Origin of the sequence: Psychrobacillus sp. FSL K6-2843, from assembly GCF_038626375.1 — a bacterium.
Taxonomy (GTDB): domain Bacteria; phylum Bacillota; class Bacilli; order Bacillales_A; family Planococcaceae; genus Psychrobacillus; species Psychrobacillus faecigallinarum.
Genome location: NZ_CP152021.1, coordinates 2,594,836 through 2,652,506 on the forward strand (window position 1 = coordinate 2,594,836; position 57,671 = coordinate 2,652,506).

The 57,671-nt window shown below is 37.1% G+C and carries 57 protein-coding genes, 2 pseudogenes, 1 riboswitch and 3 other annotated features (2 of these 63 only partly in view); of the genes and pseudogenes, 9 read left to right on the forward strand and 50 right to left on the reverse strand.

All coding sequences use genetic code 11. The annotated features are described in order from the left end of the window. Position 1, reverse strand: a riboswitch (Lysine riboswitch); it reaches 175 nt to the left of the window's first position. A gap of 43 nt (positions 2–44) precedes the next feature. From uvrC to zapA, 12 genes are all read right to left on the reverse strand, one after another. Further along, positions 45–1,835 carry an excinuclease ABC subunit UvrC gene (uvrC, locus tag MKY94_RS13115; protein WP_342577172.1) on the reverse strand — a complete coding sequence of 597 codons (1,791 nt, stop codon included), beginning with the start codon at positions 1,833–1,835 and terminating at the stop codon, positions 45–47. A gap of 52 nt (positions 1,836–1,887) precedes the next feature. Continuing rightward, positions 1,888–2,202, reverse strand: coding sequence for a thioredoxin (gene trxA / locus MKY94_RS13120; protein WP_144535532.1), 315 nt, complete (start codon positions 2,200–2,202; stop codon positions 1,888–1,890). Between the two features lie 130 nt (positions 2,203–2,332). Then, a complete protein-coding gene (locus MKY94_RS13125) occupies positions 2,333–3,310 on the reverse strand; it encodes an electron transfer flavoprotein subunit alpha/FixB family protein (RefSeq protein WP_342577173.1) in 978 nt (325 codons plus the stop codon). An 87-nt stretch (positions 3,311–3,397) separates the two neighbouring features. Continuing rightward, positions 3,398–4,171 carry an electron transfer flavoprotein subunit beta/FixA family protein gene (locus tag MKY94_RS13130; protein ID WP_144535529.1) on the reverse strand — a complete coding sequence of 258 codons (774 nt, stop codon included), beginning with the start codon at positions 4,169–4,171 and terminating at the stop codon, positions 3,398–3,400. A gap of 21 nt (positions 4,172–4,192) precedes the next feature. Beyond that, positions 4,193–4,966 (reverse strand): enoyl-CoA hydratase, encoded by a 774-nt coding sequence (locus tag MKY94_RS13135; protein WP_144535527.1) that lies wholly within the window; start codon positions 4,964–4,966, stop codon positions 4,193–4,195. 15 nt (positions 4,967–4,981) lie between these two features. Continuing rightward, entirely contained in the window at positions 4,982–5,563 is a 582-nt protein-coding gene (locus MKY94_RS13140) for a TetR/AcrR family transcriptional regulator (RefSeq protein WP_144535525.1), read from the reverse strand. A gap of 88 nt (positions 5,564–5,651) precedes the next feature. After that, positions 5,652–7,349: an AMP-binding protein gene (locus MKY94_RS13145; RefSeq protein ID WP_342577175.1), complete on the reverse strand. Its 1,698-nt coding sequence runs from the start codon at positions 7,347–7,349 to the stop codon at positions 5,652–5,654. A gap of 435 nt (positions 7,350–7,784) precedes the next feature. Then, positions 7,785–8,195: a DUF350 domain-containing protein gene (locus tag MKY94_RS13150; RefSeq protein WP_144535521.1), complete on the reverse strand. Its 411-nt coding sequence runs from the start codon at positions 8,193–8,195 to the stop codon at positions 7,785–7,787. A gap of 143 nt (positions 8,196–8,338) precedes the next feature. Next, positions 8,339–10,702, reverse strand: coding sequence for an endonuclease MutS2 (locus MKY94_RS13155; RefSeq protein WP_342577176.1), 2,364 nt, complete (start codon positions 10,700–10,702; stop codon positions 8,339–8,341). Positions 10,703–10,717: 15 nt separating this feature from the next. Next, complete coding sequence (polX, locus tag MKY94_RS13160) at positions 10,718–12,421, reverse strand: DNA polymerase/3'-5' exonuclease PolX (RefSeq protein WP_342577178.1); 1,704 nt, start codon at positions 12,419–12,421, stop codon at positions 10,718–10,720. A 66-nt stretch (positions 12,422–12,487) separates the two neighbouring features. After that, a complete protein-coding gene (locus tag MKY94_RS13165; RefSeq protein WP_144535516.1) occupies positions 12,488–13,030 on the reverse strand; it encodes a CvpA family protein in 543 nt (180 codons plus the stop codon). Positions 13,031–13,034: 4 nt separating this feature from the next. After that, positions 13,035–13,295, reverse strand: a complete 261-nt coding sequence (gene zapA, locus MKY94_RS13170; RefSeq protein WP_154310481.1) for a cell division protein ZapA — start codon at positions 13,293–13,295, stop codon at positions 13,035–13,037. A 79-nt stretch (positions 13,296–13,374) separates the two neighbouring features. On the opposite strand from zapA, the gene rnhC reads away from it, so the two are divergent. Beyond that, positions 13,375–14,313: a ribonuclease HIII gene (gene rnhC / locus MKY94_RS13175; RefSeq protein WP_342577179.1), complete on the forward strand. Its 939-nt coding sequence runs from the start codon at positions 13,375–13,377 to the stop codon at positions 14,311–14,313. A gap of 18 nt (positions 14,314–14,331) precedes the next feature. Then, positions 14,332–14,856, forward strand: a complete 525-nt coding sequence (locus MKY94_RS13180) for a GNAT family N-acetyltransferase (protein WP_342577180.1) — start codon at positions 14,332–14,334, stop codon at positions 14,854–14,856. Between the two features lie 90 nt (positions 14,857–14,946). Here the strand turns inward: MKY94_RS13180 and MKY94_RS13185 are convergent, their stop codons facing one another. The 6 genes and pseudogenes from MKY94_RS13185 to MKY94_RS13210 all read right to left on the reverse strand — a co-directional run bounded on the left by MKY94_RS13185 (position 14,947) and on the right by MKY94_RS13210 (position 18,357). Beyond that, positions 14,947–16,026 carry a nitronate monooxygenase gene (locus MKY94_RS13185; protein ID WP_342577181.1) on the reverse strand — a complete coding sequence of 360 codons (1,080 nt, stop codon included), beginning with the start codon at positions 16,024–16,026 and terminating at the stop codon, positions 14,947–14,949. A gap of 22 nt (positions 16,027–16,048) precedes the next feature. Beyond that, complete coding sequence (locus MKY94_RS13190; protein WP_342578685.1) at positions 16,049–16,534, reverse strand: NUDIX hydrolase; 486 nt, start codon at positions 16,532–16,534, stop codon at positions 16,049–16,051. Positions 16,535–16,570: 36 nt separating this feature from the next. Continuing rightward, positions 16,571–17,044 (reverse strand): annotated as a pseudogene (locus tag MKY94_RS13195) (GrpB family protein); the annotation flags it as partial. Between the two features lie 13 nt (positions 17,045–17,057). After that, complete coding sequence (locus MKY94_RS13200; protein WP_342577182.1) at positions 17,058–17,597, reverse strand: DUF402 domain-containing protein; 540 nt, start codon at positions 17,595–17,597, stop codon at positions 17,058–17,060. 14 nt (positions 17,598–17,611) lie between these two features. Beyond that, positions 17,612–17,932 (reverse strand): hypothetical protein, encoded by a 321-nt coding sequence (locus MKY94_RS13205; RefSeq protein ID WP_342577183.1) that lies wholly within the window; start codon positions 17,930–17,932, stop codon positions 17,612–17,614. Positions 17,933–17,934: 2 nt separating this feature from the next. Continuing rightward, complete coding sequence (locus MKY94_RS13210) at positions 17,935–18,357, reverse strand: NUDIX hydrolase (protein WP_342577184.1); 423 nt, start codon at positions 18,355–18,357, stop codon at positions 17,935–17,937. 244 nt (positions 18,358–18,601) lie between these two features. Here MKY94_RS13210 and MKY94_RS13215 point away from each other — a divergent pair, with 244 nt between their 5' ends. Next, positions 18,602–18,793: a hypothetical protein gene (locus tag MKY94_RS13215; RefSeq protein ID WP_144535498.1), complete on the forward strand. Its 192-nt coding sequence runs from the start codon at positions 18,602–18,604 to the stop codon at positions 18,791–18,793. A gap of 50 nt (positions 18,794–18,843) precedes the next feature. Here MKY94_RS13215 and MKY94_RS13220 read toward each other — a convergent pair whose 3' ends face one another. The 4 genes from MKY94_RS13220 to MKY94_RS13235 all read right to left on the reverse strand — a co-directional run bounded on the left by MKY94_RS13220 (position 18,844) and on the right by MKY94_RS13235 (position 22,487). Next, positions 18,844–19,560 carry a Fe-S oxidoreductase gene (locus MKY94_RS13220; RefSeq protein ID WP_342577185.1) on the reverse strand — a complete coding sequence of 239 codons (717 nt, stop codon included), beginning with the start codon at positions 19,558–19,560 and terminating at the stop codon, positions 18,844–18,846. A 127-nt stretch (positions 19,561–19,687) separates the two neighbouring features. Next, positions 19,688–21,109 (reverse strand): sodium:solute symporter family protein, encoded by a 1,422-nt coding sequence (locus MKY94_RS13225; protein ID WP_342577186.1) that lies wholly within the window; start codon positions 21,107–21,109, stop codon positions 19,688–19,690. A gap of 267 nt (positions 21,110–21,376) precedes the next feature. Then, positions 21,377–21,940 (reverse strand): hypothetical protein, encoded by a 564-nt coding sequence (locus MKY94_RS13230; protein WP_144535492.1) that lies wholly within the window; start codon positions 21,938–21,940, stop codon positions 21,377–21,379. A gap of 73 nt (positions 21,941–22,013) precedes the next feature. Beyond that, positions 22,014–22,487 (reverse strand): hypothetical protein, encoded by a 474-nt coding sequence (locus tag MKY94_RS13235; protein WP_144535490.1) that lies wholly within the window; start codon positions 22,485–22,487, stop codon positions 22,014–22,016. Positions 22,488–22,867: 380 nt separating this feature from the next. Between MKY94_RS13235 and MKY94_RS13240 the strand changes: the two genes are divergently transcribed. Beyond that, complete coding sequence (locus MKY94_RS13240; RefSeq protein WP_144535488.1) at positions 22,868–23,314, forward strand: general stress protein; 447 nt, start codon at positions 22,868–22,870, stop codon at positions 23,312–23,314. A 120-nt stretch (positions 23,315–23,434) separates the two neighbouring features. On the opposite strand, the gene pheT is transcribed toward MKY94_RS13240, so the two are convergent. From pheT to MKY94_RS13255, 3 genes are all read right to left on the reverse strand, one after another. Then, the gene (gene pheT / locus MKY94_RS13245) at positions 23,435–25,846 is read right to left on the reverse strand and encodes a phenylalanine--tRNA ligase subunit beta (protein WP_342577187.1); all 2,412 of its coding nucleotides are present in this window, start codon (positions 25,844–25,846) and stop codon (positions 23,435–23,437) included. Between the two features lie 12 nt (positions 25,847–25,858). Then, a complete protein-coding gene (gene pheS / locus MKY94_RS13250; RefSeq protein ID WP_340863423.1) occupies positions 25,859–26,896 on the reverse strand; it encodes a phenylalanine--tRNA ligase subunit alpha in 1,038 nt (345 codons plus the stop codon). A 47-nt stretch (positions 26,897–26,943) separates the two neighbouring features. Next, positions 26,944–27,177 (reverse strand) — a binding site (T-box leader). A 55-nt stretch (positions 27,178–27,232) separates the two neighbouring features. Next, the gene (locus MKY94_RS13255; RefSeq protein ID WP_342577188.1) at positions 27,233–27,997 is read right to left on the reverse strand and encodes an RNA methyltransferase; all 765 of its coding nucleotides are present in this window, start codon (positions 27,995–27,997) and stop codon (positions 27,233–27,235) included. A 173-nt stretch (positions 27,998–28,170) separates the two neighbouring features. Between MKY94_RS13255 and sspI the strand changes: the two genes are divergently transcribed. Beyond that, positions 28,171–28,380, forward strand: a complete 210-nt coding sequence (gene sspI / locus MKY94_RS13260; protein ID WP_144535479.1) for a small acid-soluble spore protein SspI — start codon at positions 28,171–28,173, stop codon at positions 28,378–28,380. 125 nt (positions 28,381–28,505) lie between these two features. Here the strand turns inward: sspI and MKY94_RS13265 are convergent. After that, a pseudogene (locus tag MKY94_RS13265) lies at positions 28,506–29,096 on the reverse strand (DUF2441 domain-containing protein). A 189-nt stretch (positions 29,097–29,285) separates the two neighbouring features. Here MKY94_RS13265 and MKY94_RS13270 point away from each other — a divergent pair. Then, positions 29,286–30,680, forward strand: coding sequence for an FAD-linked oxidase C-terminal domain-containing protein (locus MKY94_RS13270; protein ID WP_342577191.1), 1,395 nt, complete (start codon positions 29,286–29,288; stop codon positions 30,678–30,680). A gap of 1 nt (position 30,681) precedes the next feature. Beyond that, positions 30,682–31,671 carry a bile acid:sodium symporter family protein gene (locus MKY94_RS13275; protein WP_342577193.1) on the forward strand — a complete coding sequence of 330 codons (990 nt, stop codon included), beginning with the start codon at positions 30,682–30,684 and terminating at the stop codon, positions 31,669–31,671. 447 nt (positions 31,672–32,118) lie between these two features. On the opposite strand, the gene MKY94_RS13280 is transcribed toward MKY94_RS13275, so the two are convergent. Further along, on the reverse strand, positions 32,119–33,429 hold the full coding sequence (locus MKY94_RS13280) for a DUF4179 domain-containing protein (protein WP_342577194.1): 1,311 nt from the start codon (positions 33,427–33,429) through the stop codon (positions 32,119–32,121). Further along, positions 33,422–33,946, reverse strand: coding sequence for a sigma-70 family RNA polymerase sigma factor (locus tag MKY94_RS13285; protein WP_144535471.1), 525 nt, complete (start codon positions 33,944–33,946; stop codon positions 33,422–33,424). Before MKY94_RS13285 ends, MKY94_RS13280 begins: the two co-directional genes overlap by 8 nt. 180 nt (positions 33,947–34,126) lie before the next feature. Between MKY94_RS13285 and MKY94_RS13290 the strand changes: the two genes are divergently transcribed. Then, positions 34,127–34,567, forward strand: coding sequence for a DUF4362 domain-containing protein (locus MKY94_RS13290; protein WP_342577195.1), 441 nt, complete (start codon positions 34,127–34,129; stop codon positions 34,565–34,567). Between the two features lie 173 nt (positions 34,568–34,740). On the opposite strand, the gene argF is transcribed toward MKY94_RS13290, so the two are convergent. The 4 genes from argF to MKY94_RS13310 all read right to left on the reverse strand — a co-directional run bounded on the left by argF (position 34,741) and on the right by MKY94_RS13310 (position 39,522). Further along, positions 34,741–35,706, reverse strand: coding sequence for an ornithine carbamoyltransferase (gene argF, locus MKY94_RS13295; protein ID WP_154310445.1), 966 nt, complete (start codon positions 35,704–35,706; stop codon positions 34,741–34,743). Between the two features lie 148 nt (positions 35,707–35,854). Then, positions 35,855–36,943, reverse strand: coding sequence for a M42 family metallopeptidase (locus MKY94_RS13300; protein ID WP_342577197.1), 1,089 nt, complete (start codon positions 36,941–36,943; stop codon positions 35,855–35,857). A 104-nt stretch (positions 36,944–37,047) separates the two neighbouring features. Further along, positions 37,048–38,961 (reverse strand): DUF2207 domain-containing protein, encoded by a 1,914-nt coding sequence (locus MKY94_RS13305; protein WP_342577198.1) that lies wholly within the window; start codon positions 38,959–38,961, stop codon positions 37,048–37,050. Between the two features lie 75 nt (positions 38,962–39,036). Further along, the gene (locus tag MKY94_RS13310) at positions 39,037–39,522 is read right to left on the reverse strand and encodes a dUTP diphosphatase (protein WP_144535461.1); all 486 of its coding nucleotides are present in this window, start codon (positions 39,520–39,522) and stop codon (positions 39,037–39,039) included. Between the two features lie 92 nt (positions 39,523–39,614). On the opposite strand from MKY94_RS13310, the gene MKY94_RS13315 reads away from it, so the two are divergent. Further along, complete coding sequence (locus tag MKY94_RS13315; protein ID WP_144535459.1) at positions 39,615–39,998, forward strand: sigma-w pathway protein ysdB; 384 nt, start codon at positions 39,615–39,617, stop codon at positions 39,996–39,998. A 96-nt stretch (positions 39,999–40,094) separates the two neighbouring features. Here the strand turns inward: MKY94_RS13315 and MKY94_RS13320 are convergent, their stop codons facing one another. The 18 genes from MKY94_RS13320 to MKY94_RS13405 all read right to left on the reverse strand — a co-directional run. Beyond that, on the reverse strand, positions 40,095–40,646 hold the full coding sequence (locus MKY94_RS13320) for an ATP-binding protein (RefSeq protein ID WP_340844592.1): 552 nt from the start codon (positions 40,644–40,646) through the stop codon (positions 40,095–40,097). After that, a complete protein-coding gene (locus MKY94_RS13325; protein ID WP_195761988.1) occupies positions 40,643–41,413 on the reverse strand; it encodes a hypothetical protein in 771 nt (256 codons plus the stop codon). Before MKY94_RS13325 ends, MKY94_RS13320 begins: the two co-directional genes overlap by 4 nt. Positions 41,414–41,696: 283 nt before the next feature. Further along, positions 41,697–41,981, reverse strand: coding sequence for a DUF1294 domain-containing protein (locus MKY94_RS13330; RefSeq protein ID WP_144535457.1), 285 nt, complete (start codon positions 41,979–41,981; stop codon positions 41,697–41,699). A 203-nt stretch (positions 41,982–42,184) separates the two neighbouring features. Next, positions 42,185–42,544, reverse strand: coding sequence for a 50S ribosomal protein L20 (gene rplT, locus MKY94_RS13335; protein ID WP_144535455.1), 360 nt, complete (start codon positions 42,542–42,544; stop codon positions 42,185–42,187). A gap of 47 nt (positions 42,545–42,591) precedes the next feature. Further along, complete coding sequence (gene rpmI / locus MKY94_RS13340) at positions 42,592–42,792, reverse strand: 50S ribosomal protein L35 (protein WP_144535453.1); 201 nt, start codon at positions 42,790–42,792, stop codon at positions 42,592–42,594. Between the two features lie 30 nt (positions 42,793–42,822). Further along, positions 42,823–43,344 (reverse strand): translation initiation factor IF-3, encoded by a 522-nt coding sequence (gene infC, locus MKY94_RS13345; protein ID WP_186318088.1) that lies wholly within the window; start codon positions 43,342–43,344, stop codon positions 42,823–42,825. Between the two features lie 77 nt (positions 43,345–43,421). After that, positions 43,422–43,572, reverse strand: a sequence feature (ribosomal protein L20 leader region). 78 nt (positions 43,573–43,650) lie between these two features. Further along, positions 43,651–45,576 carry a threonine--tRNA ligase gene (gene thrS / locus MKY94_RS13350; RefSeq protein ID WP_144535449.1) on the reverse strand — a complete coding sequence of 642 codons (1,926 nt, stop codon included), beginning with the start codon at positions 45,574–45,576 and terminating at the stop codon, positions 43,651–43,653. A 124-nt stretch (positions 45,577–45,700) separates the two neighbouring features. Then, positions 45,701–45,925 (reverse strand) — a binding site (T-box leader). Between the two features lie 51 nt (positions 45,926–45,976). Continuing rightward, the gene (gene dnaI / locus MKY94_RS13355; protein ID WP_144535447.1) at positions 45,977–46,918 is read right to left on the reverse strand and encodes a primosomal protein DnaI; all 942 of its coding nucleotides are present in this window, start codon (positions 46,916–46,918) and stop codon (positions 45,977–45,979) included. Between the two features lie 9 nt (positions 46,919–46,927). Next, positions 46,928–48,283, reverse strand: a complete 1,356-nt coding sequence (locus MKY94_RS13360) for a DnaD domain protein (RefSeq protein ID WP_151113899.1) — start codon at positions 48,281–48,283, stop codon at positions 46,928–46,930. Between the two features lie 30 nt (positions 48,284–48,313). Continuing rightward, positions 48,314–48,778, reverse strand: a complete 465-nt coding sequence (gene nrdR, locus MKY94_RS13365) for a transcriptional regulator NrdR (protein ID WP_144535444.1) — start codon at positions 48,776–48,778, stop codon at positions 48,314–48,316. A gap of 120 nt (positions 48,779–48,898) precedes the next feature. After that, on the reverse strand, positions 48,899–49,282 hold the full coding sequence (gene speD / locus MKY94_RS13370; protein WP_144535443.1) for an adenosylmethionine decarboxylase: 384 nt from the start codon (positions 49,280–49,282) through the stop codon (positions 48,899–48,901). A gap of 268 nt (positions 49,283–49,550) precedes the next feature. Then, complete coding sequence (locus MKY94_RS13375) at positions 49,551–50,555, reverse strand: glyceraldehyde-3-phosphate dehydrogenase (protein WP_144535441.1); 1,005 nt, start codon at positions 50,553–50,555, stop codon at positions 49,551–49,553. A gap of 121 nt (positions 50,556–50,676) precedes the next feature. Then, positions 50,677–51,267 carry a dephospho-CoA kinase gene (gene coaE, locus MKY94_RS13380; RefSeq protein WP_191696776.1) on the reverse strand — a complete coding sequence of 197 codons (591 nt, stop codon included), beginning with the start codon at positions 51,265–51,267 and terminating at the stop codon, positions 50,677–50,679. Positions 51,268–51,280: 13 nt separating this feature from the next. After that, on the reverse strand, positions 51,281–52,156 hold the full coding sequence (mutM, locus tag MKY94_RS13385) for a bifunctional DNA-formamidopyrimidine glycosylase/DNA-(apurinic or apyrimidinic site) lyase (protein ID WP_151113570.1): 876 nt from the start codon (positions 52,154–52,156) through the stop codon (positions 51,281–51,283). A gap of 12 nt (positions 52,157–52,168) precedes the next feature. Then, on the reverse strand, positions 52,169–54,796 hold the full coding sequence (gene polA, locus MKY94_RS13390) for a DNA polymerase I (protein WP_342577201.1): 2,628 nt from the start codon (positions 54,794–54,796) through the stop codon (positions 52,169–52,171). A 148-nt stretch (positions 54,797–54,944) separates the two neighbouring features. After that, positions 54,945–55,916 (reverse strand): protease modulator HflC, encoded by a 972-nt coding sequence (locus MKY94_RS13395; RefSeq protein WP_144535434.1) that lies wholly within the window; start codon positions 55,914–55,916, stop codon positions 54,945–54,947. Continuing rightward, the gene (gene hflK, locus MKY94_RS13400; RefSeq protein WP_340844596.1) at positions 55,916–56,905 is read right to left on the reverse strand and encodes an FtsH protease activity modulator HflK; all 990 of its coding nucleotides are present in this window, start codon (positions 56,903–56,905) and stop codon (positions 55,916–55,918) included. The genes MKY94_RS13395 and hflK overlap by 1 nt, the downstream gene beginning before the upstream one ends. 543 nt (positions 56,906–57,448) lie before the next feature. Further along, on the reverse strand, positions 57,449–57,671 hold the end of the coding sequence (locus tag MKY94_RS13405) for a hypothetical protein (protein ID WP_144535430.1). It continues 503 nt past the right edge of the window; the window shows 223 of its 726 coding nt (coding positions 504–726); its start codon lies off the right edge, out of view — the gene reads right to left on this strand; the stop codon is at positions 57,449–57,451.

Consider the following 57,671-nt stretch of genomic DNA (forward strand, 5'->3'; position numbering starts at 1 on the left):
TGTTTGAATAGTGAATATTAAATTGTTTTAAAGATAACATAAGATTATTCAGAAGACAATAAATTTTTCCGAAAATGAGCAATTAGATTATCTGCTAATTTACTAGGAAGCCCAGATTCGATTAACTCTTCCCTAGATGCAGCTTGCATTCGTTTGACGGAGCCAAAATGCTTGAGTAGTAGTTTTTTTCGCTTTGGTCCGATTCCTTCTATTCCATCTAATGAAGAAGCAATCGTATGCTTCCCTCTTTGTTGACGATGGAATGTGATAGCAAAACGATGGACCTCATCTTGAATCCTTTGTAATAAATAGAATGCCTCGCTAGTCCGCTTCATAGGTATAATCATTAAGGGATCACCATAAAGCAAAGAAGAAGTTTGGTGTTTCGTATCCTTGGCTAGTCCTGCAATAGGTATATCTAAGCCCAATTCATCTTCAATAATTTCGCGAGCAGCCTCTATTTGTCCTTTACCACCATCAATAATGATAAGGTCAGGAAGTGGCAGTCTTTCTTTTAGTACTCTTGTGTATCTTCTTCGAACAACCTCGCGCATCGCTCCATAGTCATCATGCTTGGCTGCTGTTCTAGTTTTATATTTACGATAATCTTTTTTATATGCTCTGCCATCAACAAAAACTACCATGGCTGAAACTGCATCTGTCCCATGGATATGTGAATTATCAAATGCTTCGATTCTGCTTGGCATGCTAATTCCCATCAATTGACCTAATTCCTCTACAGCCCCAACTGTCCGCTCCTCTTGACGTTCGATTAAGTGAAATTTTTCTTTCAATGCAATTGAAGCATTTTTTTGAGCCAGATCTACTAAGTTCTTTTTTGCTCCCTTTTGTGGAATAATGACCTTCATTTGCAGCAGCTCAGACGCCAAATCCAAATCGGTAGTATTTGGGACGAATATTTCCTTTGGCTTGATGTGTTCAGGTTTGGCATAAAACTGGCCTAGAAACGTAAGAAACTCTTCCTCCGGGTCACGATACATCGGGAATAGCGACACATCTCTTTCTATCAGTTTACCTTGGCGCACAAAAAAGACTTGGACGCACATCCACCCTTTGTCTACTGAATATCCGAAAATATCACGGTTCGTGAAATCATTCATCGTCATTTTTTGTTTTTCCATAACTTGATCAATGTGGGCAATTTGATCGCGGTATTCTTTAGCTCGTTCAAACTCAAGCTGTTCCGCTGCAGCATTCATTTTTTCTGTCAGTTCTTTCTTGACCTTACCATGTCCACCATTAAGGAAACTAGAGATTTCGTGAATTATTTCTGTGTATGTTGGTTCATCAATTTCCTTTACACATGGAGCTAAGCACTGACCAATATGATAGTAAAGACAAACTTGACTAGGTAGCTTTTGACACTTTCTTAATGGATATAGTCTATCCAGCAGCTTTTTCGTTTCATGGGCAGAATGGGAGTTTGGATAGGGTCCAAAATATTTCCCTTTGTCCTTTTTTACTTGTCTTGTAATAATTAGCTTTGGGTTCTTTTCCCCTGTAATTTTTATATATGGGTACGTCTTATCGTCCTTAAGCATGATATTGTATTTTGGATCATGCTTTTTGATCAAATGGAGCTCCAAGATCAATGCCTCTAGCTCAGACGATGTAACGATATATTCGAAGTCCACTATCTCTTGTACTAATCTTTGAGTTTTTCCATCATGTGAACCGGTAAAATAAGATCTTACACGATTTTTTAATACTTTTGCTTTTCCTACATATATAATAGTGCCTTGCCGATCCTTCATCAAATAACAGCCCGGTTGATCTGGTAGGATTGCACATTTCTGTTGAATTAGTTCGTTCATCTCATCACCTGTTTAAAAAAACCGGGCGCCTTAGAGGACCCGGTTTTTATTATTATGCGTTTTTCTCAACGAATTGAACTAGTGCTTCTTTTGGTTGGAAACCAACAGCTTTGTCTACTGGCTGACCATCTTTAAATAACACTAATGTTGGGATTGACATGATACCGAATTGACTTGCAGTCGCTTGGTTCTCATCTACGTCAACTTTAACGATTTTAACTTTCTCGCTCATTTCAGCATCCATTTCTTCTAGAACTGGAGCAATCATTTTACATGGTCCGCACCATGTTGCCCAAAAATCTACTAATACTAATCCTTTTTCAACTTCTTGTGAGAAGGTTTGATCTGTTCCATGAACAATTGCCATATATAATTCCTCCTTTATTAACTCTAAATAGATTATAGCAGACAAAAAATGCTTCATCTACAATTTAGCTTACACACGTAAATTTCATTTATTCACACAAAAACTCGGCCCAAAAAGAGCCGAGCATTTTTTATGCATTCACTTTAAGCTTTTTGAATTCTTCTGTTAGCATCGGGATAACTTCAAACAAGTCTCCGACAATTCCATAGTCAGCGACTTTAAAGATATTAGCTTCTGGATCCTTGTTAATCGCCACAATAATTTTAGAGTTAGACATACCTGCTAAATGCTGAATTGCTCCAGAAATACCAGCCGCGATATAAAGGTCAGGAGTTACAACCTTACCAGTTTGGCCGATTTGTAGTGAATAATCACAGTAGTCAGCATCACAAGCTCCACGAGAAGCTCCAACTGCTCCACCTAACACGTTCGCAAGCTCTTTTAATGGTGCAAATCCTTCCTCACTCTTCACTCCACGTCCACCCGCGATAACAACCTTCGCCTCTGATAAGTCTACGCCTTCCGTAGATTTACGTACTACTTCTTTAATGATTGTGCGTAGATTTGTGATGTCAACTGATAGAGAAGAAACGTCACATGATTTGCTATCGTCTTTTACAAGTGGTGCGATGTTGTTTGGACGAATTGTGATGAACTTAATACCTTCTTTAACTTTAACTTTTTCAAAAGCTTTACCAGAATAGATTGGACGAATATATACTGCATCTTCCCCTTCTCCTTCGATAGCTGTTACATCGGAAATTAGACCGATTTGTAATTTACTAGCGATTTTAGGAGATAGATCTTTTCCAAGAGCTGTATGACCAAATACAATTGCTTCGGGGTTTTCTTGATCGATTACGGCCATAAAAGCTTGACCATAGCCATCAGAAGTATATTGTTTCAAGTGTGGATGCTCTACAGTAATCACACGGTCTGCACCGTATTTTCCTAGCTCAGCAGCTAAATCTTGAACTGCATCTCCTAGTAATACTGCTACTACTTCCCCACCGTCAGAAATTTGCTTTGCTGCAGCGATTGATTCATATGATACATTACGAAGTGCACCTTCACGTGCTTCCCCTAAAACTAATACTTTTTTAGACATGATTTGTTCCTCCCATTTAATAAATGATTCGAACCCTCTTTACTTAACAAGACAGTTCATAGATTACTAGAAACTTAACCGTAAAAGTTATACTACTTTCGCTTCTGAATGAAGTAGGCTCACTAGCTCTTTTACTTGATCAGCTAGTTCTCCCTCTAAAACTTTTCCAGCTTCCTTTTTAGGAGGTAAGTAAATTTCTATTGTTTCTGTTTTTGCCTCTATGTCATCTTCATCAATATCAAGGTCATCTAATTCTAGTTCTTCTAAAGGTTTTTTCTTAGCCTTCATTATTCCCGGTAAAGAAGGATAGCGTGGCTCATTTAAACCTTGCTGTGCAGTAACTAAAAGAGGTAAAGATGCTTCTAAAATTTCTGTGTCCCCTTCAACGTCACGTTTGATCGTAGCAGTTGTTCCATCGATTTCTAGGTTAGTAATAGTAGTTACATAGTTTATACCTAACAATTCTGCAACGCGTGGTCCAACTTGACCTGAACCGCCATCGATCGCAACGTTTCCAGCTAAGATTAAATCTACATCCTTGTCTTTTAAGTATTCGGAAATTATATGAGCCGCAGTGAATTGGTCCATTTCTTCAACATCATCTTCTGTATTGATCAGAACTGCTTTGTCAGCACCCATTGCTAAAGCTGTACGTAGTTGTTTTTCAGCATCCTCGCCACCCATTGTAATGACTGTAACTTCACCACCGTGTGCGTCGCGAACTTGGATAGCTTCCTCGATTGCATACTCATCGTATGGGTTGATGATGAACTCAGCACCATCCTCTTGAATTTTTCCACCACTTACAACAATTTTCTCCTCTGTATCGAACGTGCGTTTAACTAGAACATAAATATTCATGTTGAAGTCCTCCCAATATTGTTATTTACCTTTAAAGACAGGCTGTCTTTTTTCAATAAATGCTGAAATACCTTCTTTGGCATCCTCTGAAACAAATACTGTTCCAAAAGCGTTTGCTTCTGCTTTTACCCCTTCGTGATAAGATGAAGTCTTCACAAATTGAAGCATTTCCAAAGCAGCCTTCACGGCAACAGGGCTTTTCGTAGCAATTTTGTTTGCTAGCTCCCCTGCTTTTTCAAACAATTCTTCCTCTGGATAAGCATGATTAGCTAGCCCAAATGCTGCCGCATCCTTTCCACTGATTGGTTCACTTGTTAGTAGCATTTCTGCCGCCTTAGCAAACCCTACATATCGTGGAAGGCGTTGGGTACCAGCGAATCCTGGTATTAAACCTAACTGTAGCTCTGGCAAACCAAGTTTAGCATTTTCAGCGACCAATCGAATATGACAGCTCATGGCCAACTCAAGTCCCCCACCAAGTGCTGCACCATGAATGGCTGCAATCACCGGTTTTGGAAATGTTTCGACTCTTTCGAATATAGTTTGTCCGCTAGAAGCTAGCTTCGAGAACTCCTCTCCAGAAGTCACAGTGGTAAATTCTTTAATGTCTGCTCCTGCAGAAAAGAATCGACCTTCCCCTTTTAGAAGGATAACACGAACATTTTCATCGTGCTCCACCTCATCTAGCAAGCTATTAACCTCTAAAATAACACCCCTAGCTAATGCATTTGCAGGAGGACGATTCAGCGTAACGGTTGCTACATGATTTTCGACATTCCATGACAAAAACTCCATCTACCCACATCCCTTTTAGGTTGTTATACCTTTTAGTAATAGACGATGTACTTTTTCTGTTAGTCCGACTAAGTCATATTTATACTCATTCATCACCCAGGAAGTAGTCGTCTCATCAATTGTACCAAAAACCATTTGTCTTGCTAAGCGAATATCTACAGAATTTTCGAATTCCTCGTTTTCAATACCTTCTTTTAAGATAGTGTCGAGTAATGTCAAATAATTTTTTAAGATAGCATTTATTCGCAAACGTAACGCTAGGTTAGATTGACGTAGCTCCAATTGAGTTACAGTTGCTAGATGCCTATTACTAGCAAGCACCTTAAAATGATTTTCGATCATTTTATACAACTTATCAGAAGCACTGATATTCTCTTTTAAAATTTCCTTCAAGTTATCCGCAAAAACTTCCATTTTTTCTTCAAAAACCGATATTAAAATATCTTCCTTGTTTTTGAAGTACAAATAGATTGTTCCATCTGCAACGCCAGCTTGTTTAGCTATTTTAGAAACCTGAGACTGATGGTATCCATTCTCTGCTATAACAATGATTGCAGCGTCAATAATTTGCTTATACTTAGGTTTGTCTTTCTTCAATGAATTCACCACCAAAAAATAAAAATATGAATGATGATTCATTCATATTTTTATTTTATATTCAATTTTTTATATTGTCAATAAACAATTAACTCTGTACTGCCACCTGCTTCAATTTTTCTCTTTCTTCGTCTATCAGGTTTCTTCTTAATATTTTTCCGATAGCTGTTTTTGGAAGCTCTTTCCTAAATTCATAAATCCTTGGAACTTTAAATGATGCGAGATTTTCGCGACAATGTGTATTAAGCTCTTCCTCAGTTGCAGTCATTCCCTCTTTTACAACTATATAGGCTTTTACAGTCTCGCCACGATATGGATCAGGTACACCTGCAACTACACATTCCTGTACTGCAGGATGTTCGTAAAGAACCTCCTCCACATCACGAGGATAAATATTATAACCACCAGCAATAATAAGATCTTTTTTACGGTCTACAATATAAAAGAAACCGTTTTCATCCATGTACCCTAAATCACCTGTTAGCAACCAACCATCTCTCATCGTCATATCAGTATCCTCTTGACGATTCCAATAGCCTTTCATTACCTGTGGTCCCTTTACAGCGATTTCTCCTATTTCACCATAAGGTAATGGGTCCGTGGATTCTGGTCCAAAAATAGTTGCTTCCGTATCAGGCCAAGGAACACCGATGGAACCTTTTACTCGATCTGCACTATAGATTAAATTAGCATGTGTTACTGGAGAAGTTTCAGTTAAGCCATAGCCTTCTACCAGTCTTCCACCTGTAACTTTTTCAAATTTTTCCTGAACTTCTGCTGGTAGAGGTGCCGAGCCACTTAAACAAGCTACGATAGAGGATAAATCATATTTTTTTACATCTGGATGATTTAAAATCCCTATATACATAGTTGGTGCACCAGGAAACAATGTAGGTTTTTGTTTATCAATTGTTTTTAAAGCAGTTTCTACATCAAACTTAGGTAATAATACCATACGATTTCCTTGCATAACAGAGAAAATCATAACAGTAGTCATTCCATACACATGAAAGAAAGGTAAAATTCCTAAAATTGACTCTTCACCTTCACGACATTCATGCAACCAAGCACCGCACATCGAAGCGTTTGCAATCAAATTTTTATGTGTGAGCATAACTCCTTTAGGAAAGCCAGTCGTACCACCTGTGTATTGTAGAAGAGCTATATCTTCATTAAAATCAAATGGTAAAGAAATCGAATCCATCTTTCCAACCTTCATAATTTCAGTAAATAGATGGTTCATCCCCCGATGCTCTACTTTTACACTAAATCCATATTGCTTCTTCTGAATAAAAGGATAAATGAGGTTTTTAGGAAAAGGTAAGTAATCCTTAATCCCTGTAATAATTAAGTTTTCCAAATTTGTTTCTTTAATAACCTTAGTTATTCGAGGGTAAAGAATATCCATAGCCAAAATAATTTTAGCTCCTGAATCCTTTAATTGATAAGCTACCTCACGTTCGGTGTATAGAGGATTTGTTTGAACGACAATACCTCCAGCATACAGAATCCCGTAATAACCTATAACCCCTTGTGGACAGTTCGGTAGCATGATTGCTACTCTTTCGCCACTTTGCAGACCTAATGACTGCAAATAATTCGCAAACTTCATTGATGATTCATATAGCTCTTTGTAAGTTACATCTCTCCCCATGAAATGTATAGCTATCTTCATTGGAAATTTCTTGTACGCTCTCGTAAGATACTCTTGGACGGGAATAGATTCATAGTCAAGCCTGTGTGGAACTTCCGGCGGATAGTGAGAAAGCCATGGTTTTTCAATCATTTGTTTGCCCCCTTTGTACGATTTTAATAGAGTGAATATTCCTATTTTTTATTATAGATAAAAATGAATGACAATTCAATTCATAAAACAAGAAAAATATTAGCGCTTGTGCCTGCCCTGACATGCAAAAGGGAGAAAGCGAGAAAGCGGTTACACAATTATCATAGCTTTTATCCATTTGACCACGCAGGACAAGGCAGTAGTAGTTTGATAAATAATTGGAAAAGGAAGCATTTACTTTCTTTTCCTAAAAAAAAGAGACCGCAATAATCCGCTAATTCATTAATTTGAATTACACACGCATTATTACAGCCTCGTTTAGGGTTTAAATTAGTTCTATGAATTTTTTACTATATATATTATGCCGATTGCTAGAAAAAATATTCCAACTACAATCAATATTTTCGACAATTTTTCCATCTTTATCTCTCCTAATTAAATACTCGCACCAATTACAAATGATAATCCAACGGAAATAATTAACGAGATAAATCCAACAGAGCGATTATCATTTTCTATTTCTTTATCGACATTAAAACTTGGAGTTAAAAACTCGAAAAGCCAATAAGCTACAATTAGTAATGCAAAGCCATATAATCCCCAGCCTATCATCTCAAAAAGGGAATTATGCTCTTCAATGGAGTATTTAAAAATATTACACACACCAAATATTTTCCCACCAGTAGCTAATGCCACTGCAACATTTCCATTTTTAATTTCCTGCCAGTTTTTATATTTGGTCACTATTTCAAACAAAACCATGGAAACAATTAAACATAAAACAACGACACTAAAATAACCTGCAGATTCTACTAATGGATTTGACCAAAAACTACCTAGCAGCATGATATAGCCCCTCTCAAACTTTTCTTTCTATACGGATGGGTAGTTGAAAAGTTTCAACATAATATATATTTATTTGAATAAGTATCGTAAATAAAGAGATGACAGAAGTACACAAAATCTGTATCTCTTTCCTTCCATCCATGTTATTTTAGTTCAACTACAGTTACTCCATGGCCACCTTCGCCCGCTTCACCAAATCGATAACTTTTCACTCGAGAATGATTTTTCAAGTACTGTTGTATCGCCTGTCTTAGGACGCCAGTACCTTTCCCGTGGATAATAGAAACTCGTGGATAATTAGCCAAAATAGCATTATCTATATATTTTTCAGTTCGAAGTATAGCATCCTCGTATCGCTCTCCACGTAGGTCTAGCTCAAGCTTTACATGTGAATCTCTTCCTCTAACAGCATTAACTGATACTGATTGTTTCTGCTTTTCAGGTTTAATATATTCTAAGTCTGCCTCGTCTAACTTCATCTTGAGCATCCCAATCTGAACGGACCACTCAGTTTTCGATACTTTTTCAAGTAAGGTCCCTTTTTGGCCAAAGCTTAGTACCTTCACCTCATCGCCCGACTTTAATTCTTTTGCCTGTTCATTCAATTTTTTCTGCTTCTTCAAAACTGGATTGTTCGGAAGGGCTTCATCTAAACGTTTTTTAGCATCTATTAGCTCATGCTCTTTCACAAGCTTATGCGTATTTGACTGCATTTTTCGTAGCTCACTGATGATTTCATCCGCTTCTCTTCTTGCTTCTTCCACAATCTTTCTCGCTTTTTCCTTTGCTTTTTGCTCTAGTTTTTCTTTCTTTTCGTCATACTCAGCCAACTTTTGCTCGAGGTCGTCTTTTAGGCGCTTAGCTTTTTCTAACTCGACCTCAGTTTCTTCTGCATCTCGCTCTGCTTGCCTACGGCTATCCTCTAATGAGGCTATCATGGAGTTTACCTCTCCTCGATCCGTTCCAGTAAAGGTTTGAGCCTGTGAAATTATATGGCTTGGTAGACCTAAGCGCTCGGAAATTTCAAACGCATTGCTTCGTCCAGGTACACCAATTAAAAGCTTATAGGTCGGGCTTAGTGTTTCAATGTCAAACTCCACACTGGCATTGGCTACACCTGGTCGGTTATAACCATATGCCTTTAGCTCAGGGTAATGGGTAGTTGCCATGACACGTGCACCCGTTCCGTGGACAGCATCAAGAATAGATATTGCTAGGGCTGCCCCCTCTTGAGGATCCGTTCCTGCTCCAAGCTCGTCAAACAAGATTAACGATTTATCGTTATATTTCTTTAAAATATCCACAATATTAACCATATGAGAGGAGAACGTACTTAAGCTTTGCTCGATCGATTGCTCGTCTCCGATATCTGCAAATACAGATTCAAACAGAGCAACCTCTGACCCGTCCAGCGCTGGAATCGGTATTCCACTTTGAGCCATTAGAGTACAAAGGCCAACTGTTTTCAAAGTAACGGTTTTCCCGCCCGTATTCGGACCTGTTATCACTATCGCTGTAATTTCTCTTCCGAATTCAATCGTATTTGGAACTGCTTGTTCTACTGGAATAAGAGGGTGTCTCGCTTTTACTAAGCGTATATAACCATCATTGTTGATTTGGGGCATAGTACATTTTTCTGCCTGTCCATATTTAGCCTTTGCTAAAATGACATCGATTTCTCCAAGTATGTTAACTAAAAGGAAAATCTCATGCCCAACAACCTCAACCTCACCTGTCAAACGTATAAGAATGCGTTCAATTTCTTCCTGTTCCTTCACCTTTAAAGCCCGAATGTCGTTATTGATCTGGACTACAGCTGAAGGTTCAACGAAAAGAGTTTGACCAGAAGAAGATTGATCATGAACAATGCCACCGTAATGGCTGCGATATTCCGATTTAACCGGAATCACATATCGGTCGTTTCTAATCGTTATAATAGAATCAGATAGCATTTTCGCTGCATTAGCGCCACGTGTGTAGCTCTCTAGCTTCTCACGGACACGACTCACCTGAATTCTCAGTTGCTGACGAATGGAACGTAATGTACTACTCGCACTATCTAGCACGCTGCCGTTTTCATCAATACAGTCGTTTATCTCATGCTCTAATGCTGTCAAAATAGGTAACGAATCCTTTTTTGAAAGAAAATGAGGAATCTCTACAGATTCTGTTTCTGCCATATTTTCTAAAAAGTTTCGAAGAATTTTACTTGCTCTAATAGTGCTTGCAGTTTCCATAAGCTCCATTGGACTCAGCATCCCACCAATTTGAGCACGTTTCGCATGCGGACGGATATCTACAATCCCTCCCATAGGAACGTTCCCTCTCAAGCGAAGAATTGTGAGACCCTCATCCATTTCCTCTAATAGTATAGATACTTCCTCATAATCTACAGAAGGGACTAATTTTTCGATATGAGATTTCCCAATAGAAGAAGTACAATATTTTCCTACTTCTTCCCTGATTTTATAATATTCTAAAGTTTTCAGTGCTCTTTCAGCTATCACCGAGGCACCTCCTAATTATTTCTTCAAGTATTGTTTAAATTTATCTAATGTCCATGTATTAACAATATTCTCTTTTTGAAGCCATGCTTTTTGTGCATATTTGACGCCTACATCCATATATCTTAGTTGATCTATATGATGCGCATCCGTGTTAATGGCAATTGGCACACCTTTTTCCTGCGCCATTTTTAAATAGACTGTTTCTAAATCCAAGCGATGCGGGTTAGCATTTAGCTCTAATATCTTTCCGAATTCACTTGCCCACTCTATTAAAGTCGGCACATCCGTATCGTAGCCAGTACGGCTACCAATAATTCTCCCCGTAGGATGAGCAATCATATGAACATGTGGATTTTCAATTGCTGTTCTCAGCCTTGCCATAATCTTGTCCTGTGATTGACTAAAGCTTGAATGGATGGAAGCAATAACAAAGTCTAACTGCTCAAGCAATTCATCATCAAAATCTAGAGAGCCATCTGGGAGTATATCCATCTCTGTACCCGCGAAAATTTCTATATCATTATATTTTTCATTTATGACATGTATTGCTTCTATTTGTTGTAACAGTCTTTCCCTAGAAAGGCCGTTTGCTACTTTTAAATAATTAGAGTGGTCAGTAATTACAATATGAGAGTATCCTTTTTCTCTACATGCCTCTACCATCTCTTCAATAGAGTGAGCTCCATCTGACCAGGTAGTGTGCATATGAAAATCTCCCTTTATATCCTCTAACGTTACAAGGCTAGGAATCATTTTTAGCTTGTTTAGCTCTGTTCCATCCTCTCGAATTGTAGGCGGGATAAAAGGTAAATCAAAGTATGCATAGAATTCTTTTTCAGATTCAAAGGACTGAACGGAGCCATCTTCCTGCTCTACCCCGTATTCACTTATTTTCAGACCCTTTTCTTTGGCAATTTGTCTCATTTTAATATTGTGGTCCTTTGAACCGGTAAAATGGTGCAATGCGGAAGCGTATTGATGAGGCTCCACTAGCCTAAAATCAACATCTACCTCATTTTCTACATCTAAGGTTACAGATACCTTTGTGTCTCCTGCTGCAATCACTTTTAGTAGGGGGAGCTTCTCTAGCAATTCCTCTCTAACCTTTAGTGGTGAAGTCGTTGCTACGATAAAGTCGATATCCTTACTAGATTCCTTTACTCTTCGATAGGAACCTGCCACAGAATACTTAACAACAGTATCCATGCTTGCTAAAATACCTTCGATAAAGGCAACAATAGGCTCAAGCTGCCAAATAGCGGTTCTCTCAGGTTTTGTTTGAAAGACTTCTAGCTGTGCTAATATTTTTTCTTCTGTTTTAGCTCCAAATCCCGCTAGTCCTTTAACCTTACCTTCCTCACATGCAATCTTTAAGGACTCAATCGAATCAACACCTAATTCTTTATAAAGCTTGGCGATTTTCTTTCCTCCAAGACCTGGAATCTTTAACATAGGTAAAAGTCCGCCTGGCACAGATTCTTGCATTTCCTTAAGCAGAGAGGACTCACCAGTTTCGATTAAATCGTTGATCACTGCTCCTGTTGCTGCTCCAATTCCCTTCAGGGAAGTAATATTGTCCATCTCAGATAAGCTACGATCGTCTAACTCTAAAACTTGGGCAGCCTTACGAAAAGCAGACACCTTAAAAGGATTTTCTCCTTGGAGTTCCATATATAACGCGATTTTTTCTAACGTTTTAATAATTGTCTTTTTGTCCATGAGTAGACCTCCTCTATTTAAAAAAACTTCCCTCTACTGAGAGAAGTTCTTCTTACATACTAGATATTACTTTTCTAAATAAATATACCACCAGTTTTTAACCATCTCAGATAGGATTGGTGTATGTTCAAGCATCCATGAAGTTAAGAATGAACCTGATGTAATATTTTGTATAAATTCAATTGGCAATAGCGCAAAAACATATAAAAGGACGAATATGATGAAATAAAACTCAATAAATCCTAGTATTGCTCCTGCAACATTACTCACAAAGCCTAGTATAGGCAAATACTTTAAAAAATCAAACATGGAGGCTATTAATTGTAAGCCAAACTTAACAACCATAAAAATTAAAGTAAACGCGATAATCCGGTAAAACGTTTGGTCTAGGTCCAATGTTTCTACTGCAATTGTTAATGATGAATCTGAGGTCACTGCAGGAAATGGTATCCACAGAACAAATTTGTCTGCCAGTGGTTTATAATAGATATAGGCGACGATGAGGGCAACGATGAAGCCCGTCATATGAATAAGTTGAACGATCAACCCACGTCTAGCGCCAGTTACAAAGCCGGCAATTAATAAAATCAGGATAATTAAATCTAACATTTTTTCAGTCCTTTAGCCTTTTCAATTCTTCTTCTAGAAGTTCTAGCTGTTCTTTTACTTTTATGTAATCGTTTACTGCATTAACAGCGGTAAGCACTGCTAATTTTGCGATATCTAGCTGTCTATTATGAGAGTGTATTTCTCTCATTTTATCATCTACGATGGAGGCAACGAGTCTCATATGACCAGATGTTTCAGTTCCTACCATTTTATAATTCTGTCCATAAATATCGACAGAAATCCTTGTTTTCTCTTGTTCTGACAAAGACATACCCTCCCCCAGAAAATCCTATGTATAATAATAACACGAAATAGATTACGTTGTGAAGAAAGGAACAAAATGAATGTCAAATGAAGTTTTATTATTGCCACCTAACGAAATAGAAAAAGTGAAGGCACATTACTTAAAATTCAAAATCGAACGCTCTGCACCAGGGGTAGTTTTCGCTGCTAAGCTTGTAGATACAGCCATCACCATTTATAAATCAGGAAAGGTAATGTTTCAAGGAAACGGTGCTTCTAGAGAGGCAGCTCTTTGGAGCGGAAACATTTCTCCAGCAAATCCTATAAAGAGCAGTTCGTCAAAAGGTGACATTCTCCCGGAAAACTTCACCACATTATCCGTGATCGGTTCTGATGAAACTGGCACTGGAGATTATTTTGGTCCCATCACTGTAGCAGCCTGCTATGTACCTGCACATCAAGTAGAACTTGTGAGAGAACTGGGAGTTAAGGATTCCAAAATGCTAACAGATGAGCTGATGCGTCGAATTGCCCCAGACCTGATGAAAACATTGTCCCATAGTGTGCTCGTATTAAAAAATGAAAAGTATAACGAAATTCAAGGTCGAGGATGGTCACAGGGTAAAATTAAAGCAATGATGCATAACCAAGCCTTAAAGCATGTTTTAAATAAAATAGAGCCCGAAAAGCCCGCTTACATATTAATTGATCAGTTTGCAGAGCGTGGTATTTATTACAACCATATCAAAATGGAAAAGGAAATCGTACGTGAAAATGTTTTGTTTTCGACAAAGGCAGAGCAATTACACGTTTCAGTCGCTGCAGCTTCTATTATAGCAAGATATGCTTTCTTGAAGGAAATGGACCGTCTTACGGAAATAGCACATACCACTATTCCAAAAGGAGCTAGTGCAAAAGTGGACGAAACAGCTGCAAAAATTTATTTGAAGCATGGAGAGGAATTCCTTAAATCGATTACAAAATGGCATTTTGCAAATACACAAAAAGCCATGAAACTTGTTCAAAAAAGAAAATTTTAACGTGTGGAGGGGAAATGAATGAACATAGTGGGTGAAACAGAAAGATTATGCCTTGTAGTATTCGAAGAAAGATTTTTGGATTCAGCTAAGCTGTTTTGGGGAGACAACGACGTGATGAAATCATGTGGAGGAGCATCTTCCCATGAAGCACTACCTAGAACTATAGAGTTTTATCGCGAATGTCATGAAGAGAAAAATTTGTCTGTTTATGCTGTGATGGAAAAAAGCTCGGGAGAGATTATTGGAGCAGCTGGCTTCAACGTCGAGGATAAAATAGAAGAAGTAGAATTAATCTATCATTTTAATAAGAAATCTTGGGGGAAAGGATATGCAACTGAAGCGGTAGCTGCTTGTATGGACATCGTAAGGCATCATCCAAATGTTCTTATTGTGTCTGCTTCTGCTAGTATAGAAAACGCAGGATCCCTCAAAATTTTAGAACGAGCTGGTTTTACATATCTGGGACTAAAATGGTTCGATGATACCCAGCAGGAAGAGCTTGTTTATGAATATAGACCGAATAAGGAAACCATATTACATTAGATTCGTATTGTGCAGTGCTTTTAAATACAATATTTTATTATCTGGGGAGGTTCATGGGGTTACTATGAACCTCCTTTTTTCTGAGCTCTTTTAAAGCCTAATCCTATCTAATATTAAAGCCGCCTCATTTGCAACACGGTTAATAAGCTGTTCCACTGTTTCTTCTCTCGCTAATGTTGGGCTTTGTCCCGACCAAAGAGACATGAACTCTGGATTTTTTTGTTGAGAGGCTAATTTTCTTAAATTTTGTGTAAGAGCATTTTGTACAGGAAATGGAGGAAGAACTGCTTCATGCTCTTTCATTTCCTTCATAAACTGATTTTCAATTCCTCTAGCATCCTTACCTGAAAATGCCTTCGTGGTTACTATGTCCTCACTTTTTGCTAGAAGTATTGCTTGTTGATGTACTGGATGTGCCCCACTTTCTTTACAGGTTAAGAATGCAGTCCCCATCTGTACTGCCTCTGCTCCTAAACAGAGCGCGGAAGAAAGCCCTCTACCGTCCATTATTCCACCTGCAGCAATAACTGGAATGGCTACTTGGTCTACCACTTGAGGAACAAGAGCTATTAAACCAATCATGCTTTCGTTGGAATCGCATAGGAAATTCCCTCGATGGCCCCCTGCCTCACTCCCCTGAACAACTACCGCATCCATTCCTAAACTTTCAACGGCTATTGCTTCAGATACATTAGTAGCAGTACCAATCGTAAAAACTCCTTGACGTTTAAATGTTTGTATAGTTTCTTTAGATGGTATCCCAAAGGTAAAGGAGCAGACAGGTACATTCTCATCCAAGACAACCTGTATTAACTCTTCATAGGTACACATTTCAGTTTCTCGATTAGGGAGAGAAGGCTCTGTAACCTGTTGATTTAAAAGAAGCTCATAGGTCTCTATTAGTCGTTTTGATTTTTCTATCTGTTCTTCTTTAATCTCATAATGTTCAGGCACAAACAAATTTACTCCGAAACTTGCGTTAGTTTCTGATTTCACTTGTTTTATCTGATGGCGTAAATCATCTGGTTTTAGATACCCTGCGCCAATCATGCCGAGTGCTCCCTGATTGGAAACAGCGCTTACTAAAGCAGAGGTTGTCGCCCCACCAGCCATTGGCGCTTGAATGATAGGGAATTTTAAATCTAACGCTTTAATAAAAGTATTGTCCATAATAGAAATCCTCTCTTTCACACTAGTTTTTCTTTACTTGCCATTGTTCATAATAAGTAACTTCTATAGAAAACTTTTTTGTACGCAGCCATTCAAAAGCTTTTAGTACTAAAGGAGATGAATTTTCCTTAGTTGCTTCCTCTTTAGCAATCCAAACAGCCCCTAAAGAGTCTTGACCTTCAAAAAGAAGAGGTTTTGTTATGGAACCCCCTGTTTGCTCTACCAAATAAAAAACTGCAATATGATGTACGGCCGTACCTTCTCTCCAATCTGTATGAATCATAAAATCAGCAGTTCCTATCTGTTCAAGTACATCTATTAATAACCCCGTTTCCTCTAAAAATTCTCTCTGGACTGCCTCTTTAAGTGATTCCCTAGGTTCTAAATTTCCCCCTGGAAGATCATAGCGGTTGATATAAGGTCCACCATTCTTTTCAATGACTAGAAGCTTCTTTTCCTGCACGCATATACCATAGACACCAAAGGGTCTATGAAAATTTAGTTGTATCCTTTTTTTCCAGCGCTGAGCGTTTTCCTCTATTTCTTGAACAATCTTATCTTTTCCATTAATATAGCTCTCAATATCAAAGGGAAACAGTTTAGCAAGTTTGCTCTTTAGTTCTCCATATCTATTTAAATCCACGGGATGTACCTTTAAATAATCTCGAAAGACAAGATGTCTCTCTATTTCTGGATTCCCTTGTTCATAAATATGTATATGATGTGTTCGATTATTTTCCCCCTTTTGAAAGTAACGTCGACCAGGTAAACCATTTTCTCCTTTTGGTGTATACCCTTGCTGAATCATTTGTTGATTGTATAAATCGACCTTCTCAATATCACGTACTACCGGCATCATATCTATAATTGGCTTTGCTAAGAGTCCTTCTACTGAAGTACTTCCTATATGATGTATTTCAAGTAACTCTTCCTTGAAAATCTCATTTAACTTCTTTGATTCTTGCTCAAAGAGTAAAGCCCAATCCTTTGAATATTCGATGACTTCAACTTTTCTCATGTTTATCCTCACTTTACTCTAGAAGCTCTAGCAATAGGTTCTTATGAGCTTTCGACTGTTTTAATATATCAAATTTATTTTCTTTTAGTTCATCCATAATTTTATCAGCTGTCTGTTTTGCATGGTTATACTGTTGGTAATTTATTTGACCTTTAAGTAAAGCCTCTTCAAGCTCATCTTCGTCTATAAGGTAATAATCTCCTGATGGGAGGACAATGATATCTAAAAATAAGTCATCCCACCACGGTCCGTTATAGTCCACTCCGTGTTTATAGCAAATATCTATATACCATTGAACTACTTCTCCGTTATGATTAAACATCGTTGTTACCGTATAATTTTCTTCATTTGGATATTGTTGAAGCCACATATATCCATCGTCTACAATACAAATCTTCTGAGAGTCATAATTCACCCATAAAGGTTCTCCTATCTCAACTAAATGTAAAAGAGAGATTCCTCCAGTAAATTGCTCTGAAAAAGTATCTTTAAAAATATATTGTCTCTTTAAAATTCTAGACCAATCCGAACGATTACCGTACTTTCTTTTCATGATTTACGCATCCTCTAATAGGACAATGTGACATCAATTGTGATTAAAGGCAAATTATTATTATTTAAACCATATAAATCGATAATTTCTGGGATTTCACTTTTATCGTTTAATGTGATAGACACACTGTTCCCTTGGACAATGATCTCTCTATGCTTAGAATCATACAAGGTATCACCATTTTCTATTAATATATCAGTAGATAAATACATATAAACGGCAATCGGAGTAAAGTGGATGAGTATGCCCACTCCTAAGCCGTCTTCCTCATTAATATAACCCCTTTCATTCAAATTAGTATCTTTTGTATTTTCATTTTTAAACAAATTAAACAATATCATATCCCCCTATTTTTTTGATATATATATGGCGCTGCTGATTTTAACAAGCTGTTAATACCTCCAGGATGATAGGGCATCATGTTATCAACAGTTTGCTTATCCATCCATCTTATTTCTTCAATTTCTTCTGGATCTATAATGCAACATTCACCAGCAATAATTTTCATCTTGAATGTCACAAACAATACATGACTGTTCTTATGTTGAAAAATTGCTTCATTAAGTGCTATTACTCTCTCTACCTCTGTCATTAACCCTGTTTCTTCTTGGACCTCTCTTACAATAGCCTGCTCCAATGTTTCTCCATTCTCCACCGCACCTCCAGGAAGTGTCCAGCTAGCCCCAGTGTTCCGGACCATTAAAAAATTCTCCTCATTTGCATCGGCAATCAAGCCATAGACTACATCTACTCTTTTCATTACTTATCAATCTTCCTGTATACTGAAATTTGTTGCTCACATATCTTCTAGGAGCTTTATTAGAATTATATCAAATGTATGATTTCATTTTTAATAATATTTTAAATTTTTAGCAAACTGTTGTTCGATAACGATAGGATTATCTTTAGTTTTATGGGGTATATATTTAACAAACCTATCGATTAATACGTCTCACTAAGATTTCTTTCTTTGAAGGTAAGAGCTTTTGGTGGGAGGTGATTAGTTGAGAAGAGTCTATGGAGTAAAAAAATTAATGACATATCTAGATTCTGTTGGCTATCCACTAACAGAAGAACAAATCCATCAGCTTATGCTAAATAAAGAAATACCACATCTTAGACCAATCGGAGACATTATAGCCTTTAATTTAGACCATATAGATTGGTGGATCAGTCACAAAAAGATTTCTCCATAGAACAAGCCCTGCCTATTGTGGCAGGGCTCTATTTTGGGATAGAATGTTATTTATTTATTTGTTTTAGGACAGTAGCCGCATGCTCCTTGACCTGGTAAATCCATAGACATACAACAGCTTCTACGGATAGGCTGATTTACTAATACTGCTGGATTTCTACCTTGAGTGTATTCGTAAAATAGAGATTTAGTGGAGAATAATTTCCACACCTCTGGGTTCTCGAGTATTTCAATATCATCCATAGCTTGACCAGCGGTAGAAGGATCTTCTAAGAGCTTCTCATACTGATTAACAAGATGAACGAAAAAGCTTTCCCAAATGATTAGCGGTGAAATACTTGTTGTATTTCTTAACTGCTGTACTATTTCATATCCTTGCTTACTTAAGATCTTTCGGATGACCTCTTCTCTCTCTTCTTCCTTCACATAACGAAAATCATTAGGATTGATGAACATAGCTATAGTATATGAACCATATTCCTTTGTAACATCGAAATGAAGCTCTGTGTGCTTGCCATCCCAAACCATGTCGTAAGCAGCCAGCATGTAAAATTGATTGGCAAAAAACATACCGTATCTTTTAGCAAAATGGGAAACAGCTGCTACCTGGTTTTTTGCTTCCGTAATCCCCTGCATCAACTTTGCAAAATCATCCTGGAAAAATTCCTTACTTAGTCGCTCTAATGTAAAAAGAGTTCGAAGCGGCTTAGACGTGTATATTCGATGTTCATTTAATATAAATTCTTGTTCAAACGTTATTGCTGGCATATTATCACCTATTCAAAATAATTTACTTAGTACCCTCTATTTTAAAGGAAGGGCTAGCCATTGCAACATTTCGAGCTTAAACCAAAAAATAACCCTATACCGATTACCAAATCGGATAGGGATATTTTTATGCCTCTACAGATGTTTCATTTGAATTAGGCATTATTTTTGATGTAATCAAAGTTAATAAAACCGAAATAATCACACCCCATAAAATTCCTATGGTAAGTGATACTATAGAGCCGGCTATGATACCGATCCTCGCTCCCCAAACGGAAACTTGACTATTACTTGTCCCCATCGTAAACTCTTGACCTTTCCTCTTTTTCCAAAGTAGCCCTACTATTAATACTGGAACAACTCCACCTCCCGCCATAGAATAGGCCATGGAAAATAAATCGATAATAGAGTCTGCCCAAATGGCTGTTCCAATAGTAAAAGCTCCAACAACAATGACCCCTATCCTCGTTAACCTTAAATAATAGGAATCTTCTTTTGGCTTCATATTTGGAATGACTAAGTCATTTACAATAACTACTGCAGCGGAATGTAGAAGTGAGGAGGCACTAGAGATGGCTGCCAAGAAAATCATGATGAAAAAGGCAAGAGCAGCTAATTGAGTCATTTCCTCAAGAATTAACCACGAGATTGCTTCGTCTGCTGCCAAATTTGGGTTTTGCAATTTCACAACCATACCTGCGATTGTGGCAAATATCGTGAAAATTATCGCGACTACTCCACTTATTAGCATTGCACGACTAGCCGCTTTAGGGTTTTTAGAAGCAAAACACCGCTGCCAATATACCTGTGCAGCTAATATTCCCAACGTACCCGTTACAAACAGAGAAATTACCTCCACAGCTGATAGATTCATTTGTGCTAACTCGATAGCTCCAACATTTTCTAAGCCACCCTTAAGTGTCGAATAACTAAAATCAACTTTATCGAATACTTGTATGTAAAACCAAACTGCAATTGCAATGAGTATCCCTCCCTGTATTAGATCGGTCCATACAACGGAATACATACCGCCAACAGCAGTGTAGATGATGAATACTGCAGAAAAAACTAAAATCATCATTAGCGGGTCGGCACCTGTGAAAGCTGAAAATAGCGCTCCCATCCCCATTGCCTGACCACTAACCCAAGCAATCATAATGGATGAAGTTAAAATGGCTATTAAACTACGAGAAAACCTATCTCTTATTATTAAATCGTCCATCATTTCTGCTAACGTATTATATGTAAATTTTGCTGCAAATCCTGCAAATATTAGAGCGAACAAAATTTTTGCTCCTTGTTCGCCAATGACAAAGGGCACATTTGCTATTCCAATCTCATACCCCTTGGATGAATGTCCCACAAAATTTCCAACTCCCATAATAGTCGCGATATCTGTGAACAGTAATAGAAAAAAAGGTAATGTACCTCCAGCTATCGCGTAATGTGCAAAGCTAGTATCCGCTTTTTTCTTAAACAGGAATGACATTCCAATGAAGACTATAGATAACGTGATTGTAACTGTCCATGTCCAAAAAGCTAAACCCATCTAACCCCTCCATCTTTTTGTATTTGCAAGCATTATTAATAAAATAAGTAAATTATTAAAAATTTGCTATTACTTTATTACCCCTGCTTAGATGGTATAAACCATAATAAAAGAACGAGATAATTTTTTCTTCCACTAGTGTTAAATTAATCCAACAAAAAAAGACTGCTAACACTCGATTTGAGTATGTAACAGTCTAAAACTAATATCATTTTTATTCACTCTTACTATGTGGAACATAAGTTACATTATCCAATTACAAAAACTTTATGGATACCATGCTAGTTTACTATCACTGTCTAACAGCTTGGATTGGATTTCCTTACTCAATGTATCGAACCATTTATTTAAAATCTCATCCTTAGGTAGCTTTGAATCCTTATCATCTTCCCAAATTATATGAGAAAACCACGCACCTGTTAGCCATTCAAATTGTAGCTCAGCATATGCAATGTTAGGATGCTCCGCTTGAGTAAAATTGTCATTTACAGCAGTGGCAACATTTGAGGCTTGAGGTAGTAATTCGTTTTCAATTTTTTCTTTAATAGATTGACTGTCAAGTTGATCCCACATAACTAAACCGCCATCTATTTGATAAAAAATGTCGAAGGATGGTTGTTCACCTAAATCCACCAATACAAAGGCACGTTCTACAGTATTATTAGTTGCTTTAACCGTGTTTACAATAATATTCTGTGCCATTTCCACCCAATATTCCATTGCATCTTCTACAGTCGACTCTATGTAAAACTCAGATTCCAATTCAGAAACAGCTGTCTCTCCCTTATTAACATCTTCTATTTTCCTAAAAAGACGGTTAAAAAAACCCATTTTCTACACAACCTCCTTATTTTAATATTCATATTCATTTAATCTTAAAGAATATGTAATCTGCATCATTAATTTATAATGGTCCACCTTCAAAGCCAATCGGCCAACCATCTTTTTTCAATTTTACCTTATACTGAAATTCATGTGGACGTTCGCTATAAAAGGCTACTGTAAATCCTGAAAACAGATGATCATCAAAATTGATCATCCTTCCAAAGGATATGGTAGCTAGATAATAGTCTTCTATCTCATGAGTTGGAAAGAATATCTTCAAATAATTTAATGCACGGTTAATGTGCTGAGGCAACTGAGAGAATATTTCCCCTGCCAGTTCAATAAATTCTTCTGAAGGATCTTCTGTATCCCCTTGAACAAATATTTCTACCTCTTCCCACTCCCCAATATCTAGACTACAAAACCATTGCTTCGGAAGAAAATTATCTGCTTCACTTTGTGTTAAAGACTTCGAAAGAATAAGCTGTTTATTCAAAATTTCTTTTATGTTGGGTATTGCTTTTATTGGCTTGCTTGGTTTAAACGAATTCATACTATGACCTCTTTGTTTTTTCTAAATTTATTAAGCGATGATTATCATAAAACGGAAGGATAGTGCCTGCCATACATTACCTTAACTGATTATTAAATAACTATAGAGATAGAGAAGAAAATAACTAAAACAACGCAACAGGCCAGTGAAATAAAAAAGGGATGATTTAAATAATATTTTTTGATACCAGTGATCATTGCAGGGTTTAGTCACCTAATGAAGAAGGAGCAAGCTAACTCATCTTAATGTATTTCCTATGAAATTAATGCAGTAATTTAATTATAGAATCATTTACCCAATTATGGAAAGTGGAAATATGTCTAGAAAAACTAAAGAAAGGGTAAAGAATATTAGTTAAAGCAAACAGGAGGTAATTTTTTATGGAGAATCATGTTATTGGCGTATACGAAAACGAACAACAAGCAGCTGAAGTTGTTAAAGATTTAAAAGATAAAGGTTATACAACTGATGAAATTTCAATTATTGCTAAAAATACAAAGGAACTTTCTGAAATTACACAGGAAGTAAAACCCTCCACTAAAGATGGAGCCATTGCGGGAGCTTTAACTGGAGGAGCAATTGGCATAGCGGGAGTTATAGCAGGGTTATCTACAGTATTGATTCCCGGATTTGGCGCTGTGTTGGCTGCAGGTCCTATCATTACAACAATTGGAGGCGCAGTCGTAGGGGCCAACTCTGGTGCTGGTGGATTAAAACATGCTCTTATGGAAATCGGAGTCCCGGATGATGAAGCAGAGCGATATTCTAATGATGCTCAGGATGGAAAAGTCCTGGTATTTCTTCACCCCAAAAACCCACAAACGTAAGGGTCGATTGAATGGTCAGCTTAACTACTGTGTTAGTTTAAGTACATCACTGTTCCCCTTCACATAGCTATAAAAAGGAGCAGCACCAATTTAAGGGCTGCTCCTTTTTCTTTTATTCAATCATCCTCTTAGCTCTGCTCCTGCTTGTTCAGCAAGTGCTTTTAGAACTTTGTTGTGAGCATTGACTACTTCTTCGTCAGTCAGTGTTCGTTCCGGATCGAAGTATGTTAGAGAGAATGCAATTGATTTTTTGCCTGGTTCCATTTTTTCGCCTTCATATAAATCGAAGAGATGCACAGCCTTCAACAGTTTTCCGCCTGATTGCTGGATAATCGCTTGGAGCTCTCCAGCAGCTTTTTCACGTTCCACTACTAATGCAATATCCCGAGTAATAGATGGGAATTTAGAAACTGGTGCATAATATAATGTTTCTACTTCTTTATTTAATACTTTTACTAAATTCAATTCGAACACATACGTTTCTTTTAAGTCGCGGGCTTTTTGTTCTGCTGGGTGTAATTGTCCGATAATACCTATTTCTACACCTGCTAATTGAATGGATGCAGTTCTTCCTGGATGCATACCTTCAACAACTGTACGTTCAAATGTTAAATCCTCAGTGTGTCCAAGGAGATCCATCAAACCTTCCACAATTCCTTTAAGCACGAAGAAATCTACGCTCTTCTTCTCACCTTGCCAGCTATGCTCTACCCATTTACCAGCAATAACTCCTGCTAAATGCTCTTGCTCTTGAGGAAGACCAGATTCCGTTTCGCCTAAGAATACAGAGCCAATTTCATATAATGCAACTGTATCGGCTTGGCGAGCAGTGTTATACGTTACAGCTTCCAACAAATGTGGGATTAAGCTTTGACGTAACGTGCTGCGTTCCTCACTCATTGGCATTAATAATTCTGTCACTGGAGCAGATTCTAATGCAAACTTTTGAGCCATTTCTTTTGAAGTTAATGAATAAGTGATTGCTTGATAAAGTCCTGCACCTTCCATAAATCCTCGCACTTGGCGACGTTTTGCTTGGTAGGAAGTTAAACCACCAGGCTTCGATTCTTCCACTGGTAATGTCATTGGGATTTCATCATAGCCATACATACGAGCAATTTCTTCTACGATATCTTCTGGGATTTTGATGTCCTGGCGACGTGTCGGAGCTTTAATATACAAATATCCATTAGCTACTTGGAAATCAAACTTCAAACGAGTTAATATAGATGTCATATCTTCTAGAGAAATTTTCATTCCTAAGCGACTGTTGATGAAATCAGGAGATACGATTACCTCAGCAGGAGATTTATCTAACTTATCTACTACTACAGAACCAGCTAACACCTCTCCACCAGCAAGTTCTGCTAATAGGCTAGCTGCACGTTCAGCTGCTAAAACAACTCTGTTAGGATCAACACCTTTTTCGTAGCGGGCACTCGCGTCACTACGTAAATTATGATCTTTAGAAGATTGGCGAACTGAACTTGCTGTAAAGTACGCAGACTCGATAACAACTGTTGTCGTACCATCATGAACCTCTGAATTGGCACCACCCATAACTCCAGCAAGAGCAACTGGTTCTTTACCATTAGTAATAACTAAATGATTAGATTTAAGTGTACGCTCTTGATCATCAAGTGTAACAATTTTTTCTTCTTCATTTGCTAGGCGAACAACGATTTCCTTTGTAGCAAGGCGATCATAGTCAAATGCATGAAGTGGTTGGCCGTATTCCATTAACACGTAGTTTGTAATATCTACGACATTGTTATGAGGACGGACACCAGCTGCCATTAGACGATTTTGTAGCCATAGTGGTGATTCTTTTACTTGTACGTTTTTTACAACTTTCGCAATGTACAAAGGATTTTCTTCTATTGCATCCACACGAAGCTTTATATAGTCTTCTGCTTTTTCAATACTTTCTGTATAGGACGCTTCTGGGTATTTCATATCTTCAGAAAGAATTGCTCCTACTTCATAAGCTACTCCCAGCATACTTAGTGCATCAGAACGGTTTGGTGTTAAACCTAGTTCTAACACTATATCGTCCAGACCTAATAATGGGAGTGCGCTTTCACCTGGTACAGCTGTTTCAGGGAGAACATAAATCCCTTCTGCATATGCTTTTGAGACAAGGCGGCCTTCTATACCTAGCTCCTGAAGAGAACAGATCATACCGTTAGATACTTCTCCACGTAGCTTTGCTTTCTTAATCTTAATGCCACCTGGTAGCACTGCACCAGGACGAGCAACGATTACTTTCTGACCAGCGTCTACGTTAGGAGCACCACAAATGATTTGAGTGATTTCATCTCCTACGTCTACCTGACAGATGTTTAACTTATCAGCTTCCGGATGTTTCACCTTTTCTTTTACATATCCAACTACAACATTTGTCATGCCTTGAGAGCGGTCAATTACTGCATCTACCTCAATACCTGAGCGTGTGATTTTTTCTCCTAAATCCTTTGGATTCAATCCTTGTGTGTTTACATATTCTGATAACCATTTCGTCGATACTAACATGTCATTTCCTCCTTACACTTCTGTTCGGTGGAATTGCGATAAGAAACGCACATCATTTGTATAGAAATGACGAATATCTTCCACTCCATATTTCAACATTGCAATACGCTCTGGCCCCATACCAAATGCAAAACCAGAAAGCTTTTTAGAATCATAGCCAGCCATCTCAAGGACGTTAGGATGAACCATACCTGCTCCTAGTATTTCAATCCAGCCAGTCTTCTTACATACGTTACAGCCGCTACCTCCACACTTAAAGCAAGAGATATCCATCTCTACAGATGGTTCTGTAAATGGGAAGAAACTTGGACGCAAACGAATTTCGCGATCCTCTCCGAACATCTTCTTCGCGAATAAAGATAATGTACCTTTTAAATCACTCATACGGATATTCTCACCGATTACTAGACCTTCAATTTGAGTAAATTGGTGTGAATGTGTCGCATCATCATTATCACGACGATACACCTTACCAGGACAAATAATTTTAATCGGTTGACCTTCTTTTGCCTCCATTGTGCGCGCTTGCACTGGAGATGTATGCGTACGTAACAAAATATCCTCTGAAATGTAGAAGGAATCCTGCATATCTCGTGCAGGGTGACCTTTAGGTAAGTTTAAAGCCTCAAAATTATAGTAATCCTTTTCTACCTCAGGACCTTCTGCAATTTCATAGCCCATGCTTAAAAATAGATCTTCAATCTCCTCTACAACGCGAGTAAGTGGATGATGATTCCCGGTTTTCACTGGACGACCAGGTAAAGTTACATCAATAGATTCTTTCTCTAGCTGCTCTTGAATCGCTTGCTCCTGTAATAAGGTCATACGGGCTTCTAATACATTAGTTACTTCCTCTCTTACTACATTGACAAGTGCCCCCATCTTCGGACGCTCCTCGGCTGGAAGTTTACCCATTCCCTTTAATAAATCCGTAATTGGGCCCTTTTTCCCTAAATATGCAACTCGCACATCATTTAATTCTTTTGTGTTTTGTGAAGCTTCAATTTTTTGTAGAGCTTCTTCTTTCAACTGTTGAAGTTGTGCTTCCATTTCAAAAATCCCTCCTAATTGACAAAATAAAAAATCCTCGCCCCTATAAAAGGGACGAGGACTATTTTCGCGGTACCACCCTGATTATTGCACAAAAAAAACGTGCAATCACTCAATTCGACTAACGGCTCTACACCGGCACACCTTTACAGTAAATACTGGTCCCGGTGGCAGCTAACGGGGTGAACTTCTATATGAAATCTCCATCTACGCTTCCAGTCAAGGCGTAAAATCCCTACATTTGAATTCTCATATATACTTTTCCCGATGACAGCTTTTATTATTTATTAAATTATTATCTATTATACGGACTTTTAAACATTTCATCAAGGGCATTTATCTCAAAGTAAGTCCATAAAGAAGAATTCCTGTTGCTACTGCAACATTTAATGATTCTGCTTGACCAAACAAAGGGACAATTATATTTTGGTCGGTTTGTTCCAACAAATCCGCTTGAATACCGCTTCCTTCGTTTCCTACTATCAATGCAAACGCATCACTTTTCTCTACTTCATGGAACGGAGTAGAGTTTTCAAATGCTGTTCCATATACTTTTACATTTTTGTCTTTCAGTTGGTCCACCCAATAGCTTAATTCACCTTTTAAAATAGGTATATGAAAATGAGAGCCTTGTGCTGATCGTAGTGTTTTGGAATTATAAGCATCTGCTGATCCTTTGCCAAGAACGACGGCGTCTATTCCAGCAGCATCGGCTGTACGAATCATCGTACCAATATTTCCAGGGTCTTGAACCGCATCAATCAATAACAGCCTTTTCCAAGTTCCCTGTTCATCTAACTTAGCTGTACTTTGTTTACAATGTGCAAAAATCCCTTGAGTATGCTCTGTTTCAGCAAGCTCTTTTTTGATAACATCATTAATCTCAACGATTTCCAGATTATCAACGTCCCATGTTACAGGAATTTCACTAGTATCACTTAGGATAATAGTTAAAACATTTTCTTTTTGTTTTATTGCTTCCTCGACTAAATGATATCCTTCAATGATAAATTCTCCTGTTTTGTCTCGCTCTTTTCGAACACTAAGTAATTTCTTCCAATGTTTAACTAAGGAATTTTGTGGAGATTCAATTCGTTTCATGTTATGTACCGCCTTTTTCTTATATACCGCACAAAAAATAATACAGCATCTTTTCTTTTGTAAAAAAATTATATCACGTAAATCTATTACTTCATATTTATCTTCCACGAATTTATCAAAATCATGTATACGTGGCAAGACATTGGGAAAGATGAAGAAAAGGAGTGATGATAATGGATTTTCAAATTCGAGAAGCAATAGCAGCAAACCTAAAAGGAAATTCCGCTACAGATATTAAAGAAGTCGTGGAAGATGCGATTAACCGAGGAGAAGAACATTTACTACCTGGTCTTGGCGTAATTTTTGAAAAATGGTGGAAAACTGCTGATGAATCGAGCAAACAAGCAATGCTAAATAATGTTTCTACTGCATTTGCTCAATAAGTTTAAGTAATTGTTCAGACCGTAGACTTAGTCTACGGTCTATTATTAATTCAATATTAGTTCCATGACCAGAGCTAGGCAAACTTTGGTCCCTACGGTCTTACCAAAGTTTCACCTTATCCCAATCATGTATACTCTTTTATAATCTCTACCACTTCAATTTTTCCGTCTACTAACAGCTCAGGTAATTCACTTTTTACGTTTCCCTTCCAGTAATCTCTTGCTTGTTCAATTTTTCTTGAAAATGAGGCTCCATCCTCCTTTGGCAAAAGGCTAGCATCTCCCTCAAAGGATTTACCAAAAACTCGTAAGCTAACAAGTTATAAAACCTGCCGATTATAGGAATTAAAGATTTCCACCCATTTTAATGCATCCTCGAAGTTTTTCGTCGCATATAAACAAGAAAGTCTAGAAGGGTAATCCGGGTATTCCTCTAATCTCACCATTTCTGCTAACGTTTCTCGTATTGCTCTAATTGTTTGGTCAATATATCGACGCCCTACTTCTGCATCCTCTTTAGTTAATTTCAACCCTTCATCCGTAAATTGGTTCTGAAAAATTTTTATAAAATCCTCACCTTTAGAATTTAAATGCTCTCTTTCAAAAAAGAACCTATACAAAGTATTCCTTTGATTCTCTTCAAAATTAATTATCTGTCCTACCTTCATCTTCTTCCTTGTAACAATATGATAAACAATTAGTCCATTTTCTATCATAATACTCTCCTTATTTAATAAAATATAAAACTAGTTATTTTAATTTACTAAACCACTAAATTAATTTAACTTTTGCGAAAATTACCCTTGATTTCTCCGATATACTGTATATAATTACTCTATGAGTTTGAATAATTAGAAAAGTTCAAATAAATATTATATTTAAATTATAGCAAAGAGGCGAAGTGTATGAACATTATGGTGGAAAATATTGTAGAAGCATTGAGTGAACATCTAGAGCAAGACCAGATTTCCATCAATCAAACTATTAGAGAATTACATGGGAAGGATGAATCCTATCACTCTATAAGTTTACCAGACGTTGTCGTTTTCCCTAGAAGCGCAACAGACGTTAGTAATATTATGAAGACTGCTAGTAGACTTAAAGTTCCAGTAGTACCTTTTGGACGTGGAACAAGTTTAGAGGGTCACGCCATACCCTACGAAAATGGTATTACCGTTGACTTTTCATTGATGGACAAAATTTTAGAGATAAGAGAAAACGATTTATTGGTGAAGGTCCAACCAGGTGTTACGAGAACGCAGCTTAACAAAGAATTGAAAAAATATGGCCTGTTCTTCTCTGTTGACCCTGGTGCAGATGCAACTCTTGGGGGCATGGCTGCGACTAATGCTAGCGGAACTACCACCGTCAAATATGGAGTAATGAGAGATCAAGTAAGAGATTTAGAGGTAGTGCTTGCTGATGGAACAATCATGCATACAGGTAATTTAGCAGCAAAATCTGCTTCTGGTTTTCATTTGAACGGATTATTCGTTGGATCAGAAGGCACTTTAGGATGCTTTACAGAACTAACTTTAAAGGTGTATGGCATTCCTGAATTTACAACTGCTGCTAGAGCAACCTTTCCTACGGTCAAAAATGCTGTTGAAGCTGTAACTTCTATATTACAGGCGGGTATTCCCATCGCACGTGTAGAACTTGTGGATGAGAGCTCGATTCGTCAAGTTAATCATTTTAGTGAAACTGATTATGCTGAAAAGCCTACGTTGTTTTTAGAATTCCACGGCAATGAAGCTGGACTCACTCAAGATGTCGAGTTTACCCAAGAAATTGTAAAAGACCATGGCTGTGATGATATTCAATTTGAAACAGATAATACCGCCCGAACAAAGCTTTGGGATGCTAGGCATAATTTAGCTTATGCTTATATTCACGGAAACGTCGGTAAGAAAATGATGGTTACAGATGTGTGTGTTCCTATTTCAGAATTGGCCGATGCGGTTATATTTGCTCGTCAGGAGCTCGATGCTATCGGATTAACAGGAGGACTTACTGGTCATGTCGGAGACGGAAATTTTCATGCTCTGCTCATGATTGATATGAATAATCCCGAGGAGGTACTGAAGGCACAGAACTATAATGAAAAGATTGTCCTTTATGCTCTCGAACGAAAAGGAACTTGCACTGGTGAGCATGGGGTAGGTGTCGGAAAACAAAAGTATCAGGCAGCAGAACATGGCGAGGCTCTTCGAATTATGGAAAAGATTAAAGTTGCTCTCGATCCGCTAAATATTTTAAACCCAAATAAAATAGTAAAACTTGAAAGTGACGGTGGGTAATATGAAAATTTTAGAAAAAATCAGTAGCTTTGCCGGAAAGTATTTTGCCATCTGGGTTATTTTAATAGCAGTAATAGCTTTCTTAATACCAGAAGCATTCCTACCTTTTGGCGGTTATATAACTATCCTCCTTGGAATAGTAATGTTTGGAATGGGACTTACACTTAGAGCAGTTGATTTTAAACTGATTTTAACAAATCCCAAGCCAGTACTGATCGGTGTAGCAGCACAGTTTATAATCATGCCTTTGACTGCCTTTGCTATAGCTTATTTACTACAGTTACCTAGTGAACTGGCAGCTGGTTTGGTTTTACTTGGCTCTGTGCCAGGGGGAACTGCTTCTAACGTAATGGTTTACCTAGCAAAGGGAAATGTACCACTTTCAATTACGATGACTTCGTTCTCAACTCTCTTGGCGCCTTTAATGACACCAGTTCTGCTACTTCTGTTAGCTGGCCAATGGATGCCTGTAAATGCCATGGACATGTTTATGTCTATTGTACAAGTAATTATTGTTCCAATCGTACTTGGATTACTTATAAAAAAATTACTACCTACAGCTGTAGAAAAAAGCGCCAATATTGTTCCATTGATCTCTGTATTAGCTATTATTATCATTGTCTCCGCAGTAGTTGCTGGTAATGTAGACAATATTGCTTCAGCTGGTCCATTAGTTTTTGTAGGGGTTTTCCTTCATAACGGAGCTGGGCTATTACTTGGCTATTATGCTGGAAAAATGATGAAGCTATCTAAATCAGACTGTCGTGCTATTTCCATAGAAGTTGGTATGCAAAACTCTGGTTTAGGAGTTGCACTAGCAACTGCACATTTAGGTCCACTAGCAGCTCTTCCAAGTGCCTTAGGTGCCGTTTGGCATAATATTTCAGGACCGATTATAGCAACTGTTTGGTCCAAGAGCGCAGGAAAACAAGATAAAGATGAGGTTGAGGTTGAATCTATTCCTCTAGAAGGTAAGCCATCACAGATTTAAATATACAACTAAAAGAAGAGGCTGGAACAAAACCCATCTTAGACATTTAAGAGTCCCGAAAATTTACCGAATAGTAAATTTTCGAGACTCTTTTCTATTACATAGTCGGTGTTCTCCGCTACTGCGGACGCTTTCGTGGGGGCACGGGGCGATCCTGTAGTCTTTCACACGCGCTTGTCTCCTAGGAGGTCCCGCCTTCACTCCGAACAACTTTAATTTTCTTTGATATCAAGTGAAAACTGTATATAATTTCAGATATAAAAAAGGATATCTTTAGTTAAACTTTTATCAAAACGAAATTCATTCAGAATGAAGTATCCTTATACTTAGTTCCATCCTCTTTCTATTTAAGTTTTTTAACTCCAAAATTACGTTATTTGCTCTTCTTCCTATATAATCGCTCTATATTTTGATTTCCCCAACTTTTTCCTTCACTAAAAGATATGTTTATTGCTCTGGGACTTCTATTTCATACTCTTCATACATGATAGGCTTTGGATATTGGAAAGTAACTATTTGAGCCTTTTCTAGTTCACTTACTTTAAAAACTTGTTTAAAGCTATTTCCTTCAATCCTTTGCGCGAATGGAGAATCCTCAAGCACTAAACTATTCCCCTGATCATCCTCTAGCCATAATGGATTTCTAGAAAGTCTATTATCGTAAATTGAGTCACTTTGTATATCAAAATAGACAGATATCTGCTCCTCATTCGACTGAATCTCTGTAACAAGAATATCTCCGAAATCCCCTTGACTTAATGTAAAAGGATATTTTTGTCCTTTTAAAGGTATGATGACCTTCTCTAGGGCAAATTTGTCCTCCAGCATATAAGGAATAACTCGAACCTTTTTAGTTCCTTCCTTCAGTGGGCTAAAGAGATAGCTTAATTGCGTAGTAACGATGCCGTTTTCAGTATCACCGTGACCATTTTTCCCTAATGGATCCAATATATTTCCACCATCATCAACTATAAAGAATTCTATATCATATGGCTCTAAATTCGTTTCTTTCTCCTCTGACATAACATTTACGGCAAGATCTGTCCCAGCAGGACCAATTTTCAGAGAGCTTATTTTGACTTCTGCTTCATCAATCATCTTCACTACTTCAGGGCGTATCACAATTACTTCATTCGATTGTTTTACATTGTATTCGAACTTCCAAGTGCCAGGTATTAGGCCAACAGCATCTATCCTCATGCTAAGCTCAAATTCTTCTGGTAGCTCCTCTGTTGGATTTATTTCTATCATCCCTTTATACTTTTGTGGAGTAATAAATTTTCCAGATGAGCTAGAACTGAAATTTATTTCTTTTCCGTTTATCACAATAGTTGGTCTTTCCAGCTCTCCTATAGCAAACAATGATTCTTGTGTGTAACCTAATACTAGTCTTGTTCCATCATAAAAAATTTCGTTTATTGTTAAAGTAATTCCACTATCCTTTGTAGACTGGTCTATAATTTGTGTTAAACCCTTCTGTCCAGCTATTTGTAAACCTTCGTCTTGTACATCATTAAAAAATGTACCAATTAGAGGTACCTGGGAAGCAATTTTGGCCATTGCAGGAGAAACACTAGCAGTTCCTATAAACACACTCAATGCGACTGCTGCTCCCACAGCACTATAGGACACTATCTTTATCACTGATCTTTTCTTTTTGACCGGTTGGACGGTGTTTTTTATGATTGTATCTAGTTTCTCCAGTGGCACATGTATTTTATCCATTTCCTTTTTTAAATCTGGACATTGCTTACTCATTTACACAATCCTCCTTCAATGTGTCTCGTAAAATATTAATACCTCGATGTACATTTGTTTTCACAGTTCCCTCTGGATATTCTAATATTTCCGCTATTTGTTTGATGGAATAGTCCTGATAAAACCTTAGCACTAAAACTGTTTTATATTTTTCATCTAATTTCATGACAGCCTCCAATAAATCCATATCCTTCTCTGAAGAGACATAAGGATTTACTTTCCGCTCTATCGACTCTCGGTCCATCGGAACCACTCTATTTTTCTTTTTAATATGATCAAGTGAAGTATTTATAAGAATGCGAGTTATCCATGTTGAAAAGTATTCGTCCTCTTTTAAATTTTTGAGAGAAACGAAAGCTTTATAAACAGTTTCTTGAAAAACATCTAGGGCGTCTTCTTCATTTTTCATGTACATGAAAGCCATTTTATATAGCTTTACTTTTTCCTCATCAATTAGCTCCTGAAATGCTTTATGATTCCCCTTCTTTGCTTTTTGCACTTTCTTTATATCCGACAATTTAGTAATCCCCCTTTCTTTCTAACTGTTAGATAAAGCAAGGATGTAAAACGTTTCATTATTTTTCACTTTTATGTACGATTAATAATTTTTATTGGAAACTGTAATTCCATTATCTCTATTTTTATAAATGTAACATTCAGGAAGCGTTCCCGACTAATACTAAAAAGGAGGTAAGAAATGAAAAAGGAGTTCATGTTCTTTTTTGTTTTTCCAATGTTACTGATAGGATGTCAAGAAGAGGGGTCTGTCATTCAATCACAGCTACCATCGGTGCCAGATTATACACCTAGTTCAGAGGACATAGTTGATACACATGGAGACTTGCAGAATTTTAATAGATTTGAGGAGTTTCTAAGCAACTTGAATAATGAACAAAAAGACAATATTCGTATAGTTACTTATACCACAGAAGGAGACCCCATACTTCGTGATCTAGCATACGATGGAAACGTTATTATCTCTAAATTAGATACAAGAAGAGATCATTTTGGTGCAGGTAGCTTGAAGACAACATCTTGTACCTCCTTAGTCACTGTCCAATCCAAAACGAGAACGGATTACGAGTTAGAAGGCTGCCAGGAGGAGTATGACAAGAACGTACTGGTCATCCATCACTAACAAATGGTCCTCTCTATATTTGTATCATTAAAATGAAGAAAAATAATAAAGAGTGACTCGGCGTCTCCCGAATCACTCTTCCTATGTAGCGATGAAGTCATCCTTCTAGATAAGCGACATCGCATATATATAAACTGTAGGACACACCCTGTCGTTACAGTTATTCAATACTTTTAAGCCATTAACGAAGCAAGTACGGCTTTTTGTGCATGCAAGCGATTTTCTGCCTGTTGGAAGATATATGAGTTTGGTCCATCTATGACAGATGTGGCAACCTCCTCTTCTCGGTGGGCTGGTAAGCAATGGAGAAATATATAATCTGGCTTTGCATTGGCTACAAGCTTATCATTAATCTGATATTCCTTAAATTCCTCTAAGCGCTTAGCAGCTTCTTCCTCCTGTCCCATAGAAGTCCATACATCTGTATACACTACATCTGCATTCACTACTGCTTCTATGGGATCATTACATACAAATAATGAGCCTTCATTATCCAATGCAATAGCCTTGGCCTTTTCCATAATTTCTTTATTCGGTTCATAGCCTATCGGTGTTGCAACTGCTATATGCATACCCATGTATGCTGCCGCTATAACTAAGGAATGTGCTACATTGTTTCCGTCTCCAACATATGCTAGCTTTAGTCCCTTCGTATAGCCCTTTACTTCCTGCACAGTAAGTATATCCGCTAATGCCTGGCAGGGATGATAAAGATCTGTCAATCCATTAATCACTGGAATACTCGCATGCTCAGCTAGCTCTCTTACCATTGTATGTGAATTGGCACGAATCATAATGCCATCTAAATAACCAGATAAAACATGAGCAGTATCATATACAGATTCTCCTCGCCCAATTTGTAAATCACGTGCATTCATGAACATACCATTACCGCCTAATTGCTTCATTCCTACTTCAAAAGAAATTCTTGTACGAGTAGAATGCTTTTCAAAAATCATCCCAAGTGTTTTACCTTCTAACAGCGGCGGGCATTTCCCTGCTTTTGTCAACGATTTTAAATTTGTGGCAAGCTCTAGCAATTCACTCACTTCCTCTTTTGAGTAATCCAAGAGAGTTAAAAGGTCTTTTCCTTTTAAGCTATCAACCATTTTCAGATTTACCCATTCCAATAGTTTCATAAATTTAATCCCCTTCTTTTCCGTATCCTTCTGTATTTTTTATTATAAATATGAATATTTATAAAGTCAAGTGGATTTATATACATTTATTTATACATAAAAAAGACTAATGAGGAATACTATTGCAACCTTCATTAGTCTTTTATAATTAGTTAAAAGTAATATTATTTACTGTATCACGGTCTAGCTTTTTAATAACTTCCACAATTAGCTTAACTGTATTCTCATAATCATCTCTATGCAGAATTCCTGCATGTGAATGAATATAACGAGTAGCGACTCCAATCGATAAACATGGTACCCCGTTTAATGAGATGTGCATGGATCCCGCATCTGTTCCTCCGCCAGCAATTGTTTCGAATTGGTAAGGGATATTATTTTCTTCGGCAGTATCCACTACAAAATCACGTAAGCCTTTATGTGAAACCATAGAAGCATCGAATAGAACGATTTGTGGGCCGTCTCCCATTTTACTTGTAGATTCTTTAGGTGAAATTCCAGGAGTGTCACCAGCGATACCCACATCAACTGCAAAGCCGATATCAGGGTTAATTTTTGCTGTAGACGTTTTAGCTCCACGAAGACCTACTTCTTCTTGGACGTTCCCGACACCATAAACGATATTAGGATGATCTTGACCTTGTAAATTTTTTAAGACATCAATAGCAATGGCACAGCCAATACGGTTATCCCATGCTTTTGCAAGTAATAGTTTTTCATTGTTCATAACAGAAAACTCAAAATATGGAACGACTATATCTCCTGGCATTACTCCCCATGACATTGCTTCTTCTTTAGAGGATGCACCAATATCAATGAACATTTCTTTAATATCAACTGGTTTTTTACGAGCCTCTGGGCTTAGAATATGCGGTGGTTTCGAACCAATAACACCTGTAATTGTTTCTCCCTTACGTGTAACAATCGTAACACGTTGAGCTAGCATTACTTGTGACCACCAGCCTCCTACTGTTTGAAAGCTTAAAAAGCCTTTATCATCAATCTTAGATATCATAAAGCCTACTTCATCTAAATGACCAGCTACCATAATTTTTGGGCCATTGGCATCACCAACTTTTTCAGCAATCAAGCTTCCAAGATTGTCATATTCAATTTTGTCTGCATAAGGAGCGATATACTTCTCCATCACTTGACGTGGCTCACGCTCATTACCTGGTATTCCTTTTGCGTCGGTCAAATCTTTAAGCATTGTTAATGTTTCATCTAATTTCGTCATTATTTCGACCTCCTAAATATACTCATCAACTAATTATATGACAAATTGAATGCATATTCAAAATATTTATTAAAGAATCTTCAAGTTTTCTAGTGATAAAATAACTAGTCTGCACCAGCGCCTCCTCCACCGTCACCAGAGCTACCTCCACCATCAGAGGATGAAGTTGAGGAACCTGAGGAACCATCACCAGAAAATAGGGAACCCTTAGTCCATCTCCATGAATCCATTACATAATTCATAGGATCTGTTTCTACTAATAACAAACCTGCCAATGGAACTGTGGCCATTTCAAGAGGGAAAGTTTGTTGTCTTCTTTTAAACAAATACGCTCGAATAGCCCAGCTTTCTTCAGAATATAAAGGAACATTCTCTTTTTTACGCTTTCTCAGTGCTCTTTTAAAAGTTCTTATAGAATCTTTCGCTCTGACCGCATTCATAGATAAAATATTCCTTGGAACAGCAATATATAAAACAATGAAAGCAAACAATAAATTAAAGGTTTGATTGAACAGTTGTTCATCTACCAGTTGTGCGCTTGCAAAAAACATGAATGCTATATATAAAAATAGCCATAGTTTAGACTTTTTCTTTACCCATAGTATTACAATATACACCAAGGAAACACCTATAATCCATGCTATCCCCCAACTGCTTCTTAAGTCTACAAAATAGGCAATAGAGAATAGTATAGCCAGTATAATGGTCGCCATACTTAAAATAGTAAGTGGTATCTTATCATTAAAAGCTCCAGCTTCTTTCATCTCGGATTCAACTGCCGATTCCCATTTTTTTTGCTTTTCTTTAAAATCTCTTTTTCGATGAACAAAATAGTCATTTTGACTTTTCTCTTCTCTAGCCGCGCCAGCTATATCATGCAAATTAAATTTTGATTTAATCGATCCTTTTCTTGATGAGAATAACCAATTTATCATTATATTTTCAAAATCAGCCTTAGCGATGCTTCGATCGACCAACTGAAACTCAAGTGTCTCTTTTGGTGATTTGGGATCATTCTTGAAACGAACCGCTGCCTTTCCTTTCATAACTTTTAATGCTCCATTTTCTACTAATGAAAATAAACCTGCCAAAAAGCTTTTTCGACTGGTGTTACCTACGGAGTCCACAAAAAAAAGATATAAAACATCCGTATCTAGGATATCTCTTTCAGATCCCCTTCTCCAAAAATGTCTCTGTGGCAATAAGATTATGAATAATAATGCAGTCACTAGCAACCCAATAATTATTTTGGGAATGAGATTCTTTATTTCTCCCATCCCCTCTAATCGATTGTACGTCTCGTCAAATGTTTGTTGTTCTATAGCAAAAGCATCACTTAACGTTTGAGATGACTTAATCTTCGACATCCCTGTCATCACTGAAGATGGAAAGTAAAAACTAGTCTTGGTTGTAGAATACGCCTCTGATTTAGGAGTCACAAACCTAACCCCATATTGATTTTTCTCACGTTTTACCGCATGCCGATCAAACATAATACCATCAAAACGATCAGGATTCATTGGTTGCGGAAGGATAAAATCAATTGTAACATTCTCATAGGTTTGATCATGAGCGTTCCCATCAAAGTAAGTCACTTTTAGCTCGCTATAATTTTCATAAGACTTTACTGCATCCTTTAGTGTATAAGCATAAAAAAAGGATACCTTTTCATTTGATTTATCAATAATCGTACTAAAATAGTCATTTTCATAGGATACACTTAATGGAATCATCGATTCTTCTCCTACAAAACCTGGCTCCATATCTAGACTTTTAAGCTCATAGGAATAGAAATTTACTACCCTATCATCGTATGTATCAGGAAATTCTCTATATAGATTGGTAAAGGCCCCATCAAAATTATAAGTAAATACCTCATTAACTAATAAATCGCCGTTTGGTTGTATCCAAGATTTAATGTGTACTTTGTCAATGCTGAATGATTTTGCTTCTGCCACCGAACCAAAGGATAGAAAAGCGATCACTAAAGATACCAAGAAATATAATAACTTTTTCATAAAGCACCTCCCATACCAATATTATCAAGATACATATCGTACGGAAAATACTTAAAAAAGTTTCACATTTAAAACTTAATAGCCATTTTTCTGTCTTTCATAATTGGTTTCATTTTTGGATATATAGGCATTCAGCACTTCTTCACTGGAGAAACCAAGTTTTTCTGCTATAGCCCCATACATAATCCATACTTTTTCATATCGATTTTCTGATGGATTAGTAAGAAAATCTAATATAGCTGAATTTGTCATAAGAAAAATCTCAGTTATTTCTTGTTTCAGATTAGATTGTGGCCAAACCTCTAGATAATCCAGTTTTTTTTCTATACCTAATGATAATAAAAAATGAATAGAATCTACGTATTCTTCTAAGATTACCTCTCTCTCAGACGCTCCTTTATTGCTCCAAAATTTAAAGCATCTTGTTTCATTAGCCAATTCTGCTAATTCTACGATTAATGCTAAACCTTTTCTTTGAAATACATCCTCATTTACTTTCATATTTGTTTCAATATAGCTGTCTAATTCTCGTTGCATTTTAAAAAGTTTTTGTAAATTCATATTTTCCTCCAAAAAATTTAATTTATTTTGAAACCAAACTACTTCTTATATCGTATAGCAATTATCATGTATTTTACAAGGAGGACATTTTAATGGTCCATATTTTAAGATTACTAATAATTGCATTAATCATATATTTATTTTATAAAATTTTGCGATACTTATTTGATCCTAAACGAAAGCTAGACGAAGCCTATGAAAAAGATCAGTATTATTACTATGATGATATTAAAAACGTTCGTAAAAACTTCTTTATCACTTACAAAGGCGCAATGTTTGAAGGTGAAAAATATCTTGGTACTACCGAACAGGCTTTTGAGGTAGTATCTATTTTCATTTGGATTAAAGATCCTTCTAAGCTTCAAGGATTCACAAAAGAGGATTTCTATTTCCTCCAAAAAGAAATACTAATGAATTACCCTGACGCTACGATTAATTGGAAGAGTCCAATCGAGCAGCTGATGAAGGAAGAGTAATAATTATAAGGAAGAGCTCTCGAAATAATTTCATTCGAGAGCTCTTTTATAGAATATATAGGAATTGTAATAGGATGCATGAATAGATGGTGATACTCATTTTAATTGTGCAAGTTTAACTATATCTCCTACTATAATCTGCACATCCTGTTGTTTTTTAATCACAAACAAATAATCTGCCTCTTCTTTTGTTGGTTCAACTACTTCTTCTAAATTTTGTCGAATAAGTACTTCTTCAAAATTAGAAGCAGTTCTTAAGATCGATGAACTGCGCTTGCTAGCCGTAAGTCTATCCTTTAATATCTCTTCAGGTATATCAAAATACACAACCACTGTCTTAAAACCAGAACTCTTATAATAATCTAGAAATCTAGTTCTACCATTAATATTTCTATTGGAGTTACACAAAATAAGATGGCAATCCGACTCTTTAACGGCATAATCGACAATCATTTGTGTAAGCCCATATTTCAACTTATTGCTAGCCATCTTTGGTAATAAGTTTATGTAATGAGTAGCTAAAAACTCCGCATGATTGTCCTGATCAATTATCACTGAGTTTGCTAAATGTTTTTCTAATAGTTTAGCAAATGTTGTTTTACCACTATGTGTCTTTCCGACAGTCATTATAACGATTCTGTTTTTCATAAGATTGCCTTGTTGCTAAGGGTTATAAATAAGTTCTCTACATTAAAAAAAGTGCTCAAAGGTTCTTTTCTTCCCGTTTCATACCATTGCTTGTATTGTTTAAATACTTCTATCGGGTTATTATTATTTTGCTCTTCCACCAAATGCTTAACGGTTAAAAAGCTTCGAGAATAATCATACATAATACTGGATAACTCATTAATATAGGAACTAGTTCCAAATTCATCTATACTTCTATTTCCGTATTGATCCTTATAATATGCTACAATTGCTAATTCAACATTAGTGATTATTTCAAAATCCTCAGGGTTCAATAAATTTTTCCTAGCTATGTAGTCGCACATTCCTTCTTCAAACCAAATGCTATCTCGTTCCTCATCAAACTCATCGGGAAACAAATCTAAATGGTGAACCATTTCGTGACCAGCTATCGTTAAGACGCCTTCGTCCTTAAAATGTTGATAGAAATCTTTTATCAAATCATTCTCTACATCTCCGTATATTTTCATGAAAAAATTTCTCCATTCACCAATGTCTGGTGTCATATAGATTAGATTTCGATTTGTATAAGCTGGAATTGGAATGTCCGAAAAGGTACTAGTAGCTAAATCTACTGGAGTCCAGACGAATCCTTTAGGCGGTTCATTTAATTCATACTCTTCCTCTAGTAAGGCTTTAAAGTCTTTTAATCTAACTTTAAAGGACTCTATTATTTCTAAGTATTTAACAGCCTCATATGGTGTTTCAAAAGCGTATATATGTTTCATATGTCATTCCTCCCTTTCCTCTCTATTTATTATATAATAAAAAATAAAGTGAAAAGTAAGAAATTAATAAGGTTCGCTCCACGAAAATGCTTACCTCGTTAAAAGCTATGAACAAATAATGGGGAAATTTCAGCTTTCGGCGGACGCTTTCCGCGGGGGGAGCGATAAGCCATCACCGTCGCTTCCGCGCCGTAAGTGATGTCTTATCTGTCTCCCTGCTCCCGCAGGAGTCTTATACGAATGTAATTATTTCGTATCAATCTAAAGATTCTTCTAAATTAAATTAGAATACTAGAGGACTATTATCCGTTAACAACCAAACAATTAAAAATATATACAAAATTAGTAACATGAGAAAGCCTACACGAAAATTGGTATGCTTTGTTTTGTGATGAAAAAGCTGCATCCCTAAATATGCACCAATTCCACCTCCAAAGATGGCAAAAGTCCATAAAGTTTTTTCGGGAACCCTTTGTCCTTTTTTCTTTGCTTGTGATTTGTCATAGCCCATCAAAAAGAACGCTGAGACCGACATTAACAAGATAAAAATGAGAATTACATTTACCATAATTGTCCCTCCTCTCAGAAAAACGTAAGTGCCTTTATCTGCTCCAACAAGTGACTAAAGAATTGCGTAGGAGGCAGCACCTCACTGCGGCTAGACATAACCAAATGCACAAAAGCCTATATTTACCGCAGGTAACAAATGGAGAAAAGCATTAGATTGTAAAAAAAAGGCTGATAGAAAATCTATCAGCCTTTTCATCTAACTTATTTGTTGATTGCTTTTTTTGCTGCATCAGCAAGTTGTGTAAATGCTGCTGCATCAGTTACAGCTAAATCAGCTAACATTTTACGGTTAACTTCGATTTCAGCTAATTTTAATCCGTGCATTAAACGGCTGTAAGAAAGTCCGTTCATACGAGCTGCCGCATTGATACGTGTGATCCATAATTTACGGAAATCACGTTTCTTTTGACGACGGTCACGGTATGCATACATTAATGATTTCATAACCTGTTGGTTTGCTACTTTATATAATGTATGTTTAGAACCGTAATAACCTTTAGCTAATTTTAATACCTTTTTACGACGCTTGCGCGTCACTGTTCCGCCTTTTACGCGTGGCATGTTCATTACCTCCTGCTATTCTTTCGAATAATTTGATTTCGTTTAAATTATTTCATGTAAGTAAGTAAAGTTTTGATACGTTTGTAATCGCCTGAAGAAACTACTTTAGTTTTACGTAATTTACGTTTAGCTTTAGTAGATTTGTTAGCGAATAAGTGGCTTCCAAAAGCACGGTCATGTTTTAATTTACCTGTACCCGTTTTTTTGAAACGCTTTGCAGCTCCACGGTGAGTTTTCATTTTCGGCATGTCGAATTCCTCCTAAACAATTGTACTCTATTACTGTTTTTCGTTCTTAGGTGCAAGCACTAAGAACATGCTGCGTCCATCCATTTTCGGTTTTGACTCGATAGTGGATACTTCCGCACAAGCTTCTGCAAATCTATCTAAAACTCGTTGTCCGATCTCTTTATGAGTAATGGCACGACCTTTAAAGCGAATAGATGCTTTCACTTTGTCTCCTTTTTCAAGGAACTTGATCGCATTTTTCAATTTCGTTTGGAAATCGTGTTCATCGATTGTTGGGCTCAAGCGAACCTCTTTCATTACGATGATCTTTTGATTTTTACGAACTTCACGATCTTTCTTTTGCTGCTCAAATTTGAATTTACCATAGTCCATGATACGAGCGACTGGTGGCTTGGCTTGAGGAGCCACAAGGACAAGATCCAAATTTACACGACCTGCTATTTCAAGTGCTTCGTTACGTGTTTTTAAACCTAATTGATCACCATTTTGATCAATAACGCGTAGTTCGCGTGCTCGAATGCCATCGTTCACATACATGTCTTTGCTAATAATGATCCACCTCCAGATAGTGTCGCGAATACATGGTTTGGGCATAAATTCCGTAGAAACGAATCAGTTACGCCGTTTTCGATCCAATAAAAAAGCGAGCAGACATTTGTTATGTCTGCCCGCCGATATGAGAAATATGTAGCAACTACATATTACAGTCGATCGTGTGCTTACCAGTCAACAACCTAACGTGTCGAACAGGTGAGAAGCGGGCAGCCTCTTCTTATACCACAAACTTGTATTCAATAACCTTAATAACTATACCACCTGTAACAACAGTTGTCAACAAGATTATTCAATAATTATTAATTAGTGTTTTACTTCTTCTTGGATTCTAGTTAAGAACTCATCGAAAGGTATGCTTTCAGAATTTTGTTCTCCGTATTTACGTACGTTAACGTTACCAGCCTCTAACTCTTTATCCCCTAAAACAAGCATGTACGGGATTTTTTGCATTTGCGCTTCACGAATCTTGTAACCAAGCTTCTCTTCACGGTCGTCCATTTCTACACGGAATCCAGCAGCAACCAATTGCTCTTCAATTTGCTTCGCATAATCGAAATGCACTTCATTGGAAACTGGAATAAGCTCAACTTGCACTGGAGCCAACCAAGTTGGGAAAGCACCTTTGTATTCTTCTATCAGAAATGCCACAAAACGTTCCATAGTTGAAACGACTCCACGGTGAATAACAACCGGACGATGAGGTTTGCCGTCTTCTCCTACATATGTTAAATCAAAACGCTCAGGTAACAAGAAGTCTAATTGAACTGTAGACAAAGTCTCTTCCTTACCAATTGCAGTTTTTACTTGTACATCTAATTTAGGGCCATAGAATGCTGCCTCGTCTTCAGCTTCGATATAATCTAAACCTAACTCATCCATTGCTTCTTTTAGCATGCTTTGAGCTTTTTCCCACATTTCATCATCATCAAAGTATTTTTCTTTGTTGTTTGGATCTCTGTAAGATAAACGGAAAGAATAATCATTTAAGTCAAAGTCTTTGTAAACAGAGATGATTAGTTCTACAACCTTTTGGAATTCAGTTTTGATTTGATCTGGACGTACAAATAGGTGAGCATCATTTAAAGTCATCCCGCGAACACGTTGAAGCCCCGATACAGCTCCCGACATTTCGTATCGATGCATAGTACCGAGCTCAGCAATGCGTAATGGGAGGTTACGGTATGAATGCATGCCATTTTTGAAAATCATCATATGATGCGGACAGTTCATCGGACGCAATACTAATGTTTCGTTATCCATTTCCATTGGTGGGAACATAGAATCTTGATAGTGCTCCCAATGGCCAGAAGTTTCATAAAGATCTTTAGAACCCAGCACAGGTGTGTATACATGTTTATAGCCGAGCTTCAACTCTTTATCCACGATATAACGTTCGATTACACGACGAATAGTTGCTCCATTCGGTAACCAAAGAGGTAAACCTTGTCCTACCTTCAATGAGTTAGTGAAAAGTTCGAGTTCTTTACCAATTTTACGGTGATCACGCTCTTTTGCTTCTTCCAACATTTTCAAATGCGCTTGAAGGTCTTCTTTTTTGAAGAAGGCAGTTCCGTAAATACGTTGAAGCATTTTGTTGTCACTGTTACCTCTCCAATAAGCACCTGCTATGCTTAATAGCTTGAATTCCTTTAACTTGCCTGTAGATGGTACATGGACTCCGCGACAAAGGTCAAAGAATTCACCTTGCTCATAAATAGAAACCTGTTCACCAGCAGGAATTGCTTCTAAAAGCTCTACTTTATACTCGTCATCTTTAAATTTGTCAAAAGCTGCTTCACGAGAAACATCGTGACGAATAATTTCGATATTTTCATTAATGATTTTTTTCATTTCTTTTTCGATCAATGGTAGGTCATCTGCTGTTATTGGCTCTGGAGAATCTATATCATAGTAGAATCCACTTTCAATAACTGGACCAATACCTAATTTAACATCCTTGAAAAGACGTTTAACTGCTTGTGCCAATAAATGCGCAGAACTGTGACGAAGAATTTCTAATGCCTCATCTGATTCCGGAGTGATGATTGCAATCTCCCCATCCTCTGTAATAGGTGTTTTTAGATCAATCAGCTTACCACTTAATTTACCTGCTAAAGCTTTTTTACGTAGCCCAGGGCTAATAGATTGAGCTATTTCTTCTGTAGTTGTAGATGAAGGAAACTCTTTTACTGCTCCATCTGGGAATTGTAATTTAATAACATCTGCCATTTTGAACACTCCTTAATTGTTTTAGATTAAATGTTGGCTTCAAAACTGTTCTTTCCTTGAACAGATAAGCCTGTTCAGGTAATACGATTATTTATTTTAGACAAAATAAAAAACCCCATCCCGGTAAAGGGACGAGGTTTAAATCGTGGTTCCACCCTTCTTCTATCTATACAAGTATAGACGAAGCTCTGCATCGGCTAACGGGCCGGTAACCGGCAACTGCTACTTCAATTTCACAGCTACTGCTCGGAGGTGGTAAATCGATTGTCGATACTTAAGAAGCTTCCAGCCAAGGCTTCTCTCTCTATAAGTCGTACAAACTGATTATTGTCCTCTTCAACGCATTATTCTTATTCTTATGAAAATGATTATACGCCACGACTTTATCATTTGCAAGTAGTTATTTAAGCTCTCTCCAGTTTTTCCCTCGTAGAGCAACTGGATTAGTGAGTGCTTTAATCCGCTCCATAATACGCCCTGCCTTTACTACCTCTTTTTCTCCGCGTTGCGTGTAGGAAAGATGATGTTGTAATTCATCGTAGTTAAAGTTCGAGGACATAAACGTCGGGAGTTGCTCTGACATTCTATAATGGAGTATTGTCCCTATAATCTCATCTCTTGTCCAGCTAGACATAGTTTCCGCTCCAATATCGTCAAGCATTAGCACTGGGGCCTTTTTCACAAACTCTACTTTTTCAGGTAGAGACTGATCTTGTATCGCTTGTTTCATTTCTCGCAGAAACTCCGGCACATATACAACGACAGAATGAATATGTCTAGCGGCTAGCTCGTTGGCTAATGCTCCTAATAGATAGGATTTACCAACACCAAACTTACCGTAAATATAGAGTCCTTTAGCTGGCAAGACATTTGTTCTTTCCCATTCGTTCAAGAAGTCTTTAGCAGCCCTTACCGCAACTACCCTACTGTCATCCTGTAAATCTAAACTTGAGAGACTCGCCTCCATCACTTCTTTAGGCATATGAATGCTGTCTATCATAGAGGTTACTTTTTTACGTTCATCCTCTATTACCCCTCGTTTACACCTTACATATTCTACATCTATTAGGTTTCGATCTAACACTAGCTTCGGCTCATAGCCCTTCATAAAGTTCGCACACTGCTCTAGCGAGGGACATTCCTTACAATCATGAGACTGAGATTTATATTCATATAGCTTGCTCAAACTTCGACTTATTACCTGTTTCGAGATATCTTCGGAGTTTTCTTCTATAAATCCTTGTATACCCGGATCCTCCAATACTTCTTGCTGTAATTCGTCCAATCGAGAAGTAAATTCGGGAGTAATCACCCTTTTGAGTGTTTCATTGATCCGCTCCATTTTATTCACCTACCTTTTCTTCATACCTAGTTCTTCTAGTAATTTTTGTCTCTCTGCATCAATATCCTGAATTCCATTTGTTTCTTTTCCTGACTGTTTCAGCTCGTCATCTTTTTTATAAAACCAATCTGGTACCTTTTCTTCCCTAGTAGGTTTTTTCGAATAGGATTTCTGTTTAGAGCCTTCATTTTTCCACTTCATATATTGCTCATGCTCATTTCTTGCGAGCTCCATAGCTTCTTTCGCCGTCTTGATATCCTTACGCATCCAGTGTGATGCAATCTTCTCTGCATAATTCTTTGTTAGTTTCATGTCCGTTCGCAGAAGAACGTATTGTAAAAGGACATTCACTACACCAATTGGCATTTTATAATGTGTGACAAAATAATTGGCTAACTGAACATCTGCAAGTATAGGCTCTTTTCCATTAGCAATATCCTTTAAAACCTTTGCAGGAGCAGTTGTTTCCAAATATTGAATCAACTCTTCCTCTTTCGTTAGCTTTTTCTCTACATTCTGTATTGGTTTCTCTGTTAGCTCTATTTTTTGAAGAACTGGGGCAGTTCGAGAAACTGTTAGCTTATAATACTCGGCACATGCTTTTTTCAATCTAGCATCAGAAAGATTGAGATCATCATCCAATGCCAAAATAACAACCTTTTGCATTTCTATTGGTGATAAATTATACAAAAAAGCCAATTTCGCAATTACTTCTCTTGCTTCCAATGTCATTGCTGACTTGGGCACCAACTGTTCTGATAACCCTTCCTGCAATAAAACAAAGTCAAAATCTTCATAATAGAACGGTACAGAATTATTTCGTTTCTTTGATTGAAATTGCTCTTGTGTTGATATCGAAGTACCCGTTTTTGTTGATGGCTTAAAGACATCAACAAACGTTCTAGAAACATCTGTGAACTCTTCATGCCAGTTAGGCTTTTGTATGTAACGGTTTCTTAGCTGTTTATATGCATTTTCCCCAATTTTATTTAGTAAAAACATAGATAATAAGGGATCCTTTAAAAAGGACTCTGCATCTAAAGGAGCCTCGAGCTCATAATAGAAGGTTCTTCCTTCCTCAGTTGACTTTTGCCAAGTACGAAGCAAGCCTATTGCTTCCAGGGCAATTCTAGCCTGAAAAATTTTACCTAGTGACAAACCTAAGACGTTTAATAAATGATAATGCGTCCATTGTTCGTTATCTTTCATCTCTCCATCAGCCCATAAAGTCAAGTAGAGACTAATACTTTCAGCACCTACTAGCGGCTGATAAAATAACGTCAATAACTGACGATCATAATCAGAAAAAGAATATGGCAAGCGAATCATATATGTATCTGTTGAATGTAGCTCCTTATATAACATCACTTGTTAACCTACTCTCTAATTAATAACTTATAATGAAGGGTTCTTTTTCAATATTTCCTTTAATTCATCGATGAATACATTGATATCCTTGAATTGACGATAAACGGAAGCAAAGCGAACATAGGCAACTTCATCGATTTCAGCAAGCTTGTCCATGACTTTTTCGCCTACCTCCTCTGATTTCACTTCAGAGTTACCAGTTCTTCTTAGCTCCTTCTCAATATAAAACACGATCTCCTCTAATTGGTCAAGTGCAACGGGCCTCTTTTCACATGCACGAATTAATCCACGTAATATTTTTTCACGACTAAATTCTTCTCGTGAGCCATCTTTCTTTACTACAATTAATGGAGTCTCCTCTACTTTTTCAAAAGTCGTGAAGCGGAAACCACAGTCTTCGCACTCTCTCCTTCTTCTAATCGCTTTGTTATCGTCTATAGGTCGTGAATCGACTACTTTAGTGCCATTAAATTGACATGCTGGGCATCTCATAGAACCTCTCCTAAATCTTATCTATAATTTTGTATTCCTATTATAACAATTTTTTCTCATAAAATCGAAAAAGCAGAGGAATAAGTTCCTCTGCTCACTCATTTAGGCATTATGTTTCATTTACGCTTGAACTGTCATGCGTTCTTGAGGTGTCTTAACTGGCCCCATACCACGTGGCATTTCGAGCGTTTCGCGCGTTCCAGCATTAAGAGCATCTGCGATATAGTTAGCTGCGATTGATGGATCTAAATCACCACAAGTATACACATCAATGCTTGCATAACCGTGCTCTGGAAAGCTGTGAATCGTTAAATGCGATTCGGAAATAATAACGACTCCACTTACACCTTGTGGCGCAAATTTGTGAAAAGCAACTTCTCTTACCTCTGCACCAGATTTTAGTGCAGCATCAACAAATGTTTGCTCGATAAATTGCATATCGTTAAGTTTGTCGAAATCGCACTCCCATAGTTCTGCAATAATGTGACGTCCCATTGTCTCCAATGTCCGTTTCCCCCTTTGATTAGTTTTATTTTTAACATCAAAGTTGACTACCACGGGGGAAAGTTAGTCCAAAGAGGTCCTAACCCTTTAAGTAGTCCATGTACTAGAAGTACACGATTCCCATTATAAAACAGTTTTTTTAATAATGCAATATAAAAAATCCTCTTTCTACTAATTATAGAAAGAGGATGGAAATATGTTATTAACAGGAGATAAAAATTATTAATACGCAAAGAATAGCTAAAATTAGCTGTCTAGAAATTGACGATTAAAGACCACTTGCTACTTTTTTAGTAAGGTCAACTACTCTTGCAGAATAGCCCCATTCATTATCGTACCAAGCTAGAACTTTAATTTTTGTTTTGCCAATTACCATAGTCGTCAAACCATCTACCGTACTAGAATTAGTAGTTGTATTGAAATCAATGGAAACTAACGGCTCATGAGTTATTCCTAAAATACCCTTCATAGAACCTTCAGCTGCTTTTTCGAAGGCAGCATTTACTTCTTCAGCTGTCACTTCTTTTTGAACATCCACAACTAAATCAACTAAAGAAACATTAGGAGTAGGTACACGCAAAGCCATTCCATGAATCTTCCCTTCTAGCTCTGGTAGAACCAATGAAAGTGCTTTCGCAGCACCGGTCGATGTTGGAATAATCGATTGTCCACATGAGCGTGCGCGTCTTAAGTCTTTATGTGGGTTGTCTAAATTATTTTGGTCATTTGTATATGCATGAACCGTAGTCATTAAACCATTTTCAATTACAAATGCATCATTCAATACTTTGACAACTGGCGCTAAGCAGTTTGTTGTACAGCTTGCATTTGAAATGATTTGGTGATTTTTCACATCTAACTTATCGTCGTTTACACCAATAACAATCGTTGCATCTTCATTTTTGGCAGGTGCTGTAATTACAACTTTCTTCGCTCCTGCTTTCAAGTGACCAGATGCTTTTTCACCATCATTAAATTTTCCAGTGGATTCAATAACGATATCCACGTTCAATTCTTTCCATGGTAACTTTTCAGGCTCACGTTCATTTACGATTTGTACTTTTTTACCGTTAACGATTAAAGCATTTTCGCCTATTTCAATTTTTCCAGTGAAAGTGCCATGCGTAGAATCATATCTAATTAAATGAGCTAAAGTTTCTAATGGGTATCTCGCATTGATAGCTACTACATTTAAATCCTCTTGTACGATTGCTTGGCGAAATACCATTCTCCCGATTCGTCCAAAACCATTGATTGCAATTGAAGCTGACATATAATAAGTCCTCCCGTAACGTGTGATACTTTTTGTTTTATAATCATGCATTAGTATAACACATTTTTAGAATTATGTAGCCTTAAAATAGCCCATTTTAAAATTCATTATTTTCACATAATTATTTTTTCCAAGATTTTAAAATTTTTTCTAATTGCTCCTGAGTAGACTCTAAAGTACCATTATTATAAATAACAGCATCTGCACCCTTTTCCTTTATAGAGAGCGGCAGCTGTGATTGGATTCTTGCCTTTGCTTCCTCCATAGAATAATTGTTTCTTGCCATTAGCCTATTCAATTGCGTTTCTTCTGATACAGTTACAACAATAATCTTATCGACATAGGATTGTAGTCTACTTTCAAATAGTAAGGGAATATCCATAATAATAGTTGGGTAACCCGCTTCCAATAGCTCTTCCTTTTGCCTCATCATCTCAGCTCGAATGGCTGGGTGCATTATGTCATTTAGCTGCTTTCTTTTAGCGGGCGAGGAAAAAATGATTTCTCCAAGTTTTGGACGATTTAGATCTCCATCTGAAGTTAGTATATCTTCCCCAAACACATTTATAATCGCTTGTAGGGTTTCGGTCCCTTTCTCAACTACGACTCTTGCTACAAGATCAGCATCAATAATTGGATAGTTCATTTTCTTTAACATATTTGATACAGTACTTTTACCGCTAGCAATACTTCCTGTCAAACCAATAATCATGATGAATCCTCCGTTACTTTTGGCACGAACCACAATAGGTAGATGTTCGACCGGCAATTGTTTTCTGCTTGGTTGGTTTCCCACAGATTGGGCAATTTTTTTTGCTATACATTTGTAGTCTATGTTGCATTGTTCCTGCTCCCCCATTTATAGAGCGATAATCCGAGATGGTACTTCCCCCATTTTCAATACTGTCTAATAGCACGGCGACAATTTCATGGAACAATTGAATTTTTCTTTCCTTGCTAATTCTTTTTACTTTTCGAGCAGGATGAATTCTAAGATTAAATAACGCCTCTGTTGCATATATATTGCCACAACCTGAGACTACATGGCCATCCATGATGAATTCTTTAATCGGTTTATTTTCGTATCGTGGGAGAAGGCTCATATTTAGGTAATGGTCTAGCGCTCCTTTGTTAAAAGGTTCAGGAGCCATTAGCAGTAACGGCGGATAATCTGCTTCGGTTTCTAACAGACGCAGTTCACCAAACCGACGTATATCGGCATATACAAGCATATCATCCTCATCAAAATGAAGCGTAACATGACTATGCTTCTTAAACTTTTCCTCCATGATGTCATCAAGACTTCGTACATAGAACCAAGCACCTGACATGCCAAGATGGGAGACAAGCAAAAATGATTCTCCGTCTTGATTTTTTAAATGAAAGTAAATATATTTAGAGCGGCGTTCTATTCGAACAATCGCCATTCCGGGAAGAGCAGACTGGAAAGATTCCACGTCTGCCCCCTTAATGATTGCTTCCTTCCCATTTTCCTTTGAATGAATAATAGTAGGGGAAACATCTACTGATTTAATCAATTTTCCCGTAACAACTGGCTGAAGTCCTCGAACTACCCCTTCAACCTCTGGTAATTCCGGCATACTTAAAACTCCTTACTTTGTATCGTACCAAGATGATCCATATGCATATTCAACTTTTAAAGGCACATTTAATTTAATCGCTGATTCCATTACTTCCGGGACAATTTTTTCTAATAGAGCTATCTCCTCTGGAGGAGCCTCAAAGATTAGTTCATCATGCACTTGCAGGAGCATTTTTGTTTGCATATTTTCTTTTTCTAATCGTTCAGCCATATCAATCATTGCTTTTTTAATGATATCGGCTGCACTTCCTTGGATAGGCGTATTCATCGCCGTACGCTCTGCAAAGCTTCTCAAGTTAAAATTAGAGCTTGTAATCTCAGGTAGATATCTTCTTCTATTTAAAATAGTAGTAACAAAACCTTTTTGTTTCGCTGTTTGTATACTTTCATCCATATATTCTTTCACGCCTGGAAAGCTTTTTAAATACTTGTCGATAAAAACAGCCGCTTCTTTGCGTGTAATATCTAGGCTTTGAGAAAGACCATAGTCACTAATTCCATAAACAATTCCAAAGTTTACAGCCTTCGCAGCACGGCGCATATTCGAGTCAACCTCTTCTGCCCCTACATGAAACACATCCATAGCAGTTTTAGTATGAATATCCATATTATTGTTAAATGCTTCGATTAGATTATCATCTTCCGACATATGAGCAAGCACACGTAACTCGATTTGGGAATAGTCAGCTGCAAACATCACCCATTCTGGGTTAGATGGAACAAACGCTTTGCGAATCTTTCTTCCTTCCTCGATACGGATAGGTATATTCTGTAAGTTAGGATTAACAGAGCTTAAACGTCCTGTTGTAGTAAGCGCCTGCTGATATCTTGTGTGGATTTTCCCATCATCAGTGTGGATCTCTTTTAGGAGACCTTCGATATAGGTTGAATTTAACTTTCCTAACTGACGGTATTGAAGAATTTGCTCTATGATTTCATGCTCATTTGCAAGCTTCTCTAATACATCGGCTGCTGTAGAATAACCTGTCTTAGTTTTCTTAATTGGCGGTAGTCCTAGTTTTTCAAAAAGAATCACTCCAAGCTGCTTAGGCGAATTGATATTAAATGCTTCCCCTGCTAGGGCATGAATGTCCTTTTCAATTTGTTGTAGCTTGATCTCTAAATCATGACCCATTTCTACAAGAACCTGCTTATCTACCTTTACTCCATCCGACTCCATCGTTCCTAAAATAGAAGCAAGTGGCAATTCCAATTCCTTATATAGCTTAAATTGTTCATTTTCTTTTAATTTCTTTTCTAGAATAGGCTTTAAATGCCAGATAGCCAAAGCCTTCCTAGTAGCATGCTCCGCCAGTTTCTCTTCCTCTGGAACAGATTTTTTTGCTCCCTTTCCATATATCTGCTCGTTGCTTAATACATTAAAATAACCATACTCTTTTCCAATAGATGCAACATCGTCTGCAGATAATGAGGCATTATCAATATAAGCTGCCAGCGTTAGGTCAAACTCTACTCCGGAAATGCTAACTCCATGCTTTCTACTTACCGCTTGGGTCGCCTTGGAGTCCACTACATATTTTGTCTTCGACTCATCCTCTAGCCATGTACAAAATTCTTTTGAATGAAAAGCAGCTTCCCCTGGAACAAAATAGGATTGCTCTCCATCGGATAAAGCGATTCCTAATAAATCCGCTGTATGGTATTGTTCATCATATAATTCCAAGTGAAGAGACATTTCATCCTTTAATAAAGTGAAATCTATTTCCTTTACTATTTCAAATTTCGTTTCAGTAGTAGATTGCTCTTCCGCCACATATTCCGTTTTTTCTAATAAAGTTTTAAAGGATAGTTCCTTCCATATAGAGATCACTTCATCCATGTTTGGTCCGCTATAAGTGATATCTTCAAGTGAAACTTCAATAGGAGCATTTGTTTCAATGGTAGCGAGCACCTTACTCATCTTTGCCTGTTCCTCGTTAGCAACAAGCTTCTCCTTTAGCTTAGCACCGCTAACAGAGTCAAGTGCCTTGTATAGATTTTCGACAGAGCCATGCTCCTTTAATAGTTTAATCGCTGTTTTTTCTCCTACACCTGGAACTCCCGGGATATTATCGGAAGCATCTCCCATCAATCCCTTCATATCAATGATTTGAAGCGGGGTTAGTCCGTATTTTTCCTGAACATGCTCCGGTGTATATTTCTCTATATCTGTTATTCCTTTTCTTGTAATGTAAACAGTCGTGGAGTCTGTAGCTAGCTGAGTTAAATCTTTGTCCCCTGACACAATGACTACTTGCTGACCCGTAGTCTCCGCCTGGCGGCTAAGCGTTCCTATAATATCGTCTGCCTCATACATTTCCAACTCATAGCGTTTAATACCATAAGCATCGATTAGCTTGCGTAAATACGGGAATTGCTCAGAAAGCTCTGGTGGAGTTTTCTGTCTGCCACCCTTGTATTCTCCAAATGTAGAATGTCTGAAGGTTGTTTTCCCAGCATCAAATGCCACAAGCATATGCGTTGGTTTTTCCTCGTCCATAATTTTTTGGAGCATCATCGTAAAGCCATACACGGCGTTCGTATGTATTCCATGTTCATTTGTTAATAAAGGAAGAGCAAAGAATGCGCGATAAGCCAAACTATTCCCATCTAATAATAGAATTTTTTCAGAAGACATGAATAAATTCACTCCTTGGTTTATATTGTTTTACATTAGCTTCTACACATTATTAAAAGTGTATTTTTGTATTAATACATTTTGCTAAAAATAAAATCGTCATTCCCTATATCTTACCATGACAGTAAGGGGAATGACGATTCATATACTATTCTAAGTATCCTGAAAGAATATTAGCATAAGGTGAATCTGATGGAATAATAATCATTGTATCTTCACCAATGGTTTTCTTATAGGATTCTAATGTTCTGTATAACGAATAGAATTCAGGATCTTTAGAAAAGCTCGAGTTATAAATTCTCGCTGCCTCCGCATCACCTTCTGCTACAAGAAGTGCAGCTTCTTTTTTTGCAGCAGCCTGCATTTGAATAACTTTACTATCCGTTTCTGCTTCAATTCTCCTCTTGTCAGCATCACCAGTAGATAAAAACTTTTGAGCAACACTTTCACGATCGGAAATCATTTCGTTATAAACAGATTGCTCATTCTCTTCTGGCAAGTCTGTTCGTTTAATACGCACATCTACTACTTCAATACCATATTTATCTTTTGCTAGAAGTTCATTAACTTCTTGTGTTATTTGATCGTTAAGGCTTCCTCGAGATGAGTTTTCATCATTAATGATTTCGTTATAATTTAATTGACCAAGCTCTGAACGAACGACAGAATAGATGAATTCTTCCATACGTGAGCTTGCATTAACAATATTCCCTGCATTAGAAATCATATCTTTAGGATTAACTACTCTCCAAATTGCATAATTATCAATAATTATTCGACGTTTATCCATTGTATTTATTTCTGCCTCAGACAGATTATGATTCATTTGATATTTTGGAATGGTCGTTACACTTTGGACAAATGGGATTTTCATATGCAATCCTGGTGAATCCTTAATGCTTTTAATCTCACCAAACTGACGAATAACCTTATATTCCCCTTCTTTCACTACATAAATATTAGCAAGGGCAATTACTGCTATTACAAAGACTACTAAGATAGTAATAAAAGACTTAGTATGCTTTTTAAAATCGATTGGTGTCTTTTCTTTCTTTGGTTTATTCGGAACAGTCTTAAACTTAGATTCTAAATTTGCAAAAGGGTTGTTGTTATCTGACATTATTGTCCACTCCCTTCTTCTGTCTTCGATTCATTTGTTGTGGTAGCTGCAGGTGCATTTTGTTTAGAAGATTCTAGCGGTTGTAATGGTAAGTATTTCATCGTTCCACCATCATCATTCATAATATAAATTTTCGCGCCCGGTAAAACGGAATCTAATGTCTCCATTACTAATCGCTGTCTTGTTATCTCTTTGTTATTTTGATATTCAGCATAAAGCTTATCAAATAAGGCTACATCCCCTAAGGCCTGTTCTTTACGGGCTGTTTGGTAACCACGTGCTTCAGAGATAATTGCATCTACTTCTCCCTCTGCTACACTTATTTTTTCATTTTCATATTTTTCTGCTTGGTTTACCTTTGTATTTTTTGTTTCCTCCGCATCCGTTACTGCTGTGAAAGCTGCACGGACCTCTGCATTTGGAAGCTCTACATCTTGTAATTTTACCGTTAAGACAGTAATTCCTATATCATACTTTTTAATCAATGACCCTAGAAGCTCGTTTGTATCTGCTTCTATTTGAGCCTTCCCAGAAGTTAATGCATCATCAATTTTAGAATTCCCTATAACTGAACGAATGGATGCTGAGGTTGCATCATGCAACATTTCTTTTGGATTTTCGGAATTAAATAGGTACGATTTTGGATCGGTAATTTTGTATTGTACTACTAGGTCCGTCAATACGATATTGTCGTCACCTGTTATCATTTTTGTATCCTTGTCATATGAGGTTATTTCCCCACTCTCATCCTGCTTGTATCCAAACTGAAGGCTAAAGGTTTCTTTTGATAACTTTTCTACCTTCTGAATCGGCCAAGGAAGTTTAAATTTCAAACCAGACTCTGTTATTGGCTCACTCGCCTCACCAAACGTAATGACGATTGCCTGTTCTGATTCATCTACTGTATACCAAGAAGTAAATACTGCGGATAAAAGAATAATTCCAACTATAGAAACAGCGATAATGGTCAATAATCTTTTTGTACTCATATCTTTTCCCCTTTCTCTCTATATAATTCTTTTACGGAAAGAAAGGGTAGATGGTTTCAAAAATATAAATATTTAGATTTTTTATGCTACGTTAAAAGTTAAGGTTGATTTAAAAGTGCAATAAAAAATGAGCTGGAAAATGTATCTCCACGCTCATTAATTAATACTAAATAACCCGTTTGTCGGAAAAGTAATGTGTAGTTTTAAGATTTTCAGTCATTTTCTCGCTTAACCCTTTACAAGGACCTGCTCACTTAAGTCTGGTAGAAATCCTAATTCAGAGTTTAGGGATGGATAGTAGAACGCTATTTGTAATAATTTTAAAGTTGTAAATTGGCGATTTCCCTAGCGTTACCCCTTTTAGAAAAAATAAAAGCTTGTATTAATGTATGCAAGTGCAGTAGTTCCTATATTGGTGCAATTTTTAAGAGAATTAACCCACCACTTGTTGATAGTAGTGAATGAGGATCCTTTGCAGGTGAAGCTAAAAGAGGGTTTTATTTATAAAATATTAAATTTTTTCTTTATTGAAAAGGCATTTTGTTATTGTACTAACAAAGACATTTTAGCCTTTGATGGAGTTTCATATTTGACTTTAATATTCTTTTGCACAAAATTACCTCCCCCTACTCCATACAAGCCTCCATGATTACTCTTATAACTATACACTCGATATTCTTCCCCCTTTTTCAATGGGCGAATGGTTGTTAAAGTTCCATTGCTCTGTAATTTAACTAGATTAGTGTCTTGATGAATCGTCACCTTA

Excerpts from the sequence above, each read along its gene's own strand:
- rpmI (WP_144535453.1), bottom strand. The coding sequence starts at position 42,792 with ATGCCGAAAATGAAAACTCACCGTGGAGCTGCAAAGCGTTTCAAAAAA.
- MKY94_RS13330 (WP_144535457.1), bottom strand. The coding sequence starts at position 41,981 with ATGGTAAATGTAATTCTCATTTTTATCTTGTTAATGTCGGTCTCAGCG.
- MKY94_RS13210 (WP_342577184.1), bottom strand. The coding sequence starts at position 18,357 with ATGAAAAGAGTAGATGTAGTCTATGGCTTGATTGCCGATGCAAATGAG.
- MKY94_RS13130 (WP_144535529.1), bottom strand. The coding sequence starts at position 4,171 with ATGAATATTTATGTTCTAGTTAAACGCACGTTCGATACAGAGGAGAAA.
- thrS (WP_144535449.1), bottom strand. The coding sequence starts at position 45,576 with ATGGCAGATGTTATTAAATTACAATTCCCAGATGGAGCAGTAAAAGAG.
- MKY94_RS13255 (WP_342577188.1), bottom strand. The coding sequence starts at position 27,997 with ATGAAACGAATTGAATCTCCACAAAATTCCTTAGTTAAACATTGGAAG.
- MKY94_RS13145 (WP_342577175.1), bottom strand. The coding sequence starts at position 7,349 with ATGATTGAAAAACCATGGCTTTCTCACTATCCGCCGGAAGTTCCACAC.
- polA (WP_342577201.1), bottom strand. The coding sequence starts at position 54,796 with ATGTCTTCTGAAAAAATTCTATTATTAGATGGGAATAGTTTGGCTTAT.
- MKY94_RS13125 (WP_342577173.1), bottom strand. The coding sequence starts at position 3,310 with ATGTCTAAAAAAGTATTAGTTTTAGGGGAAGCACGTGAAGGTGCACTT.
- MKY94_RS13300 (WP_342577197.1), bottom strand. The coding sequence starts at position 36,943 with ATGACGAAATTAGATGAAACATTAACAATGCTTAAAGATTTGACCGAC.
- MKY94_RS13225 (WP_342577186.1), bottom strand. The coding sequence starts at position 21,109 with ATGGGTTTAGCTTTTTGGACATGGACAGTTACAATCACGTTATCTATA.
- pheT (WP_342577187.1), bottom strand. The coding sequence starts at position 25,846 with ATGTTAGTATCGACGAAATGGTTATCAGAATATGTAAACACACAAGGA.
- MKY94_RS13230 (WP_144535492.1), bottom strand. The coding sequence starts at position 21,940 with ATGGGTTTTTTTAACCGTCTTTTTAGGAAAATAGAAGATGTTAATAAG.
- trxA (WP_144535532.1), bottom strand. The coding sequence starts at position 2,202 with ATGGCAATTGTTCATGGAACAGATCAAACCTTCTCACAAGAAGTTGAA.
- MKY94_RS13280 (WP_342577194.1), bottom strand. The coding sequence starts at position 33,429 with ATGAGTAAGCAATGTCCAGATTTAAAAAAGGAAATGGATAAAATACAT.
- MKY94_RS13320 (WP_340844592.1), bottom strand. The coding sequence starts at position 40,646 with ATGAAAAACAGAATCGTTATAATGACTGTCGGAAAGACACATAGTGGT.
- MKY94_RS13185 (WP_342577181.1), bottom strand. The coding sequence starts at position 16,026 with ATGGACAATACTTTTATTAAAGCGTTAGATTTAAAATTCCCTATCATT.
- mutM (WP_151113570.1), bottom strand. The coding sequence starts at position 52,156 with ATGCCGGAATTACCAGAGGTTGAAGGGGTAGTTCGAGGACTTCAGCCA.
- rnhC (WP_342577179.1), top strand. The coding sequence starts at position 13,375 with ATGTCAAATGAAGTTTTATTATTGCCACCTAACGAAATAGAAAAAGTG.
- MKY94_RS13165 (WP_144535516.1), bottom strand. The coding sequence starts at position 13,030 with ATGTTAGATTTAATTATCCTGATTTTATTAATTGCCGGCTTTGTAACT.
- MKY94_RS13135 (WP_144535527.1), bottom strand. The coding sequence starts at position 4,966 with ATGGAGTTTTTGTCATGGAATGTCGAAAATCATGTAGCAACCGTTACG.
- coaE (WP_191696776.1), bottom strand. The coding sequence starts at position 51,267 with ATGATTATTGGTTTGACAGGAAGTATTGCTAGCGGTAAAAGTACTGTA.
- MKY94_RS13235 (WP_144535490.1), bottom strand. The coding sequence starts at position 22,487 with ATGAATTCGTTTAAACCAAGCAAGCCAATAAAAGCAATACCCAACATA.
- MKY94_RS13220 (WP_342577185.1), bottom strand. The coding sequence starts at position 19,560 with ATGCCAGCAATAACGTTTGAACAAGAATTTATATTAAATGAACATCGA.
- MKY94_RS13150 (WP_144535521.1), bottom strand. The coding sequence starts at position 8,195 with ATGCTGCTAGGTAGTTTTTGGTCAAATCCATTAGTAGAATCTGCAGGT.
- MKY94_RS13275 (WP_342577193.1), top strand. The coding sequence starts at position 30,682 with ATGAAAATTTTAGAAAAAATCAGTAGCTTTGCCGGAAAGTATTTTGCC.
- polX (WP_342577178.1), bottom strand. The coding sequence starts at position 12,421 with ATGGACAAAAAGACAATTATTAAAACGTTAGAAAAAATCGCGTTATAT.
- MKY94_RS13360 (WP_151113899.1), bottom strand. The coding sequence starts at position 48,283 with ATGTTATATAAGGAGCTACATTCAACAGATACATATATGATTCGCTTG.
- MKY94_RS13240 (WP_144535488.1), top strand. The coding sequence starts at position 22,868 with ATGGAGAATCATGTTATTGGCGTATACGAAAACGAACAACAAGCAGCT.
- argF (WP_154310445.1), bottom strand. The coding sequence starts at position 35,706 with ATGAAACTATTGGAATGGGTAAATCTGAAAATGGTTGATAGCTTAAAA.
- MKY94_RS13375 (WP_144535441.1), bottom strand. The coding sequence starts at position 50,555 with ATGTCAGCTTCAATTGCAATCAATGGTTTTGGACGAATCGGGAGAATG.
- MKY94_RS13200 (WP_342577182.1), bottom strand. The coding sequence starts at position 17,597 with ATGAAAAGAAAGTACGGTAATCGTTCGGATTGGTCTAGAATTTTAAAG.
- sspI (WP_144535479.1), top strand. The coding sequence starts at position 28,171 with ATGGATTTTCAAATTCGAGAAGCAATAGCAGCAAACCTAAAAGGAAAT.
- uvrC (WP_342577172.1), bottom strand. The coding sequence starts at position 1,835 with ATGAACGAACTAATTCAACAGAAATGTGCAATCCTACCAGATCAACCG.
- MKY94_RS13290 (WP_342577195.1), top strand. The coding sequence starts at position 34,127 with ATGAAAAAGGAGTTCATGTTCTTTTTTGTTTTTCCAATGTTACTGATA.
- MKY94_RS13325 (WP_195761988.1), bottom strand. The coding sequence starts at position 41,413 with ATGAAACATATATACGCTTTTGAAACACCATATGAGGCTGTTAAATAC.
- dnaI (WP_144535447.1), bottom strand. The coding sequence starts at position 46,918 with ATGGAGCGGATCAATGAAACACTCAAAAGGGTGATTACTCCCGAATTT.
- MKY94_RS13305 (WP_342577198.1), bottom strand. The coding sequence starts at position 38,961 with ATGAAAAAGTTATTATATTTCTTGGTATCTTTAGTGATCGCTTTTCTA.
- MKY94_RS13310 (WP_144535461.1), bottom strand. The coding sequence starts at position 39,522 with ATGAATTTACAAAAACTTTTTAAAATGCAACGAGAATTAGACAGCTAT.
- nrdR (WP_144535444.1), bottom strand. The coding sequence starts at position 48,778 with ATGAGATGCCCAGCATGTCAATTTAATGGCACTAAAGTAGTCGATTCA.
- pheS (WP_340863423.1), bottom strand. The coding sequence starts at position 26,896 with ATGGAAGCACAACTTCAACAGTTGAAAGAAGAAGCTCTACAAAAAATT.
- hflK (WP_340844596.1), bottom strand. The coding sequence starts at position 56,905 with ATGAGTACAAAAAGATTATTGACCATTATCGCTGTTTCTATAGTTGGA.
- MKY94_RS13180 (WP_342577180.1), top strand. The coding sequence starts at position 14,332 with ATGAACATAGTGGGTGAAACAGAAAGATTATGCCTTGTAGTATTCGAA.
- MKY94_RS13315 (WP_144535459.1), top strand. The coding sequence starts at position 39,615 with ATGGTCCATATTTTAAGATTACTAATAATTGCATTAATCATATATTTA.
- rplT (WP_144535455.1), bottom strand. The coding sequence starts at position 42,544 with ATGCCACGCGTAAAAGGCGGAACAGTGACGCGCAAGCGTCGTAAAAAG.
- MKY94_RS13270 (WP_342577191.1), top strand. The coding sequence starts at position 29,286 with ATGAACATTATGGTGGAAAATATTGTAGAAGCATTGAGTGAACATCTA.
- MKY94_RS13395 (WP_144535434.1), bottom strand. The coding sequence starts at position 55,916 with ATGTCAGATAACAACAACCCTTTTGCAAATTTAGAATCTAAGTTTAAG.